This is a genomic window from Pseudomonas sp. A125 (genome assembly GCF_055409485.1).
Map to the genome: position 1 here is coordinate 111,658 of NZ_JBUZVP010000017.1, position 51,687 is coordinate 163,344.

Annotated in this window: 50 protein-coding genes and 1 pseudogene (1 of these 51 only partly in view); 36 read left to right on the plus strand and 15 right to left on the minus strand. The window is 60.3% G+C overall.

Features of this window, described 5'->3' with window-relative positions; genetic code table 11:
* Window positions 1-382, minus strand: partial view of a GspE/PulE family protein gene (locus ACZRN6_RS22535; protein WP_464008871.1) — the start only. The gene continues 1,322 nt to the left of window position 1, outside the view; only the first 382 of its 1,704 coding nucleotides appear in the window; it begins with the start codon at window positions 380-382; its stop codon lies beyond the left edge, outside the window.
* A gap of 83 nt (window positions 383-465) precedes the next feature.
* Complete coding sequence (locus ACZRN6_RS22540) at window positions 466-804, minus strand: hypothetical protein (protein WP_322148229.1); 339 nt, start codon at window positions 802-804, stop codon at window positions 466-468.
* Between the two features lie 127 nt (window positions 805-931).
* On the opposite strand from ACZRN6_RS22540, the gene ACZRN6_RS22545 reads away from it, so the two are divergent.
* On the plus strand, window positions 932-1,405 hold the full coding sequence (locus ACZRN6_RS22545) for an Lrp/AsnC family transcriptional regulator (protein ID WP_322148228.1): 474 nt from the start codon (window positions 932-934) through the stop codon (window positions 1,403-1,405).
* Between the two features lie 134 nt (window positions 1,406-1,539).
* Here ACZRN6_RS22545 and ACZRN6_RS22550 read toward each other — a convergent pair whose 3' ends face one another.
* A complete protein-coding gene (locus tag ACZRN6_RS22550) occupies window positions 1,540-2,907 on the minus strand; it encodes a CYTH domain-containing protein (protein WP_322148227.1) in 1,368 nt (455 codons plus the stop codon).
* A gap of 158 nt (window positions 2,908-3,065) precedes the next feature.
* Here ACZRN6_RS22550 and argE point away from each other — a divergent pair, with 158 nt between their 5' ends.
* The 10 genes from argE to ACZRN6_RS22600 all read left to right on the plus strand — a co-directional run bounded on the left by argE (window position 3,066) and on the right by ACZRN6_RS22600 (window position 13,513).
* Window positions 3,066-4,214, plus strand: coding sequence for an acetylornithine deacetylase (gene argE, locus ACZRN6_RS22555; RefSeq protein WP_322148226.1), 1,149 nt, complete (start codon window positions 3,066-3,068; stop codon window positions 4,212-4,214).
* Window positions 4,215-4,349: 135 nt separating this feature from the next.
* Window positions 4,350-5,648 (plus strand): amino-acid N-acetyltransferase, encoded by a 1,299-nt coding sequence (argA, locus tag ACZRN6_RS22560; RefSeq protein WP_003213914.1) that lies wholly within the window; start codon window positions 4,350-4,352, stop codon window positions 5,646-5,648.
* A gap of 594 nt (window positions 5,649-6,242) precedes the next feature.
* Window positions 6,243-7,592, plus strand: coding sequence for an OprD family porin (locus ACZRN6_RS22565; protein WP_322148225.1), 1,350 nt, complete (start codon window positions 6,243-6,245; stop codon window positions 7,590-7,592).
* A 274-nt stretch (window positions 7,593-7,866) separates the two neighbouring features.
* Window positions 7,867-8,505: a peroxiredoxin gene (locus tag ACZRN6_RS22570; RefSeq protein WP_010167863.1), complete on the plus strand. Its 639-nt coding sequence runs from the start codon at window positions 7,867-7,869 to the stop codon at window positions 8,503-8,505.
* Window positions 8,506-8,822: 317 nt separating this feature from the next.
* On the plus strand, window positions 8,823-9,416 hold the full coding sequence (ssuE, locus tag ACZRN6_RS22575; protein WP_322148223.1) for an NADPH-dependent FMN reductase: 594 nt from the start codon (window positions 8,823-8,825) through the stop codon (window positions 9,414-9,416).
* A 108-nt stretch (window positions 9,417-9,524) separates the two neighbouring features.
* Entirely contained in the window at window positions 9,525-10,493 is a 969-nt protein-coding gene (locus tag ACZRN6_RS22580; protein ID WP_464008872.1) for a sulfonate ABC transporter substrate-binding protein, read from the plus strand.
* Window positions 10,494-10,518: 25 nt separating this feature from the next.
* The gene (ssuD, locus tag ACZRN6_RS22585) at window positions 10,519-11,667 is read left to right on the plus strand and encodes an FMNH2-dependent alkanesulfonate monooxygenase (RefSeq protein ID WP_076013060.1); all 1,149 of its coding nucleotides are present in this window, start codon (window positions 10,519-10,521) and stop codon (window positions 11,665-11,667) included.
* A gap of 9 nt (window positions 11,668-11,676) precedes the next feature.
* Window positions 11,677-12,465, plus strand: a complete 789-nt coding sequence (gene ssuC, locus ACZRN6_RS22590; RefSeq protein WP_322148221.1) for an aliphatic sulfonate ABC transporter permease SsuC — start codon at window positions 11,677-11,679, stop codon at window positions 12,463-12,465.
* Window positions 12,462-13,268, plus strand: a complete 807-nt coding sequence (ssuB, locus tag ACZRN6_RS22595; protein ID WP_464008873.1) for an aliphatic sulfonates ABC transporter ATP-binding protein — start codon at window positions 12,462-12,464, stop codon at window positions 13,266-13,268. The genes ssuC and ssuB overlap by 4 nt, the downstream gene beginning before the upstream one ends.
* A 29-nt stretch (window positions 13,269-13,297) precedes the next feature.
* A complete protein-coding gene (locus ACZRN6_RS22600; RefSeq protein WP_003213899.1) occupies window positions 13,298-13,513 on the plus strand; it encodes a TOBE domain-containing protein in 216 nt (71 codons plus the stop codon).
* A gap of 117 nt (window positions 13,514-13,630) precedes the next feature.
* Here the strand turns inward: ACZRN6_RS22600 and ACZRN6_RS22605 are convergent, their stop codons facing one another.
* Together ACZRN6_RS22605 and ACZRN6_RS22610 are read right to left on the minus strand one after the other, a co-directional pair.
* Entirely contained in the window at window positions 13,631-14,272 is a 642-nt protein-coding gene (locus tag ACZRN6_RS22605) for a TetR/AcrR family transcriptional regulator (protein ID WP_464008874.1), read from the minus strand.
* A gap of 374 nt (window positions 14,273-14,646) precedes the next feature.
* Window positions 14,647-16,023: a glutamine synthetase family protein gene (locus ACZRN6_RS22610; RefSeq protein WP_322148215.1), complete on the minus strand. Its 1,377-nt coding sequence runs from the start codon at window positions 16,021-16,023 to the stop codon at window positions 14,647-14,649.
* 278 nt (window positions 16,024-16,301) lie between these two features.
* Here ACZRN6_RS22610 and ACZRN6_RS22615 point away from each other — a divergent pair, with 278 nt between their 5' ends.
* The 8 genes from ACZRN6_RS22615 to ACZRN6_RS22650 all read left to right on the plus strand — a co-directional run bounded on the left by ACZRN6_RS22615 (window position 16,302) and on the right by ACZRN6_RS22650 (window position 25,494).
* Entirely contained in the window at window positions 16,302-17,081 is a 780-nt protein-coding gene (locus tag ACZRN6_RS22615) for a gamma-glutamyl-gamma-aminobutyrate hydrolase family protein (RefSeq protein WP_322148213.1), read from the plus strand.
* A 39-nt stretch (window positions 17,082-17,120) separates the two neighbouring features.
* Complete coding sequence (locus ACZRN6_RS22620; protein WP_322148212.1) at window positions 17,121-18,479, plus strand: glutamine synthetase family protein; 1,359 nt, start codon at window positions 17,121-17,123, stop codon at window positions 18,477-18,479.
* Window positions 18,480-18,537: 58 nt separating this feature from the next.
* On the plus strand, window positions 18,538-19,902 hold the full coding sequence (locus ACZRN6_RS22625) for an aspartate aminotransferase family protein (protein WP_322148211.1): 1,365 nt from the start codon (window positions 18,538-18,540) through the stop codon (window positions 19,900-19,902).
* A 219-nt stretch (window positions 19,903-20,121) separates the two neighbouring features.
* Window positions 20,122-21,216 (plus strand): polyamine ABC transporter substrate-binding protein, encoded by a 1,095-nt coding sequence (locus ACZRN6_RS22630; RefSeq protein WP_322148770.1) that lies wholly within the window; start codon window positions 20,122-20,124, stop codon window positions 21,214-21,216.
* Window positions 21,217-21,380: 164 nt separating this feature from the next.
* Entirely contained in the window at window positions 21,381-22,475 is a 1,095-nt protein-coding gene (locus ACZRN6_RS22635) for a polyamine ABC transporter substrate-binding protein (RefSeq protein ID WP_322148210.1), read from the plus strand.
* A 75-nt stretch (window positions 22,476-22,550) separates the two neighbouring features.
* Window positions 22,551-23,693 carry an ABC transporter ATP-binding protein gene (locus tag ACZRN6_RS22640; RefSeq protein WP_076013053.1) on the plus strand — a complete coding sequence of 381 codons (1,143 nt, stop codon included), beginning with the start codon at window positions 22,551-22,553 and terminating at the stop codon, window positions 23,691-23,693.
* Entirely contained in the window at window positions 23,690-24,610 is a 921-nt protein-coding gene (locus ACZRN6_RS22645) for an ABC transporter permease subunit (RefSeq protein ID WP_322148208.1), read from the plus strand. The genes ACZRN6_RS22640 and ACZRN6_RS22645 overlap by 4 nt, the downstream gene beginning before the upstream one ends.
* Window positions 24,607-25,494, plus strand: a complete 888-nt coding sequence (locus tag ACZRN6_RS22650) for an ABC transporter permease subunit (protein WP_464008875.1) — start codon at window positions 24,607-24,609, stop codon at window positions 25,492-25,494. The genes ACZRN6_RS22645 and ACZRN6_RS22650 overlap by 4 nt, the downstream gene beginning before the upstream one ends.
* Before the next feature lie 133 nt (window positions 25,495-25,627).
* Here the strand turns inward: ACZRN6_RS22650 and ACZRN6_RS22655 are convergent, their stop codons facing one another.
* On the minus strand, window positions 25,628-26,269 hold the full coding sequence (locus tag ACZRN6_RS22655; RefSeq protein WP_464008876.1) for an HD domain-containing protein: 642 nt from the start codon (window positions 26,267-26,269) through the stop codon (window positions 25,628-25,630).
* A gap of 264 nt (window positions 26,270-26,533) precedes the next feature.
* Between ACZRN6_RS22655 and ACZRN6_RS22660 the strand changes: the two genes are divergently transcribed.
* Window positions 26,534-27,499, plus strand: coding sequence for a GlxA family transcriptional regulator (locus ACZRN6_RS22660; RefSeq protein WP_322148204.1), 966 nt, complete (start codon window positions 26,534-26,536; stop codon window positions 27,497-27,499).
* On the opposite strand, the gene ACZRN6_RS22665 is transcribed toward ACZRN6_RS22660, so the two are convergent.
* Complete coding sequence (locus tag ACZRN6_RS22665) at window positions 27,477-27,851, minus strand: carboxymuconolactone decarboxylase family protein (RefSeq protein ID WP_464008877.1); 375 nt, start codon at window positions 27,849-27,851, stop codon at window positions 27,477-27,479. The genes ACZRN6_RS22660 and ACZRN6_RS22665 overlap by 23 nt on opposite strands.
* Between ACZRN6_RS22665 and ACZRN6_RS22670 the strand changes: the two are divergent.
* Window positions 27,810-27,961, plus strand: a pseudogene (locus ACZRN6_RS22670) (helix-turn-helix domain-containing protein); the annotation flags it as partial. The gene ACZRN6_RS22665 and the pseudogene ACZRN6_RS22670 sit on opposite strands and share 42 nt — an antisense overlap.
* Before the next feature lie 139 nt (window positions 27,962-28,100).
* Here the strand turns inward: ACZRN6_RS22670 and ACZRN6_RS22675 are convergent.
* Window positions 28,101-30,464, minus strand: coding sequence for a penicillin acylase family protein (locus ACZRN6_RS22675; protein ID WP_322148201.1), 2,364 nt, complete (start codon window positions 30,462-30,464; stop codon window positions 28,101-28,103).
* 31 nt (window positions 30,465-30,495) lie between these two features.
* Window positions 30,496-31,071: a DUF6436 domain-containing protein gene (locus ACZRN6_RS22680; RefSeq protein ID WP_322148200.1), complete on the minus strand. Its 576-nt coding sequence runs from the start codon at window positions 31,069-31,071 to the stop codon at window positions 30,496-30,498.
* Between the two features lie 111 nt (window positions 31,072-31,182).
* Here ACZRN6_RS22680 and bipL point away from each other — a divergent pair, with 111 nt between their 5' ends.
* On the plus strand, window positions 31,183-32,121 hold the full coding sequence (bipL, locus tag ACZRN6_RS22685; RefSeq protein ID WP_322148199.1) for a phospholipase BipL: 939 nt from the start codon (window positions 31,183-31,185) through the stop codon (window positions 32,119-32,121).
* A 91-nt stretch (window positions 32,122-32,212) separates the two neighbouring features.
* Here the strand turns inward: bipL and ACZRN6_RS22690 are convergent, their stop codons facing one another.
* Entirely contained in the window at window positions 32,213-32,965 is a 753-nt protein-coding gene (locus ACZRN6_RS22690; RefSeq protein WP_322148198.1) for a DUF2059 domain-containing protein, read from the minus strand.
* Between the two features lie 131 nt (window positions 32,966-33,096).
* On the opposite strand from ACZRN6_RS22690, the gene ACZRN6_RS22695 reads away from it, so the two are divergent.
* Together ACZRN6_RS22695 and ACZRN6_RS22700 are read left to right on the plus strand one after the other, a co-directional pair.
* Entirely contained in the window at window positions 33,097-33,729 is a 633-nt protein-coding gene (locus ACZRN6_RS22695) for a 2OG-Fe(II) oxygenase (RefSeq protein ID WP_322148769.1), read from the plus strand.
* Between the two features lie 2 nt (window positions 33,730-33,731).
* Window positions 33,732-34,226, plus strand: a complete 495-nt coding sequence (locus ACZRN6_RS22700; RefSeq protein WP_322148197.1) for a 2-thiouracil desulfurase family protein — start codon at window positions 33,732-33,734, stop codon at window positions 34,224-34,226.
* Between the two features lie 109 nt (window positions 34,227-34,335).
* On the opposite strand, the gene ACZRN6_RS22705 is transcribed toward ACZRN6_RS22700, so the two are convergent.
* A complete protein-coding gene (locus ACZRN6_RS22705; RefSeq protein WP_322148196.1) occupies window positions 34,336-35,115 on the minus strand; it encodes a transporter substrate-binding domain-containing protein in 780 nt (259 codons plus the stop codon).
* A gap of 134 nt (window positions 35,116-35,249) precedes the next feature.
* On the opposite strand from ACZRN6_RS22705, the gene ACZRN6_RS22710 reads away from it, so the two are divergent.
* Window positions 35,250-35,690: a DUF4399 domain-containing protein gene (locus ACZRN6_RS22710; RefSeq protein WP_063026439.1), complete on the plus strand. Its 441-nt coding sequence runs from the start codon at window positions 35,250-35,252 to the stop codon at window positions 35,688-35,690.
* A gap of 62 nt (window positions 35,691-35,752) precedes the next feature.
* On the opposite strand, the gene serA is transcribed toward ACZRN6_RS22710, so the two are convergent.
* Window positions 35,753-36,982, minus strand: coding sequence for a phosphoglycerate dehydrogenase (serA, locus tag ACZRN6_RS22715; RefSeq protein ID WP_003213846.1), 1,230 nt, complete (start codon window positions 36,980-36,982; stop codon window positions 35,753-35,755).
* 204 nt (window positions 36,983-37,186) lie between these two features.
* On the opposite strand from serA, the gene ACZRN6_RS22720 reads away from it, so the two are divergent.
* The 4 genes from ACZRN6_RS22720 to ACZRN6_RS22735 all read left to right on the plus strand — a co-directional run bounded on the left by ACZRN6_RS22720 (window position 37,187) and on the right by ACZRN6_RS22735 (window position 41,469).
* Complete coding sequence (locus ACZRN6_RS22720) at window positions 37,187-38,581, plus strand: FAD-binding oxidoreductase (protein ID WP_464008878.1); 1,395 nt, start codon at window positions 37,187-37,189, stop codon at window positions 38,579-38,581.
* A gap of 22 nt (window positions 38,582-38,603) precedes the next feature.
* The gene (locus ACZRN6_RS22725; RefSeq protein ID WP_464008879.1) at window positions 38,604-39,269 is read left to right on the plus strand and encodes a fumarylacetoacetate hydrolase family protein; all 666 of its coding nucleotides are present in this window, start codon (window positions 38,604-38,606) and stop codon (window positions 39,267-39,269) included.
* Between the two features lie 247 nt (window positions 39,270-39,516).
* Window positions 39,517-40,446, plus strand: coding sequence for an SdiA-regulated domain-containing protein (locus ACZRN6_RS22730; RefSeq protein ID WP_464008880.1), 930 nt, complete (start codon window positions 39,517-39,519; stop codon window positions 40,444-40,446).
* A 117-nt stretch (window positions 40,447-40,563) separates the two neighbouring features.
* Window positions 40,564-41,469 carry an SdiA-regulated domain-containing protein gene (locus ACZRN6_RS22735; protein ID WP_464008881.1) on the plus strand — a complete coding sequence of 302 codons (906 nt, stop codon included), beginning with the start codon at window positions 40,564-40,566 and terminating at the stop codon, window positions 41,467-41,469.
* Between the two features lie 133 nt (window positions 41,470-41,602).
* On the opposite strand, the gene rpiA is transcribed toward ACZRN6_RS22735, so the two are convergent.
* The gene (gene rpiA, locus ACZRN6_RS22740; protein WP_008438935.1) at window positions 41,603-42,274 is read right to left on the minus strand and encodes a ribose-5-phosphate isomerase RpiA; all 672 of its coding nucleotides are present in this window, start codon (window positions 42,272-42,274) and stop codon (window positions 41,603-41,605) included.
* 136 nt (window positions 42,275-42,410) lie between these two features.
* On the opposite strand from rpiA, the gene ilvA reads away from it, so the two are divergent.
* Complete coding sequence (gene ilvA / locus ACZRN6_RS22745) at window positions 42,411-43,925, plus strand: threonine ammonia-lyase, biosynthetic (RefSeq protein ID WP_322148191.1); 1,515 nt, start codon at window positions 42,411-42,413, stop codon at window positions 43,923-43,925.
* 40 nt (window positions 43,926-43,965) lie between these two features.
* The gene (locus tag ACZRN6_RS22750; protein WP_464008882.1) at window positions 43,966-44,379 is read left to right on the plus strand and encodes a DUF2269 family protein; all 414 of its coding nucleotides are present in this window, start codon (window positions 43,966-43,968) and stop codon (window positions 44,377-44,379) included.
* Window positions 44,380-44,499: 120 nt separating this feature from the next.
* Here the strand turns inward: ACZRN6_RS22750 and ACZRN6_RS22755 are convergent, their stop codons facing one another.
* Window positions 44,500-45,156, minus strand: coding sequence for a histidinol-phosphatase (locus ACZRN6_RS22755; RefSeq protein WP_322148188.1), 657 nt, complete (start codon window positions 45,154-45,156; stop codon window positions 44,500-44,502).
* Window positions 45,157-45,299: 143 nt separating this feature from the next.
* On the opposite strand from ACZRN6_RS22755, the gene ACZRN6_RS22760 reads away from it, so the two are divergent.
* Window positions 45,300-45,779, plus strand: a complete 480-nt coding sequence (locus tag ACZRN6_RS22760) for an RNA pyrophosphohydrolase (RefSeq protein WP_003176750.1) — start codon at window positions 45,300-45,302, stop codon at window positions 45,777-45,779.
* A 22-nt stretch (window positions 45,780-45,801) separates the two neighbouring features.
* Window positions 45,802-48,081, plus strand: a complete 2,280-nt coding sequence (gene ptsP, locus ACZRN6_RS22765; protein WP_322148178.1) for a phosphoenolpyruvate--protein phosphotransferase — start codon at window positions 45,802-45,804, stop codon at window positions 48,079-48,081.
* 112 nt (window positions 48,082-48,193) lie between these two features.
* Here the strand turns inward: ptsP and ACZRN6_RS22770 are convergent, their stop codons facing one another.
* Complete coding sequence (locus ACZRN6_RS22770; RefSeq protein ID WP_322148176.1) at window positions 48,194-48,940, minus strand: NRDE family protein; 747 nt, start codon at window positions 48,938-48,940, stop codon at window positions 48,194-48,196.
* Between the two features lie 90 nt (window positions 48,941-49,030).
* Here ACZRN6_RS22770 and ACZRN6_RS22775 point away from each other — a divergent pair, with 90 nt between their 5' ends.
* The 3 genes from ACZRN6_RS22775 (at window position 49,031) to ACZRN6_RS22785 (ending at window position 51,577) form a co-directional block, all read left to right on the plus strand.
* Window positions 49,031-49,813, plus strand: a complete 783-nt coding sequence (locus ACZRN6_RS22775; protein WP_464008883.1) for a sulfite exporter TauE/SafE family protein — start codon at window positions 49,031-49,033, stop codon at window positions 49,811-49,813.
* A 66-nt stretch (window positions 49,814-49,879) separates the two neighbouring features.
* On the plus strand, window positions 49,880-50,692 hold the full coding sequence (gene lgt, locus ACZRN6_RS22780) for a prolipoprotein diacylglyceryl transferase (RefSeq protein WP_464008884.1): 813 nt from the start codon (window positions 49,880-49,882) through the stop codon (window positions 50,690-50,692).
* Between the two features lie 51 nt (window positions 50,693-50,743).
* The gene (locus ACZRN6_RS22785) at window positions 50,744-51,577 is read left to right on the plus strand and encodes a thymidylate synthase (protein ID WP_464008885.1); all 834 of its coding nucleotides are present in this window, start codon (window positions 50,744-50,746) and stop codon (window positions 51,575-51,577) included.
* The last annotated feature ends 110 nt before the right edge of the window (window positions 51,578-51,687 follow it).

Below are 51,687 nucleotides of genomic sequence, written 5' to 3' on the forward strand. Positions count from 1 at the left end.
TGGAGCGCTTCAACACTTGGGACAGGCCTGCTTCCCAGCTGCTCACGTAGGGTTGGGCGCTGGCGACTGTGACGTTGTGGGCGTCGACCGCGACGGCGAGGATCTTGTGCCGCTGGGCGAAGGCATAGGACATCAGGGGCACCACCGCCGCGACATCAATCTTCAGCGGGTCGATACGCAGGTAAGGCTGGCCGCAGTGCCGGGCGAGCCATTCGGTCAGCATTTCCAGAGGTGGCCCATGGCTGGCGATGCATTCCAGGGGATGCAGCGCGCTGTTCGTCGGTAGGGCCAGGTCGGCGGGCACCAGGCCCTGGTCGATCAGGGCGGGCAACAACTGATGGATTTCCAGCCAGCGATCCTGCGGATTTGACGCAACGGACATGGTGACGTTCCTGGGCAAAGGTTAGGCATGTCCTCAGGCTAGTCACCCTGTGCGCTTCGGCGGCCGGGCTTTATTGCAGGCTTTTACTGACCGGTCGCTTGCACCGCCAGAGACCGCGCGGCATCAGCTGGGCGCAGTTCCAGCGAGCACACACTGATCAGGTTACGAAGTTTTTCACCAATCACCTGGGCACGGTGCCAGCTCAGGCCATCCATCACGATATCGATCGCCAGCAGGTCGTCTTCGCGCTGCACGTTCACTTGCTGGGGAACCAGAAACTGCAGGGCAAAGTAGTTGAGTACCCGGCACAACACGTCGGGCTCGGCCTCGGCCAGGATTTGATAGTGCGCCTGGCAGTGGGCATTGCTGACAGCCCAGGCATCGACGCGTGGGGCGTGGTTGGCGGCTTCGACGATGTGCATGTTGGCTCTCCGGATTCGACTGTAGAAATTTTTACATTCCACGCGGGAGATTTCTTATCTAAAAAAGCCCAAATGGACTTATAAGAGAATCACGCAATTCCAAAAAGCATCATTAGCAGGTATTTCTATGCACAGTGAGTTGGACATATACGACCGCCGCATCCTGGCGCTGTTGCAGGAAGACGCTTCGCTTTCCAGCGCGCAGATTGCCGAGCAGGTCGGCCTGTCGCAGTCGCCGTGCTGGCGCCGGATTCAGCGGCTGAAAGAGGAGGGTGTGATTCGCGGCCAGGTCACCCTGCTGGATCGCAAGAAAATCGGCCTCAACACGCAGATTTTTGCCGAGGTAAAACTTAACGCCCACGGCCGTTCCAACTTCACTGAATTCACCGAAGCGATTCGCGGCTTTCCAGAAGTGTTGGAGTGTTATGTGTTGATGGGAGCGGTGGATTTTTTGCTGCGGATTGTCACGTCGGACATTGAGGCGTATGAGCGGTTTTTCTTCGAAAAGCTGTCGATGGTGCCGGGGATTCAGGAGGTCAACTCGATAGTGGCCTTGTCGCAGATCAAGTCCACCACGAGTTTGCCGGTGTTGCGCGGATAGTGGCCATAGCCTGATCTTAGTGGCGAGGGAGCTTGCTCCCGCTGGACCGGGCTGGCGCTCCAGCCCGCAGCGCTCCCAAGATTTTGGGGCCGCTACGCAGCCCAGCGGGAGCAAGCTCCCTCGCCACAACGGGGTTACAGGCGCAGCAGGGTTTTCCAGGCGCGATTCTGATACACCGCGATTGCCTGATGCATCCGTGCATCCAGCGACTCATCGGTGATCGGCTGGTTGGCCAGGTGCGCCAGTTTGTTCAGCTCGCCATACAGACGATCCAGCTCGGCGATATCCAGCACGTGGCGTGCATGGTGCAGCCAGGCCAGGATGCGTTCGATACGCGGCAGTTGCTCGGCCAAGTCTTCCGGCTGTTGCTGGTAGCGCGGCAGTTGCAGGGCTACGGCGTCGTCGGCCAGCAGGCGCGGCAGCCAGTTGGCGATTTGTGCAGCGCCCTGGCGGTTGCCACGCACGTTGCGATCCGCCGCCCAGGTGCGGGCCAGCAGCCAGCGGGAGGTGGTCAGGGAGAACAAACCCCAGCGCACGTCTTCGAGTTCTTCGGCGAACTGTTCGGGCGCGGCCTTGCGGATGTCTTCATCGTCGTCACCGGCCAGGACCAGCGGGCGCCAGTCTTCCAGCAAGGCGTCCAGTGCGGCGCGCAGTTCGCTGGTGGATTGGCGCGGAGCGGCCTGGCCGAGGCTGCCGAGCAGAGCGCGCAGTTCGCCAAGGTTTTCCACCCAGTCTTGCAACAGACGCCAGTGGCCATTGAAACGGTATTGCTCGGCCAGGCGCTGGCTGCTGCCCAAAAGGTGCCACATGACAGCGGCAAATGCGTCGTCCAGCGGCATTTCGGCGTGTAGCTCCGGCGCCGGCAGGCTCAGTGAGTAGCTGTTGGCGTCGAACAGGCGATAACCACGCTCGGCCTTGCTGATATCACATGGCATCAGCGCCAGGGTCGCGGCCAGTTCAGCAGCCAACTCCAGCAGGGCGGCCGGGTCGCCTTCGCGCAGTTCCAGTTCGAGCTCGCAGATTTCTTCTTTCTGCTTGCCCGCAACCACGTGGCCCAGGTCCAGGGCGGCTTCGATCACGACCTTGGTCTTGCCGCGGCCCCAGGCGATTTCGGCGCGTTCACGCACGAAATCGGTGGTGAAGATCGGCTTGAGGGTTTTTTTGTCCAGCTCGGCCAGTTGCTCGGGCCAACATTCGCCGTCGAGCTTCTTCACGTCGAGCTTGGCTTTGGCCAGGTCCCAGTTGTATTCATTGCGTTCCGACAAGCCGGCGACGCTCTGGCCACGGGTCTTGAGGGTCTGGATCACTTCGTCGCCGTCTTTGCGCAGGCGCAGCGCCACTTTGGCCTGGGCCAGGTCGCGCTCCGGGGTGTCGAAGTACTGGTTCATCAACTCACGGCGTTCCCAGCCACTTTTGTTGCGTTTTTTCAGTAACGGGTGCTCACGCAGCGCGGCGAGGGTTTCGCGGCTGACGCGGAGCTTGATTTCGGTTTCTTTCTGCATGGCCGGAAAATCCAGGATCGGGAGCGCAGCCGGGGAAATGTGTGGCTGCCAAGGTCGTGCAGTGTACAGGACTGAGCCCGGCAACGTGCCGCAACGGTTTATTGTGTCGTGCAGATGGCTCTATGATGGGGCTCGTCCGGGAAGTTGAGAGACCGCGCATGCCTTTACCGTCCATGAAAGAACAGTTCGCCGCGCTGATTGCCGCGCCTTCGGTCAGTTGCACCCAGGCCTCTCTCGACCAATCCAACCGCCCGGTGATCGACTTGCTGGCCACCTGGCTGGGAGACTTGGGCTTTGCCTGCGATATCCAGCAGGTCAGCCCCGGCAAATTCAACCTGTTGGCGAGTTTCGGCACCGGCCCTGGTGGCCTGGTGCTGGCGGGGCACAGTGACACCGTGCCGTATGACGGTGCGCTGTGGCAGACAGATCCGCTCAAGCTGACAGAAGTCGACGGTCGCTGGGTAGGGCTGGGCAGCTGTGACATGAAGGGCTTTTTTGCCCTGGTGATCGAAGCGGTCCAGCCGTTATTGGACCAACCCTTCAAGCAACCGCTGCTGATCCTCGCCACGTGCGACGAAGAAAGCTCCATGGCCGGTGCACGTGCGCTGGCTGAGGCGGGCCGTCCTTTAGGTCGCGCGGCGGTGATCGGTGAACCCACTGGCCTCAAGCCCATCCGCCTGCACAAAGGCGTGATGATGGAGCGCATCGATATTCTCGGGCGCAGCGGCCATTCGTCGGATCCAAGCCTGGGCCACAGCGCCCTGGAAGCGATGCACGACGCTATCGGCGAGCTGCGGGGCCTGCGACTGGCCTGGCAACGCGAATACCGCAACCCACAGTTCAGCGTGCCGCAACCGACCATGAACTTCGGCTGCATTCACGGTGGCGATAACCCCAACCGTATCTGTGGCCAGTGCTCGCTGGAGTTCGACTTGCGGCCCTTGCCGGGCATGGATCCAGAGGTATTACGCGCTGCCATCCGGCAGAAGCTTGAACCCTTGGCCGAACGCCATCAGGTGAAGATCGACTACGCGCCGTTGTTCCCGGAAGTACCGCCGTTCGAGCAGGCCGAGGATGCCGAGTTGGTGCGGGTGGCTGAACGACTTACCGGTCATCGCGCCGAAGCAGTAGCGTTCGGCACCGAAGCGCCTTATCTTCAGCGCCTTGGTTGCGAAACCCTGGTACTTGGCCCCGGCGATATCGCCTGCGCCCACCAGCCCGGCGAGTACCTTGAAATGTCACGCTTGACGCCTACAGTGCGTCTATTGCGGGAACTGATTCAACATTACTGCTTGAAGCCTGCATAAATTAACCCCTGCCCATCCGTACATAGAAGGAGAGCGAGCGTGTCGCCAAGCCTGTTCCGACGATAACCAACAGCCCGCTGTGCGTTTTCACGATTCATCCTTTTTTGGCTGCTTTTTATTACAGGCCCAGGTTTTATGCCCGAATACGTCAATTGGCTTCGTCACGCTTCGCCTTACATCAATGCCCACCGCGATTGCACCTTCGTCGTCATGCTGCCCGGCGACGGTGTGGAGCATCCGAACTTCGGCAATATCGTCCACGACCTGGTGCTGCTCCACAGCCTGGGCGTGCGGCTGGTGCTGGTCCATGGTTCGCGCCCGCAAATCGAAACCCGCCTCGCCGCCCGCGGCCTGACCCCGGCTTACCACGAAGGCTTGCGCATCACCGATGCCGCGACGCTTGAGTGTGTGATCGATGCGGTGGGCCATCTGCGTATCGCCATCGAAGCGCGGCTGTCCATGGACATGGCGTCTTCGCCCATGCAGGGCTCGCGCCTGCGGGTGGCCAGCGGCAACCTGGTGACGGCGCGCCCGATCGGCGTGCTTGAAGGTGTCGACTATCACCACACTGGCGAAGTGCGCCGCGTCGACCGCAAGGGTATTAACCGCCTGCTGGACGAGCGCTCCATCGTGCTGCTGTCGCCGTTGGGTTACTCGCCCACCGGGGAAATCTTCAACCTCGCCTGCGAAGACGTCGCCACCCGCGCCGCCATCGACCTGGGTGCAGACAAGTTGCTGCTGTTCGGCGCTGACCTTGGCCTGATCGACGAACACGGCAGGCTGGTGCGTGAGCTGCGGCCGCAACAGGTGCCCGCGCACCTGCAACGCCTGGGCAACAACTACCAGGCCGAGCTGTTGGACGCGGCAGCCGAGGCTTGCCGTGGTGGTGTAGGGCGCAGCCATATTGTCAGTTATGCCGAAGATGGTGCCCTGCTCACCGAGCTGTTCACCCGGGACGGTGGCGGTACGCTGGTGGCCCAGGAACAGTTCGAATTGGTACGCGAAGCGGCGATTGAAGACGTCGGCGGCTTGCTGGACCTGATCAGCCCGCTGGAAGAACAGGGGATTCTGGTGCGCCGTTCCCGGGAAGTGCTGGAGCGGGAAATCGAGCAGTTCAGCGTGGTAGAGCGCGAGGGCATGATCATCGCCTGTGCGGCGCTGTATCAGATTGCCGACTCGGACGCAGGCGAGCTGGCGTGCCTGGCAGTGAACCCGGAGTACCGCCATGGCGGCCGTGGTGATGAGTTGCTGGAGCGCATCGAGACTCGTGCCCGGGCCCAGGGCTTGAAGACATTATTTGTACTGACCACCCGCACGGCGCACTGGTTTCGCGAGCGTGGTTTTGTGCCGAGTACCGTAGACCGCCTGCCATCGGCGCGGGCGTCGCTGTACAACTATCAGCGTAATTCGAAGATTTTCGAAAAGGCGTTGTAAGCCTGAAGGGGCGAGGGGGCAACCCTCTCGCCTGTCAATTTGGCGAGTCTGACGTCCGCCCCGGACGCGATGACTTTGAATGCCAGGTTTGCTGATTTGTCCACATAACTGACATCAAAATGACATTATCGCGCTGTACGGTGAGGTGGATTGCTGGGACGGCGAAAAATTTCATCGATACAAAAACTGTAACAAATTGACGGAATGATGTGCGTTTGGCCATGATGGCGTCGCGTTTTTGATCGTGAGTGACGTATGACCCATTTTGGTCAACACAAAATGATCTAAAAAAACGTAGAGACATACTCTTCAGGAACACCCTTATGGAGCGGTACTGCCTCAATGGCTTGGCCGCCCCATGGAAAGTCTTATTCCTGAATCGTATTAAAAAGAATGAAACAATTCTTTTTGGGTGTATGAAAAACTCATTACCCTGCAGGGACCAAATTAACTGCGGTTAGACGAAAGTAGTAGACACACAAGGTTACGATTGACTTGTCAGTCACTATCCGGTGCTAATCGCGCATCTGTGGATCAAGGGCGTCAGACCCGAGACCTAAGAAATACAAAAATTAGAAATGAGAGGAGCGGTACATGAAGAAGTCAACATTGGCGTTGGCCGTAGCTTTGGGGGCAATCGCTCAACAAGCAGGCGCCGCAGGTTTCATCGAAGACAGCAAGGCAACACTGGGTCTGCGTAACTTCTACATCAACACAGATAACCGTGATGGCCAGCCGAACGCAACTTCCAACACCCGTAGCAAAAATGCTGAATGGGGCCAAGGCTTCGATCTGCGTTTCATCTCGGGTTTCACCCAAGGTACTGTCCAGTTCGGCGTTGACGCCATTGGCCTGTACGGCGTGCGTCTGGATTCCAGCCGAGCAGACCATGGTAACTACACCGGTACTGCGTCCGGTGGCACCGTGTTCCCTAGCAATGGCGAAAAGGCGGTTAATGATTTCGCCAGCCTGGGCGTGACCGGCAAGGTCAAGATCTCCCAGACCGTGGCCAAATTGGGCACCTTGCAGCCAAACAACCCGGTTATCAAGACCAACGACGGTCGCCTGTTGCCTCAGACCTTCCAAGGCGGCGAGATCGTTTCTAACGAAATCAAAGACTTGACTCTGACTGCTGGCCAAATCGAGTCCGCCAAGGGCCGTAACTCCAGCAACAACGAAAACCTGTCGATTGCTGGTGCGAACAAAAGCTCCAACTATGACACCGGCAAATTCAGCAACAAGTTCTACTACGCCGGTGCTGACTACAAGATCACCAAGGATCTGACCGCTTCGTACTACTTTGGCGAGCTGAAAGACTTCTACTCCCAGAACTTCCTGGGCCTGGTACACAACTGGGCAATCGGCCCGGGCGTGCTGAAAAGTGACCTGCGTTACTATCGCAGCCGCGACAACGGCTCGAATGCCAACACCAGCGGCTACTACACCTCGGGTTACTACACCGACGGTGCAAAGCCTGCGACCAGCGGTAAGGTCGACAACGACCTGTACAGCTACCTAGCGCTGTACTCGGTTAACGGCCATACCTTTGGTGGCGGTTACCAGTACACCAAGGGCGACAGTGACTTCCCTTGGCTGAACCAAGGTGATGGTTCGTCGAACAGCACCACCACCGACATGCAGATCCAGAAGTTTGCCCGTGCTGGCGAACGTACCTGGCAAGCTCGCTACGCGTATGACTTCGCCAAGGTCGGCCTGCCAGGCCTGACCGCTGGTATTGTCTACCTCAAGGGCAGCAACATCCAGACTACCGCCGGCGACAAAACCGAGTGGGAGCGCGACCTGACACTGGCTTACGTTGTTCCAGAAGGCCCGCTGAAAAACCTCGGCGTTGCGTGGAAAAACGCAATGTGGCGCACCGACGTTGCAACCCGCGACCAGGACGAAAACCGTCTGATCGTCAGCTACTCGATCCCGCTGTTGTAAGCGCGTAAAACCTTGCCCGGCGCAACGCCGGGCAGGGTGCTTTACTTTTCAAGTCGGGCTCAACCTCCGCAAGCCCTTCCTGAATCCCCTCTTTGTACAGCGTCTCAAGGCCTTCTCGAACCTTGAAATGGATGTTGATCCTCGCCTGTCGGCAAGTCCAATGAACAGATTTTTAATATTCCTTTATCGTCTAGATAAATCGATATTTATTCTTTTTAAATAATCTGCAACGCAGGCACAGTGGGCTCCATAAGCACTCATCAGGAGCCACACCATGAGCCTCAGACTGGGCGACATCGCCCCCGACTTTGAACAGGATTCCAGCGCCGGCAAGATTCGTTTCCACGAGTGGCTGGGCGATAGCTGGGGCGTGCTGTTTTCCCACCCGGCGGACTTCACCCCGGTGTGCACCACAGAGCTGGGTTTTACCGCCAAGCTCAAGGATGAATTTGCCAAGCGTGGCGTCAAGGCCATCGCCCTGTCGGTCGACCCGGTGGACTCGCACCACAAGTGGATCGAAGACATCAACGAAACCCAGAACACCATCGTCAACTTCCCGATCCTGGCCGACGCAGACCGCAAGGTCTCCGACTTGTACGACCTGATCCACCCGAATGCCAGTGACACCCTCACCGTGCGTTCGCTGTTCGTGATCGACCCGAACAAAAAGATTCGCCTGACCATTACCTACCCGGCCAGCACCGGTCGCAACTTTCATGAAATCCTGCGGGTGATCGATTCGCTGCAACTGACCGACAGCCACAAAGTCGCGACTCCAGCCAACTGGCAGGACGGTGACGAGGTGGTGATCGTGCCGTCGCTCAAGGACGAGGAAGAGATCAAGAAGCGCTTTCCGAAGGGTTACCGGGCGGTGAAGCCGTACCTGCGGCTCACCCCTCAACCGAATCGTTAAGGCTGATATCGCCATCGCGGGCAAGCCCGCTCCCACAGTTGACCGCATTCCCCTGTGGGAGCCGGGCTCGCCCGCGATTGCGGCCTGACAGGCAACAAAGAATTTACGTGGCAAACCGTCTCACATAGCAGGGGTTTTAAGGCCGTTTCGACGGCCTTTTTTTACGCCTGCGATTTAGTCGGCAGCATATGCATTTAAAGAATAAACAAATGAAAAAATAAGATTTATAGATATATAAATTGGCTGATATGGTCTGTTCCATCTTGGCGCCATCGCCACAAAGCGAACCGCTGACACTTTCCAAAGGAATTTCCTACATGCTGGTCGTAACACTTGGTGGTAGCCCCAGCCAACGTTCCCGGTCCGGGGTGTTGCTGGATCACACCCGCAACTGGTTGCAGCAACAAGGCGTGGAAGTGGTGAGTTATCAGATACGGGACTTCCCGGCCGAAGACTTGCTGCACGCGCGGTTCGACAGCCCGAAGATTATCGACCTGCTGGAGCAAGTGGCGAATGCCGATGGCCTGGTGATCGCCACGCCGGTGTACAAGGCCTCGTTTTCCGGCGCCCTGAAAACCATCCTCGACCTGCTGCCCGAACGCGCCCTGGCCCACAAAGTGGTATTGCCGATGGCCACCGGCGGCAGCATCGCCCACATGCTGGCGGTGGATTACGCCCTGAAGCCGGTGCTGTCGGCCCTGAAAGCCCAGGAATTGCTCCACGGGATTTTTGCCGAAGACAGCCAGATTGCCTACGGCGAAGGCAGCGCCCAGGCGCAGTTGGTGCCCGTGCTGGAGCAACGCCTGAGCGAGGCCCTGGAGACGTTCTACAGCGCCATGGCCCGCCGCCCGAAACCTATTGATCCCCATGTGTTGAATGAACGTTTGTTGAGTGCTCGCTGGAGCATTTAAGCCTCACCCAGCTTTACCTGAATTCGACAAGTACTACTCACCTTACTCAGCCGCCAACGGCCAAGCAGGTGCAGCCAACCCCCTAATCGTATATTTGGAGAGAGCGCCATGCGCACTGTCATCTTGCGTCGTGGTCTGGTCGCACTGTTTGCTGCGGCTGTGTCCTTCGGCGCCATTGTTCAAGCCCAGGCCGCCGAAACCCTGCGGATCGGCTATCAGAAATACGGCACCCTGGTGCTGCTCAAGGCCAAGGGCTCGCTGGAAAAGCGCCTGGCCGAGCAGGGCGTGCAAGTGCAGTGGACCGAGTTTCCCGGCGGCCCGCAGCTGCTGGAAGGACTGAACGTCGGCTCCATCGACTTCGGCGTGACGGGTGAAACCCCGCCAGTCTTCGCCCAGGCTGCCGGTGCCGATTTGCTCTACGTCGCCTACGAGCCACCGGCGCCGACCAGTGAAGCAATCCTGGTGCCGAAAGATTCGCCGATCAAATCCGTGCAAGACCTTAAAGGCAAAAAAGTCGTCCTCAACAAAGGCTCCAACGTGCACTACCTGCTGGTGCGCGCCCTGGAAAATGCCGGCCTGAAATACACCGACGTGCAGACCGTGTTCCTGCCGCCCGCCGATGCCCGCGCCGCGTTCGAGCGTGGCAGCGTCGATGCCTGGGTGATCTGGGACCCGTACCAGGCTGCCGCCGAGAAACAGCTGCAAGCGCGCACTCTGCGTGACGGCACCGGCATCGCCGACAACCATCAGTTCTACCTGGCTACCAAGCCGTACGCCGAAAAACACCCTGAAGTGATCAAGGCATTGGTGGAAGAAGTGCGCGCCGTGGGCGAGTGGTCCAAGGCCAACCCGGAACAAGTCACCGAACAAGTCGCACCGCTGCTGGGCCTGCCGGCTGACATCACCCTGACCTCGGTCAAACGCCAGGGCTACGGCGCGTTGTTCCTGACCCCGGACGTGGTCGCCGCGCAACAGAAAATCGCCGACAGCTTCTACCAACTCAAATTGATCCCCAAGCCCTTGAACATCAAGGACGTGATCTGGACGCCACCCGCCGCCGTTGCCAAAGCGCCGTAATCCGACTTCTTCAGGAGACAACTCCATGAGCCTCAATATTTTCTGGTTTCTGCCTACCCACGGCGACGGCCATTACCTTGGCACCGCCGAAGGCGCTCGCGCCGTTGATCACGGTTATTTACAGCAAGTGGCCCAGGCGGCAGATCGCCTCGGCTTCGGTGGGGTGCTGATCCCCACCGGGCGCTCCTGCGAAGACTCTTGGCTGGTGGCGGCGTCGCTGATCCCGGTGACCCAACGCCTGAAATTCCTTGTTGCGCTGCGCCCCGGGATCATTTCCCCGACGGTGGCTGCGCGTCAGGCAGCAACCCTGGATCGTCTGTCTGGCGGCCGGGCGTTGTTCAACCTGGTCACCGGTGGTGACCCGGAAGAATTGGCCGGCGACGGTTTGTTCCTCAGCCATGAAGAGCGTTACCAGGCGTCGGTGGAATTCACTCGCATCTGGCGCCGCGTGCTGGAAGGCGAAACCGTCGACTATGACGGCCAGCACATCAGTGTCAAAGGCGCCAAGCTGCTCTACCCGCCGATCCAGCAGCCGCGTCCGCCACTGTATTTTGGTGGCTCCTCCGAAGCGGCCCAGGACCTGGCAGCCGAACAAGTGGAAATGGTTCTGACCTGGGGCGAGCCACCGGCAGCCGTGGCAGAAAAGATCGCACAGGTTCGGGCCAAGGCCGCCAAGCTCGGGCGCACCTTGCGCTTCGGCATTCGCCTGCATGTGATCGTGCGTGAAACCAACGCCGAAGCCTGGCAGGCCGCCGACAAACTGATCTCCCACGTAGACGATGAAACCATCGCCCGTGCCCAGGCCTCGCTGTCGCGCTTCGACTCCGTGGGCCAGCAACGCATGGCCGCCTTGCATGGCGGCAGCCGCGACAACCTGGAAGTCAGCCCCAACCTGTGGGCCGGCGTCGGCCTGGTACGCGGTGGTGCCGGCACTGCCCTGGTAGGCGATGGCCCAACCGTGGCTGCACGCGTCAAGGAATACGCTGACCTGGGTATCGACACCTTTATCTTCTCCGGTTACCCACACCTGGAAGAGTCGTATCGCGTGGCCGAGCTGCTGTTCCCGCACTTGGACATCGAACGTCCCGAGTTGCCCAAAGGCGCCGGTTACGTCAGCCCGTTTGGCGAGATGGTCGCCAACGACATCCTTCCCAAAGCTGCGTCCCAGAGCTGAGGCGCCGCCATGAACCTTGAAAAACTAAGTCATCGATTGGCGCCCTGGGTGCTGCCGATCCTGTTGCTGGCGGTATGGCAGCTGTCGGTGTCGGCCGGTTGGTTGTCGACGCGCATTCTGCCGGCGCCCAGCGCCGTGATCGAAGCAGGTGTGAGCCTGGTGCGCAGTGGCGAAATCTGGACGCACCTGGCGATCAGTGGCTGGCGTGCGGGCCTGGGTTTTGTGATCGGCGGCAGCATCGGCCTGGCATTGGGCTTTATCACCGGCCTGTCGACCTGGGGTGAACGCCTGCTGGACAGCTCGGTGCAGATGATTCGCAACGTGCCGCACCTGGCGCTGATTCCGCTGGTGATCCTGTGGTTCGGCATCGACGAGACGGCGAAGATATTCCTGGTCGCCCTCGGTACGCTGTTCCCGATCTACCTCAATACCTACCACGGCATCCGCAACGTCGACCCGGCGCTGGTGGAAATGGCCCGCAGTTATGGCTTGTCCGGCTTCAGCCTGTTTCGCCAGGTGATTTTGCCGGGCGCCTTGCCGTCGATTCTTGTCGGCGTGCGTTTTGCGTTGGGCTTTATGTGGTTGACGTTGATCGTTGCGGAAACCATCTCCGCCAGTTCCGGCATCGGCTACCTGGCGATGAACGCCCGGGAATTCCTGCAGACCGACGTGGTGGTACTGGCGATCGTGCTGTACGCCGTGCTCGGCAAACTGGCAGACCTGGCGGCGCGTGGCCTGGAGCGTGTGTGGTTGCGCTGGCACCCGGCCTATCAAGTGAATAAAGGAGGTGCGGCATGACCGCTCAACAACCTCCACACCTGCTGCGGGGCATTCCCCTGGCGGTACGCAAGTTGCGCAAGGCTTTCGGCGCGCGGGAAGTACTCAAGGGCATCGACCTGCACATTCCCGCCGGGCAATTCGTTGCGGTGGTAGGCCGTAGTGGCTGCGGCAAAAGCACCTTGCTGCGTCTGCTGGCGGGGCTGGATAAAGCCAGCGGCGGCGAATTGCTCGCCGGTTCCGCGCCGTTGACCGAGGCGATTGAAGACACGCGGTTGATGTTCCAGGAAGCGCGCTTGCTGCCGTGGAAAAAGATCATCGACAACGTGGGGCTGGGCCTGAAGGGCAACTGGCGCCCCAAAGCATTGGAAGCGCTGGAAGCGGTCGGCCTGGCCGAGCGTGCCAACGAGTGGCCGGCGGCGTTGTCCGGTGGCCAGAAGCAGCGCGTGGCCCTGGCCCGTGCCTTGATTCACCAACCACGCCTGTTGCTGCTGGACGAGCCGCTGGGCGCGCTGGATGCCCTGACCCGGATCGAGATGCAGCAATTGATCGAGAGCCTCTGGCGCAAGCACGGCTTCACCGTGTTGCTGGTGACCCACGACGTCAGCGAAGCCGTGGCCATTGCCGACCGGGTGATCCTGATCGAAGACGGCGAAATCGGCCTCGACCTGCACGTGGAACTCGCCCGCCCGCGGGTGCGCGGCTCCCACCGCCTGGCGGCGCTGGAAACCGAAGTGCTTAACCGTGTGTTGTCGCTGCCCGGCACCCCGCCGGAACCCGAACCTGTTTCACCGCTGCCTACGCAATTGCGTTGGGCTCAATAACTCACTTGTCTTACACAGGAAGAACGACCATGACTATTAAAGCCATCAACGTGCGTAACCAGTTCAAAGGCACCATCAAGGAAATCGTCGAAGGCGACGTGCTCTCGGAAATCGACGTACAGACTGCGTCCGGCATCGTTACCTCGGTAATCACAACTCGCTCGGTAAAAGAGCTGGAGCTGGTGATCGGCAGCGAAGTGATTGCCTTTGTTAAATCCACCGAGGTGTCGATCGCCAAGTTGTGATTGGCGTTCTTGAAACCAGCATCGCGGGCAAGCCAGCTCCCACATTTTGATCTGTGAACGCAGTCAAATGTGGGAGCTGGCTTGCCTGCGATAAGGCCTTTGTGGGCAACACATCAATCAGGCAGTGACCACCCGCTTGGGCAAGAACGCCGGCAGATAAAGCCCCACATACGCATCAAACACCCGCATGCCTTCCTCGGCCATGCGCGGGGTGATCTGCCCGTGCTGATGCACCGAGCGCGCGTAAACGCGGTCGCTCAGTTCCAGCGCCAGGGCAAACACGTCGACATCGGCGGGCAGGCTCGGCAGCTCGAAGTGCCGGTTGAACACTTCATACATCAGGTTTCCCAGCTCCAGGTCGTGCTGGCGGTCGGCTTGTGTCACTTCGGTCAACCCATGCTGGGCCAGGATCAATTGCCGGGCGGCGGCATCGTCGCTGTAGATCGTGAGCATGCGCTGCTCTACCACGCCCGACAGGTCGCGCCAGTGCTTGAGTGACTCATGGTCGATGGGCGCTTGAATGGCCGCGCGAAACGCAGCATGGACGTCGGCGGTCAGCGCCTCCAGCAAGGCCGGCACGCTGGCGAAGAAGTGGTACACCGATGACGGCGGGATCTGCGCCCGTTCGGCCACGCTGTAGATCGACAAGCTGGCCACGCCTTCGGCGGCCAGCAAGGTGCGGGCGGCGTCGAGAATCGCATCGATCCGGGCCTGGCTGCGGGCGCGGGGTTTGCGAGGGGCGGCGGGGCGGGTTGTCATGAAAGTCTCCTACAAGGCAGCAAGCATTGTACGCAGAGCGCGAACATGATCCATACCTGTGGAGCAGGGGTTTTGTGGCGAACCTGTCGAACAGAGGGGTGTGGTCAGCGGGGCTTTTGTGGTCAGCGGGCTTTGTGGTGAGTGGGCTTTTGGGATGAGTGGGCTTTTGGGATGAGTGGGCTTTTGTGGTGAGCGGGCTTGCCCCGCGCTGGGCTGCGAAGCAGCCCCACGGGGATCACCGTTTTTTCAGATACAACGGGGTAGCAGGTTTCAGGGCTGCTGCGCAGCCCAGCGCGGGGCAAGCCCGCTCACCACAAAAGCCCCACTCACCACAAAAGCCCGCTCACCACAAAAATCCCGCTCACCACAACCGCTTACACGGTATGCAGGTACCAGTTGTACTCAAGGTCGGAGATGGAGTGTTCGAACTCTTCCAGCTCACTTTCCTTACAGGCGACGAAGATATCGATGTATTTAGGATCGATGTACCTGGCCATCACCTCGCTGTCGTCCAACTCGCGCAGTGCATCACGCAGGTTGTTCGGCAGGCTCTGTTCGTTCTGCTCGTAGCTGTTGCCTTCCACCGGTGCGCCAGGCTCGATCTTGTTGGTCAGGCCGTGATGCACGCCTGCCAATACCGAAGCCATCAGCAGGTAAGGGTTGGCATCGGCGCCGGCCACACGGTGTTCGATACGTACGGCGTCGGACGAGCCGGTCGGTACGCGAATCGCCACGGTGCGGTTGTCCAAACCCCAGCACGGCGAGTTCGGCACGTAGAACTGTGCGCCGAAACGACGGTAGGAGTTGACGTTAGGGCACAGGAACGCCATTTGGGCGGGTAGGGTCTCCAGCACACCGCCGATCGCGTGACGCAATGCGGCGTTCTGCTCGGGATCCTCGCTGGCAAAGATGTTCTTGCCGTCCTTGTCCAGGATCGAAATGTGCACGTGTAAGCCGTTGCCTGCCTGGCCCGGGTAAGGCTTGGCCATGAAGGTGGTGTCCATCTCATGGTCGTAGGCGATGTTCTTGATCAGGCGCTTGAGCAGTACCGCGTAGTCGCAGGCCTTTATCGGGTCGGCAACGTGGTGCAGGTTCACTTCGAACTGCGCCGGGGCACTTTCCTTGACGATGGCGTCGGCAGGGATGCCTTGCTCTTTTGCACCTTCCAGAATGTCCTGGAGGCAGTCGACGTATTCGTCGAGGTCGTCGATCAGGTAGACCTGGGTCGAGTGCGGGCGTTTGCCGGAGATCGGCGAGCGGGGCGGTTGTGGCCGGCCATTCACGTTCTCCTGGTCGATCAGGTAGAACTCCAGCTCGAATGCGGCGCAGATGGTCAGACCGAGGTCGTCAAATTTGCTTACAACTTGGCGGAGTACTTCGCGAGGATCGGCGAAGAAAGGTTCACCTTCGAGTTCGTGCATGGTCATCAGCAATTGCGCGGTTGGGCGCTTCTGCCAGGGTTCATTGCACAGGGTGTCGGGGATTGGATAACAGATTCGGTCAGCATCACCGATGTCCAGACCCAGGCCGGTGCTTTCCACCGTTGAGCCATTGATATCCAGGGCAAATAGAGAGGCAGGCAGGTTAATGCCCTTCTCGTAAACCTTGTGGAGGCTGGTGCGTTCGATGCGCTTGCCGCGCACCACACCATTCATATCCGCAATTAGAAGGTCTACGTACAGAACCTCAGGATGATCCTTAAGGAACGCGTTCGCTTCGTTAAGCTGAACGGCACGCGGGGGTACCGACATGATGCAACACCTTTGTTGTTAAAAATATCAATCATTGATCTCTTCGGGTTTCAGTCAACCCGAACGGCATGCCGAAGTCAAGCGAGGCCTTTTTTGCCCTAAAAAAGCGCCACGAGGGCTTTTTTGGGGCTTTTTGGGGCAATTTTTTGGGATTGGTGCTCTTGGAACCAGCACGTTTGAGCGGGCCGTGTTGTATTTTTTACGGGGGTGTTGTGTAAAAAAATGAACAAGGCTAAGCTCGATTCAAACCCATAACAGCAATAATACCGGGGTGCTTCATGTCTCGCCTGCCGTTAATCGGCGTCACCGCCTGCTCCAAACAGGTCGGTCTGCATGCTTATCACATCAGTGGCGACAAATACGTCCGTGCAGTGGCCACCGCTGCCAAGGGCTTGCCGTTGATTATTCCGTCCCTGGCGGATTTGCTCGACCCGGCCAATATTCTTGACGGCCTGGACGGTATTCTTTTTACCGGCTCACCTTCCAATATCGAACCCTTTCACTACGACGGCCCGGCCAGTACGCCCGGGACTGCTCATGATTCTGCACGCGACCAAACCACCCTGCCGTTGCTGCGCGCCGCCATTGCAGCCGGCGTTCCGGTGCTGGGGATTTGCCGTGGCTTTCAGGAAATGAACGTGGCGTTTGGCGGCAGCCTGCACCAGAAGGTTCACGAAGTGCCGGGCATGATGGATCACCGCGAAGACGACACCCAGCCGCTGGCAATCCAGTACGGCCCGGCCCATCCGGTCACCCTCTCCCCGAATGGGGTATTGGCAAGCCTGGGCTTGCCGCCGACGATCCAGGTCAACTCGATTCATTCACAGGGCATTGATCGCCTGGCGCCCGGCTTTCAGGTCGAGGCCACCGCGCCAGATGGCTTGATCGAAGGCTTTTCGGTACCCGCGGGCAAGGCTTTTGCTTTAGGAGTGCAATGGCACCCCGAATGGCAGGTAAGCTCTAACCCGCACTACCTCGCGATCTTCCAGGCATTTGGCAATGCCTGTCGAACGCGGGTGATGCAACGCGACGCGGATGCTGCGTCAACTTACGCCTGACCTTTAATGGATGTCAGGAAACACAGCCCAGAGGCATTTATGAGTAACAACCTCGACCAGCTCACCGATTGGTTGAAAGACCACAAGATCACAGAAGTCGAATGCATGATTGGCGACCTCACGGGCATCACCCGGGGCAAAATTTCGCCGACCAACAAGTTCATCGCCGAAAAAGGCATGCGCCTGCCCGAGAGCGTTCTGTTGCAGACCGTGACCGGCGACTATGTCGAAGACGACATCTATTACGAATTGCTCGACCCGGCCGACATCGACATGATCTGCCGCCCGGACGAGAACGCGGTATTCCTCGTGCCTTGGGCCATAGAGCCTACGGCCCAGGTGATCCACGACACCTACGACAAGCAAGGCAACCCGATCGAGCTGTCGCCGCGCAACGTGCTCAAGAAAGTCCTCAAGCTCTACGCCGATAAAGGCTGGCAGCCCATCGTGGCGCCGGAGATGGAGTTCTACCTGACCAAACGCTGCGAAGACCCGGACTTCCCGCTGCAACCGCCGATCGGCCGCTCCGGTCGCCCGGAAACCGGCCGCCAGTCTTTCTCTATCGAAGCGGCCAACGAGTTCGACCCGTTGTTCGAAGACGTCTACGACTGGTGCGAGCTGCAGGAGCTGGACCTCGACACGCTGATCCACGAGGACGGCACGGCGCAGATGGAAATCAACTTCCGTCACGGCGACGCACTGTCCCTGGCCGACCAGATCCTGGTGTTCAAGCGCACCATGCGCGAAGCGGCGCTCAAGCACAACGTGGCGGCCACCTTCATGGCCAAGCCCATGACCGGCGAGCCCGGCAGCGCGATGCACCTGCACCAGAGCATCATCGACATCGCCACCGGCAAGAACGTGTTCTCCAATGAAGACGGGACCAAGAGCGAGCTGTTCCTGCACCACATCGGTGGCCTGCAGAAATTCATCCCCGAGCTATTGCCGCTGTTCGCGCCCAACGTCAACTCGTTCCGCCGCTTCCTGCCCGACACTTCGGCGCCGGTAAACGTGGAGTGGGGCGAAGAAAACCGCACCGTTGGCCTGCGGGTTCCGGACGCCGGCCCACAGAACCGCCGGGTGGAAAACCGCCTGCCGGGCGCCGACGCCAACCCGTACCTGGCAATTGCCGCCAGTTTGTTGTGTGGCTACATCGGCATGGTCGAAGGCATCAGCCCAAGCGCGCCAGTGGTGGGGCGTGGTTACGAGCGCCGCAACCTGCGCTTGCCGCTGACCATCGAAGACGCCCTGGAACGCATGGAAAACAGCAAGACCATCGAGAAATACCTGGGTCAAAAATTCATCACAGGCTACGTCGCGGTCAAGCGGGCCGAGCATGAAAACTTCAAGCGCGTGATCAGTTCGTGGGAGCGGGAATTCCTGCTCTTCGCCGTCTGATGCGCCGGGCGCGCCCTTCAAACGGCGCGTCCTCACCTGAAACATCTAGGAGATTGGTATGTCCAGCAACAACCCGCAAACCCGTGAATGGCAAGCCTTGAGCAGCGATCACCACCTGGCGCCGTTCAGCGACTTCAAGCAATTGAAAGAGAAAGGCCCACGGATCATCACCAAAGCCCACGGCGTTTACCTGTGGGACAGCGAAGGCAACAAGATTCTCGACGGCATGGCCGGCCTGTGGTGCGTGGCGATCGGTTACGGTCGCGATGAACTGGCTGACGCCGCCGCCAAGCAGATGAAAGAACTGCCTTACTACAACCTGTTCTTCCAGACCGCCCACCCACCGGTGCTGGAACTGGCCAAAGCCATCTCCGATATCGCCCCGCAAGGCATGAACCACGTGTTCTTCACCGGCTCCGGGTCTGAAGGCAACGACACCATGCTGCGTATGGTCCGCCACTACTGGGCGATCAAAGGCCAGCCGAACAAGAAAACCATCATCAGCCGCAAGAACGGCTACCACGGTTCAACCGTGGCCGGCGCCAGCCTGGGCGGCATGACCTACATGCATGAACAGGGCGACTTGCCGATCCCGGGCATCGTCCACATCGCTCAACCGTATTGGTTCGGCGAGGGCGGCGACATGAGCCCGGAAGAATTCGGCGTGTGGGCGGCCAACCAGCTGGAAGCGAAGATTCTGGAACTGGGCGTGGACAACGTCGGTGCCTTTATTGCCGAGCCGATCCAGGGTGCCGGTGGCGTGATCGTGCCGCCCGCCAGTTACTGGCCGCGCATTAAGGAAATCCTCGCCAAGTACGACATCCTGTTCGTCGCCGATGAAGTGATCTGCGGTTTTGGCCGTACCGGCGAATGGTTCGGCAGCGATTTCTACGACCTCAAGCCCGACATGATGACCATCGCCAAGGGCCTGACCTCCGGCTACATCCCGATGGGCGGCCTGATCGTGCGCGACGAAGTGGTTGCGGTGCTCAACGAAGGCGGCGATTTCAACCACGGCTTCACCTATTCCGGCCACCCGGTGGCGGCGGCGGTAGCCCTGGAAAACATCCGCATCATGCGCGATGAACAAATTATTAAGCGTGTTCACGACGAAACGGCACCCTATTTGCAAAAGCGTCTGAGGGAACTGGCAGATCACCCGTTGGTGGGCGAAGTTCGCGGTGTGGGCATGCTCGGTGCGATCGAGCTGGTTCAGGACAAGGCAACGCGCAAGCGTTACGAAGGCCGTGGCGCCGGCATGATCTGCCGCACGTTCTGCTTCGAGAATGGACTGATCATGCGCGCCGTGGGCGACACCATGATCATTTCGCCGCCGCTGGTGATCAGCAAGGCCGAGATTGACGAGTTGGTGACCAAGGCGCGGCACTGCCTGGACCTGACTTTGGCGGCTTTGCAGGGCTAAATGCTAGGCTCAGAACGCGGCGCCTTCGGGTGCTGCGTCTGAGAAGTGATTAAAAGGCATTTATAAAAGAGTGCTTTGGTTGAAAGCCGGCCCTTGAACTTGCCAGACTGTCGCCCTGTTTTGTTGCCCTTAGACGGGCTGCGAAACACGTTGTACTTAAAGAACGAACGTGGCCCAAAAAAGAAAAAATTGGAGCATGACCGAATGAAGGCATTAGGTTTGAAGAACGCTGGCAAGACCCTCCTGGCCTTGTCCCTGATGGGGGCCATGGCAGGCGCGGCGCACGCCGACGATAAAGTGCTGCACGTTTATAACTGGTCCGACTACATCGCACCGGACACCATCGCGAACTTTGAAAAAGAGTCCGGGATCAAGGTGGTCTATGACGTATTCGACTCCAACGAAACCCTGGAAGCCAAGTTGCTGGCAGGCAAGTCCGGCTACGACATCGTCGTGCCGTCGAACAACTTCCTCGCCAAGCAGATCAAGGCCGGTGTTTACCAGGAGCTGGACAAGTCCAAACTGTCGAACTACGACAACCTGAACAAATCCCTGCTTAAAGCCGTGTCCATCAGCGACCCGGACAACAAGCACGCCTTCCCGTACATGTGGGGCTCGATTGGTATCGGCTACAACCCCGAGAAGGTCAAGGCCGCACTGGGCATCGACAAGATCGACTCGTGGGATGTCATCCTCAAGCCGGAAAACCTCGCCAAGCTGAAAAGCTGCGGCGTGAGCTTCCTCGATTCGCCAACCGAAATGCTGCCGGTGGCGCTGCACTACCTGGGCCTGCCGACCGACACCCAGAAGAAAGAGGACCTCAAGCAAGCCGAGGCGCTGTTCCTCAAACTGCGTCCTTCGATCGGTTACTTCCACTCCTCCAAGTACATTTCCGACCTGGCCAACGGCAACATCTGCGTAGCCGTGGGTTACTCGGGTGACGTGCAACAGGCCAAGTCCCGCGCGGCTGAAGCCGGTGGCAAGGTCAAGGTTGCCTACGACATTCCCAAAGAAGGTGCCGGCAGCTTCTATGACATGGTCGCCATCCCTAAAGATGCCGAAAACGTCGACGCCGCCTACAAATTCATGAACTACCTGCTCAAGCCGGAAGTCATGGCCAGCATTACCAACAGCGTACGTTTCCCGAACGGTAACGAGAAGGCCACCGCGCTGGTCGACAAAGACATCACCAGCGACCCAGGCATTTATCCGCCAGCGGACGTGCAAGCCAAGTTGTATGCCATTGCTGACTTGCCGGCGGCTACCCAGCGGGAAATGACCCGCAGCTGGACCAAGATCAAATCGGGCAAGTAAGCCGCTTTGATACCTGTTTTGCTAACTGCCGCGATGCGCGCGGTGGTTAGCGAAACACTTAAATGACAGAAAGTTTTGCCGGATCGGTTTATCGAGGGTAAGTTGCGCGCCGGTTTTGTTGCCGGGCAACAACTTCGGGCCCAACTATTTAAGAGGACCTCCACTTGCCAATTTCTTTATTTCGCAAAGCCTTGCTGGTGGGCGCAGGTATCACGCTGGCTGTCAGCGTGCAGGCCGCACCGACTGTGCATATTTATAACTGGTCGGACTACATCGGCCCCGACACCCTGGCCAACTTTGAAAAGGCCACCGGCATCAAGCCGGTCTACGACGTGTTCGACTCCAACGAAACCCTGGAAGGCAAGTTGCTCGCCGGTCGTACCGGTTACGACGTGGTGGTGCCGTCCAACCATTTCCTCGGCAAGCAGATCAAGGCCGGGGCGTTCCAGAAAATCGACAAGTCGCAACTAAGTAACTACGCCAATCTCGACCCGGCGCTGCTCAAACGCCTGGAAAAGAACGACCCCGGCAACCAGTACGCCGTGCCGTACCTGTGGGGCACCAACGGCATTGGATACAACGTCGACAAGGTCAAGGAAGTGCTGGGCGTCGACAAGATCGATTCCTGGGCCGTGCTGTTCGAGCCGGAAAACATGAAGAAGCTGGCGAGTTGCGGCGTGTCGTTCATGGACTCGGCGGATGAAATGCTGCCGGCAGTCCTCAACTACATGGGCCTCAATCCCAACAGCACCAACCCTGAAGACTACAAGAAGGCTGAAGAAAAACTCCTGAAAGTGCGTCCTTACGTGACCTACTTCCATTCTTCCAAATACATCTCCGACCTGGCCAACGGCAACATCTGTGTGGCGGCAGGCTTCTCCGGTGATGTATTCCAGGCCAAGGCCCGCGCGGCCGAGGCGGGTAAAGGCGTGAACATCGCCTACGTGATTCCCAAGGAAGGCGGCAACCTGTGGTTCGACGTGCTGGCCATCCCCAAAGATGCCACCAACGTCAAAGAGGCTCTCGCCTTCATCAACTATTTACTGAAACCTGAGGTGATCGCTCAGGTCAGTGATTACGTCGGTTACGCCAACCCTAACCCAGGGGCGGACAAACTGATGGAGCAATCGATACGCACTGACGAAGCGGTTTACCCACCGCAGGCGGTTCTCGACCGGACTTTTGTCAACTTCGAGCTACCCCCGAAAGTGCAACGTTTGATGACCCGTAGCTGGACCAAGGTCAAGACGGGCAAGTAAGGCTTAACGCTCAAATTATCCTGGGCTCGCCCGTATTGGGTGAGCTGCACTCTTTTTTTTCTGGGAGTTTCGTAAATGGCAGTTGCCTCCGGCGCCTATAAGAAAGCCCTCGAGGGCGACCAGACACCGAAAAAGGTGCTGGTCAAAATCGACCGGGTCACGAAGAAGTTCGACGAGACGATCGCCGTGGACGATGTGTCCCTGGAAATCAAGAAAGGCGAGATCTTCGCCTTGCTCGGCGGATCGGGTTCGGGCAAATCCACCTTGCTGCGCATGCTCGCAGGCTTCGAGCGCCCAACGGAAGGACGCATTTACCTCGACGGTGTGGACATCACCGACATGCCGCCGTACGAGCGGCCGATCAACATGATGTTCCAGTCCTACGCCCTGTTCCCCCACATGACCGTGGCCCAGAACATCGCGTTTGGCCTGCAACAGGACAAGATTCCCAAATCTGAAGTCGACGCCCGCGTGGCCGAGATGCTCAAGCTGGTGCAGATGAGCCAGTACGCCAAGCGCAAGCCGCACCAATTGTCCGGCGGTCAACGCCAGCGGGTGGCGTTGGCGCGTTCCCTGGCCAAGCGTCCGAAACTGCTGCTGCTCGATGAGCCGATGGGCGCATTGGACAAGAAGCTGCGTTCGCAGATGCAGCTGGAGCTGGTTGAGATCATCGAGCGCGTAGGTGTGACCTGCGTGATGGTGACCCACGACCAGGAAGAGGCCATGACCATGGCCGAGCGTATCGCGATCATGCACCTGGGCTGGATCGCCCAGATAGGCAGCCCGATCGACATCTACGAAACGCCTACCAGCCGCCTGGTGTGCGAGTTCATCGGCAACGTCAATATCTTCGAAACCCAGGTGGTGGATGACGCCGAAGGCCATGCGGTACTCAAGTGCCCGGACCTGGACCGCAACATCTACGTCGGTCACGGCATCGCCACCTCGGTGGAAGATAAGTCGGTGACCTACGCCATTCGCCCTGAAAAGCTGCTGGTGACCAGCGAAATGCCGACCTGCGAGCACAACTGGTCCAGCGGCAAGGTGCACGACATCGCCTACCTGGGCGGGCACTCGGTGTTCTACGTCGAATTGCCGAGCGGCAAGCTGGTGCAATCGTTCGTGGCCAACGCCGAGCGCCGTGGCCAGCGCCCGACCTGGGGTGACCAGGTGTACGTGTGGTGGGAAGACGACAGCGGCGTGGTACTTCGCTCATGAACATGAAGAAGTTCAAACGCCAGCTGCAACGAATAACCCCCGGTGGCCGGCATGTGGTCATCGGGATCCCTTTCCTCTGGCTGTTCCTGTTCTTCATGCTGCCGTTCTTCATCGTCCTGAAGATCAGCTTTGCCGAAGCCGACGTGGCGATCCCGCCGTACACCGAGATCTACACCTTCGTTGAACAGAAACTGCAGTTGGTGCTGAACCTGGCCAACTACGGGATGCTGGGCGATGACGAGTTGTACATCGCGGCGTACCTGGGCTCGCTGAAGATGGCGTTTTTCAGCACCATCCTCTGTTTGCTGATCGGCTACCCGATGGCCTACGCGATTGCCAGTGCGCGCAAGGAAATGCAGACCGTGCTGGTGCTGTTGATCATGATGCCGACCTGGACCGCGATCCTGATCCGCGTCTATGCGTGGATGGGCATCCTCAGCAACAACGGTTTGCTCAACGGCTTCTTGATGTCCATCGGGCTGATCAACGAGCCGCTGCAGATCCTCAACACCAACATCGCGGTGTATATCGGCGTGGTCTATTCCTACCTGCCGTTCATGATCCTGCCGCTGTACGCCAACCTGGTGAAACACGACCAGAGCCTGCTGGAAGCCGCATCGGACCTGGGTTCGAGCACCTTCAACAGCTTCTGGAAAATCACCGTGCCGCTGTCCAAGAACGGCATCATCGCCGGCTGCATGCTGGTGTTTATCCCGGTGGTGGGCGAGTTCGTGATCCCGGAACTGCTCGGCGGCCCGGAAACCCTGATGATCGGTAAAGTGTTGTGGCAAGAATTCTTCAACAACCGTGACTGGCCGGTGGCATCTGCCCTGGCGGTGGTGATGCTGGCGATCTTGATCGTGCCGATCATCCTGTTCAACCGCAGCCAAGCCAAAGAGATGGAGGGCAAGATATGAAGCGCGTCAGGTTTTCAAGCTTCATGCTGGTGGCGGGGTTGTTGTTCATCTACCTGCCGATGCTGATCCTGGTGATCTACTCGTTCAACGAATCCAAACTGGTGACGGTGTGGGGTGGTTGGTCGGTGAAGTGGTACGTCGGCCTGTTGGACAACACCCAACTGATGGGCTCGGTCGGTCGCTCCCTGGAAATTGCCTGCTACACGGCGATTGCGGCGGTGGCGCTGGGTACGTTGGCGGCATTTGTGCTGACGCGTATCAGCCAGTTCAAGGGCCGCACGCTGTTCGGCGGCCTGGTGACGGCGCCGCTGGTGATGCCGGAGGTGATTACCGGCCTGTCGCTGTTGCTGCTGTTCGTGGCCATGGCGCAGATGATCGGCTGGCCGCAGGAACGTGGCCTGGTCACCATCTGGATTGCCCACACCACGTTCTGTTCGGCGTATGTGGCGGTGGTGGTGTCGGCGCGCTTGCGTGAGTTGGACCTGTCGATTGAAGAAGCGGCCATGGACCTGGGTGCACGGCCATGGAAGGTGTTCTTCCTGATCACCATCCCGATGATCGCGCCGTCATTGGCGGCGGGCGGCATGATGTCGTTCGCGCTGTCGCTGGACGACCTGGTATTGGCCAGCTTCGTGTCGGGCCCGGGCTCGACCACGTTGCCGATGGAAGTGTTCTCGGCAGTGCGTCTGGGGGTTAAACCCGAGATCAACGCTGTGGCCAGCCTGATTCTGTTGGCGGTGTCGATCGTGACGTTCCTGGTGTGGTTCTTCAGCCGTCGTGCGGAAGAGATGCGCAAGAAAGCGATCCAGCAGGCGATTGAAGAAGCGGCAGCCGATGGCTGGGGGAAACCAGCGGACGCGCGTCGCGCCCCCGCACCGGTCTAACTGACGGAACCGGCTCAAAAAATGTGGGAGCTGGCTTGCCTGCGATAGCGGTGTGACAGTTGACTGATGTGTTGACTGATACACCGCTATCGCAGGCAAGCCCGCTCCCACAGTTGATTGCATTTCAAGTCAGCTATGCGTTCCAAGGCGACTTGCGAATCACCTCGACGAAGTTCATCGGCTTGAACCCAGGCTCCTGATCCACCAGTACATCGGTCTTCACGTTGCCAAACGTGGTCTGCGGACGATGGCGCAAGCCGTCGGCAAACGCGCAGATGATGCATTCCTTGAACCCTTCACCGCGTGGATGCGCATGCACCACAGCCTCGCGCTGCACGCTGCTGAACGCCGCGTACTCCATGCCCAGCACGTCCATTTCCACGCCCGCCGTCACCAGCGCCACGGTCGGACGCAGATGCTTGGGCACACCTGGCGTGGTGTGCAGGGCGATGGACAACCACACCTGCTCGATATCGTCATCGCTCAACCCGTATGGCTTGAGGAAGTCCGCCGCCGCGTTGGCGCCGTCCACTTCAAAACGCTCGTCATCACTGCGGTGACCTTCCACCAGGCCCAGGTCGTGGAACATCGCGCCGACGTACAGCAACTCCGGGTTATAGGCCAACTGCTGGCGCTCACCGCTCAAGGCGCCGAACAGGAACACCCGGCGGGAGTGGTGGTAGAGCAGGTCGGATTCGATGTCGCGGATGTATTCGGTGGTGGCCTTGGCCAGGGCGCTGTCCGGGATCTTGATGCCGGCGATGGTGGTGCTCATGGTCGTTATCCTCAAGAAAGCGCCGGGTTGGCGCCGATGAGTCCAGTCTGGTCGCGCGCCCGCGAAGGGGCCATCGCGGCGAGGGTACGATCCCGGCCAATGTGCCGTCACATCGTGCCAAGGCCATACGCGATCAACTGTAGGAGCTGGCTTGCCTGCGATAGCATCACCTCGGAATACCTGTTACACCGAGGTGTTTGCATCGCCGGCAAGCCAGCTCCTACAGGGTTTGTGTTTATTCAGTTGAAAAAGGTGTTCCTGCTCATGGGCAAAACCGTCGCCATCCTGATCTTCCCCGGCGTCCAGTCACTGGACGTGACCGGGCCCCTGGATGTGTTCTGCGAGGCCAACCGTTTTCTGCCGCCCGAGAAGCATTACCAGTTGGAAGTGATTGGCCTGGGCCACGGCAACATGGCCTGCTCCAACGGCTTGTCGTTGCAGGCGCACCGGCATTTCAGCGAAGCCCTCGAGCCTTACGATTTGCTGTTGATGGCCGGTGGGCCGCAATTGCCGTTCGAGGATTTCGGCCCGGTGTTCAATCAATGGCTGCGGGACGCCAGTGCGCGAGCCAAACGCTTCGGCTCCATCTGCAACGGCGCCTTCATGCTCGCCCGCGCCGGGCTGCTGGACGGGCGCACTGTCACCACTCATTGGGGCGACGCTGCCGACCTGGCCGGTTTGTGCCCCTCGACCAAAGTGGATGCCGACCGCCTTTACGTACAGGACGGCAATCTCTATACCTCGGCCGGGGTAACGGCGGGTATCGACCTGTCGCTGTACCTGCTGGCACAGGACCATGGCCCGGAAGTCGCCCTTAGCGTGGCCAAGCGCCTGGTTGTATTTACCCAGCGTTCGGGTGGGCAGTCGCAGTTCAGCCCGTTCCTTACACCCCACGCCGAAGCCACCTCGGCGGTGGCGCTGGTGCAGCTCTACGTATTGGCCAACCTGACGGGCGACCTGACCATCGCTGACCTGGCCAAGGCTGCCAACATGAGCGCGCGCAACTTCTCCCGGGTATTTGCCCGGGAAGCGCAGATCACCCCGGCGGAGTTCGTCGAGCGCGCTCGCGTGGATGCAGCGCGGGTGATGCTGGAAAGCACCCGCGCACCGCTCAAGACTGTGGCGTATCAATGCGGTTTTCGCGATGCCCAGCACATGCGCAGTGTGTTCAACCGCCGGCTGGGCGTGACGCCGCAACAATTGCGGCTTAACTTTGCGGCGCCGGTTTGAGCGTGTCATAGGCTTCAAGGGCACGCAGCGAATAGATGTACGCCGCGCCGGCATTCAGCGAGATCGCCGTGGCCAACGTCGCGGCCACTTCTTCGCGGGTGGCGCCAGCCTTGATTGCCGCGTCGGCATGCACGCCGATGCAACCGTCGCAGCGGGTGGTGATGGCCACGGCGATGGAAATCAGCTCACGGGTCTTGGCATCGAAGACGTTGTTTTCCTCGGCAGCTTCCCCCAGCGCCATGTAGGCTTTGACCATCTTCGGGCTGCTCTTGCCCAGCGCGCCAAAGGCTTTCTTCACGGTAGGCAGCAAGTGACGCAGTTGTGCATGGAGTTGGCATTCAACCTGTTGCATCAGTCGCGGTTGAGCCTGACGGATATTGCCGCCCAGGCGGGGTACCAGTCCCAGGCGGCTTCAGCAAGAAATTCAAGGAAACCTACGGCGAGGCGCCGGGGCGGCTCTGAGCACGATAGACGCAACGATGGAGATCAACTGTGGGAGCTGGCTTGCCTGCGATAGCGGTGTGTCAGTCAACATTTCTATCGACTGACACACCGCTATCGCAGGCAAGCCAGCTCCCACATGTATGGCATTTCTTCTGAGCTATTGCGGTGTCCGGGCCGGCAATAGCTTCAACGTACTACGGGTATTCGCCGTCACTTCCTCATCATTGAAGTGCGCCTGCTCATACCCGCCCTCGATATACGTCTGCGCCTGATCAGAGTAGTGCTTGTCGAACGGCACACCACTCTGCCCGACCGGGTTGATGGTCAGCGCATGGGCCGCGTCGGCGAAGTCGATCAGGCGCCGGGTCGATGGGCCGTACGTCACCGGCCACGGCGCCGGGCCGATCTGTGCGGATTGGTTGTTGGGCACTTCATGGCTGCCGGGAGCGGCAAACGGGCCGACGTTGACGATTTTGTCCAACGGCTTCTGCGAGCCCAGCGGGTGGCCGTGGGTCAGGGTGTGGGCCTTGCCCCATTGCCACTGCGTCGGGTCGTCGCCGAAGGTCGCCTTGAGGTGTTGCAGGCTGTTGTCCCAAGCGAGCTTGACGGTGTCGGCGCGGTGGCCGTCCCACCATGGAGAATCCGGTGAGGCGCTCAGGCGTGGCAACGCGGCGTCCACCACGCGGGTGGTGAGCAATGTCTTGAACATCGCATCCCCCAGCTTTGGGTGAAACGCCGCATCGGTGAGGTTGAACAGGAACTGGTTGAACAGCGTGGCAGTGGTGGAGTCGAGCGGGTAATCGCCTTTCCACGCAGCCAACTGCTCTACCAGTTTCAACTGTGCCGGGTCCTTGACCACTTCACGCAGCACCGGCAGCAGTGGCGCCAACAGCCGTGGGCCGTAGGCGGTAGTGGTGCCCAGCTGCAAGGCCTGGCTGTTGTCCACGTCCCATTTCACGCGGTTGTCGCTCAATTGCGCGTTCAACTGCTGGCCACGGTCGGCCAGGTTGTAATAACCCGGGATCGGCATGCCGGTGGGTGACGCCGGCTGGGCATTGGCGGACACCACATAGCCCCGCGCCGGGTTTTCTTCCTGGGGGTTGGCGCTGAACGGGTAGAAGCCGAGTTTGTCCGCCTGGGCCGTGCTGCCGTCGAGGATAAAGCCCGGGTTGACCCCGGCCGGGCGGATCGGCAATTGCGCCGCCGCCCACCAGCCGATATCGCCCTTGGCATTCGCCCATACGATGTTCAAGCCCGGCGCCTGCACCTTGGCCGCTGCGGCACGGGCCTTGGCCAGGGTGTCGGCGCGGTTGAGCTGGTAGAAGCCGTCGAGGATCGGGTTGTCGGTGTTGAGGAAGGCCCACCACATGGCAATCGGCGTCTTGCCGGCATTCTCGCCGAGCACGTCATTGATGATCGGGCCGTGGGGCGAGGAGCGCAGGGTGAGGGTGACCGGGTCCTGGCCCTTGACCGCAATCTGCTGCTCGCTGCTGGTCATGTCTACCCACTTGTCGTGGTACCAGACCTGGTTGGGGTTGGCCGGGTTGACCTTCTCGGCGATCAGGTCGAGGTCATCGTTCTGGAACATGGTCAGGCTCCAGCCGAAATCCTTGTTGTGGCCCAGGAACGCCACCGGTACCAGCGCATTGTGATAACCGTAAAGCTCGAAGCCCGGCGCCGACAACTGCGCCTCGTACCACACCGACGGCACCGAGAAGCGAATATGCGGGTCACCCGCCAGCAGCGGTTTGCCGCTCTTGGTGCGGCTGCCGCTGATGGCCCAGGCGTTGCTGCCTTCGAACTGTGGCAGGCCGTTCTCGGCCAGGGCCTGTTCGCTCAACTGAGCGATGGCGCCGAGGTCTTTCCAGTCGCCGGCGGCCAGGTTAAGGGCGCCCTTGGGTTGCCAGTCGAGGTCGAACACTTTCAGGTAATCGTTGCCCAATTGATCGCGTACGTACGTCAGCAAGGGTTCGGTACGAAACGCGGCGGCAAAGCTGTAGGCCAGGTAGCCGGCGACGCTGATGGTGTCTTCGGGGGTAAACGGGCGCTTGGGAATGCCCAGTACGTCGAACTCCATGGGGCTGGCGTGGCTGTCCTGATACTGGTTCACGCCGTCCAGGTAGGCTTGCAGGGCTTTCCAGGGCGCGGACTCATGGTCCATGTGCTCCACGTAGCTCAAGGCCCGTTCGCGAATGCGCAGGCTGCGGAACAGTTTGTCGGTCTCCAGCAGCTTGGGGCCCAGCACTTCGGCCAGCTCGCCACGGGACAGGCGCCGCATGATCTCCATCTGGAACAGCCGGTCCTGGGCGTGCACATAGCCAAGGGCGCGGTACAGGTCGGCCTCGTTTTCAGCACGGATATGCGGCACGCCACGGTCGTCATAGCGCACAGTGACCGAGCCTTGCAGGTGCGCCAGCGCCACGGTGCCCTGGCGGATCGGCTGCTTGCTGTAGACATACCATCCGGCGCCAAGGGCGACCAGCACGATGAGAGCCGCGAGGACCTGCAAGACGCGCTTCATGACGATTCCTTACGATGAGTGGGGCCGCGAACTACAAGCCTTTTGGCCACGAACAATAGCAGCCCACCGCCAGGGTGTGGGTCGCGTTGACTTGGCGCCCGTCTTCGAGAGCCCGCAGGATAGGTTCGATAAAGCTGTTGCTCGAATTACACGTCAGCCCTTCGCTGTACGGCCCGAAATAGGCGAGCTTGCCGCTGCGGTCCCAAATGCCCACGGCGGGGCTGGCGGGCACGTGTTCGGCGCCGGGCAGGCTTTGGATGGGTTTCATCGCGCCCAGGCTGGCGGGTAACTGGCCGTGGCTCCCGGGCTTTTGCAACGAATAGAACTCCACGCCTTGAGGTGCGTAATGCTCGATCAGTTCTGAAAGGTGTTGCTGGTTGCCGACATTGCATGGGCAGGCCGGGTCCCAAAAGTGCACCAGCCGAATATGGCCAGGCCCGGCCAGCTCGGCGGGCAGGCTCAGGGTGTCGCCGGAAAACACTGCCGTATGCTCACTGAACGCCCGCAGGTAGCGACCCTGGAACCAGTCATATGCCGCCCAAAGCACGCCGGCGCAAATGATCACGATCAGGCTGGCGAAGAGGGTGGTGCGGTAGGGCTGTCGCATGTGGATCAATCCTCGGAGGACGCGTAGCTTGCCATGCTTGCCCTGACAGATGAATATCGCGGCTCGATATTCATCTGTTCAATGCGTTGAAGCCACAGTCTGGAAGTTCTTATGCCCGTTACGTTTGACCCTGATCATCTACGCGAAAGCCTGCGGCCCCTGTTGGACGCGCAGCCGCTTTCTGCCGAGGCCCGGGTCTACCAGCGCTTCTATGGCCTGGACCTGCCCGCCCGCAAGGTGGCGGCCGTAAGCCGCCTGGGGCGCTGCGCGGTGGGCGGGTTCGATGTGGTCTGCCAGGTGTGGTGGCCGCCAGTGCCGGTGGCGACGATGTTCCTGTTCCATGGTTTCTACGATCATATGGGCTTGTACCGCAACGCCGTGGACTGGGCGCTGGACCAGGGCTTTGTGGTAATCGCCTGCGACTTGCCGGGCCATGGGTTGTCCAGTGGCGAGCGGGCCAGCATTGATGACTTTGCGGTGTACCAGGATGTGGTGCAGGCATTATTCGAGCAGGCCAGGGCGTTGCAGTTGCCGCAGCCATGGCACTTGTTCGGGCAAAGCACGGGCGGTGCGATTGTGGTGGACCACCTGCTTAACCACGGTGCCGACAGCCCGGCCCAGGGCAAGACCTTCCTGCTCTCCCCGTTGGTGCGGCCCCGGGCGTGGGGCTGGTCGCAGCTCAGTTATTACCTGCTCAAGCCTTTCGTCAAAGGCATCGCCCGGCGCTTCAGCGATAACACCAACGACCCGCAGTTCAAGCCGTTCCTGGAGGCCGACCCGCTGCAGCCACGGCAACTGCCGACCGCCTGGGTGGGCGCGTTGGCGCGCTGGATCAAACGCATCGAAGCGGCGCCACGCAGCACGCGGCGGCCGTTGATCGTGCAGGGCGAGGAGGACATGACGGTAGACTGGCAGCACAACCTGAAGGTGCTGCGCAGCAAGTTCGACCAGCCGCAGGTTTTGATGCTGCCGCGCGGCAGGCATCATTTGGCGAATGAGATTCCGGAGATTCGGCAGGTGTACTTCAAGTTTCTAAGTGATCACCTGTAGGCGCGAGCTTGCTCGCGAAAACCAGAGAGCACCGCTGATCCCCGCGTGATCGTTGACGACCATCGCGAGCAAGCTTGCGCCTACAGGCTGATCACGGCGCCAGGCTTGAGGTGCTTTGGCCGACGGCCAAGCCGGCGCGAATCGCCGCCAGTGCCGCCTTGTAGTAAGCCTTGCCATCGGGCGACTCTGCGAAGGTGGCGAATTCTTCCAGCTCCGGGTCGGACAAGTCCCGGTAGACGTACAGCAATGTGTTGTTCAAATCATTGCCAATCTGCTGCATCAAACGCTCGCGCTGGCCGTTCAACATGCCTTGTGCCTGGCCGCCGCCCAACAGGCCGGGGATCATCTGGCTCAAGCTGTCGGCCGCCACGCCGGCGATGGCCAGGCTGACTTCCGCCCCGGCTTCCCGCGCAGGCAGTGCCTGCGCCAAGTGGCCGATGATCAGGCTGCGGGTGGCACCGGCTTCGATGTGTGGCAAGCCCTGGGCATTCTTCGCCAGTTGATCGCGGCGGGTGGCCAGCAATTCGGCGGCGACAATCTTGCGGCCAAGGGGCGATTGGAAGAACGCCAGGGCCGGCTTCGGGTCTGCCAGGTTCTTGCGCAGCTGCGCTTCGGCGCGCTGGTCTACCGACTGCGGTGCGAAGCGTTTATTGCTGTTGTCCACCAGCGCCTGATACACCGCTGGCGGCAAGCTGTTGCGGTAGCGTTGCTGGGCGGCACTGAGGGCGTCATTAAAATGCGCGCGCTGGTCTGCCCAGCCGGCGACCTTGTACAACTGGTCATGGCCGTCTGCCCACGCGGGCAAAACGCAGAACATCAGCAAGGAAAAAAGCAAACGACGCATATGGACTCCTGTCAGTCGGCCACTATTGTCCGTGTCGGGCGTAGGATTTGTCGAGAAATCCTATTGGTCACCTGACTAAAGTGTATTCAGACGCTCGGCGGCGCTGTCGGATTCGCAGGCGTATGGATACTATGCGCGCCATGCCCATACCCTCCGATCACCCGCTGCTGTTACGCATTGTCGATGACTTGGCCGCACAAGGCTGGTCGCAGCAGAATATCTTCCTGCCCGAGGCTCTGACCCTGGAACTGGCGGCTGAGTGCCATAAACGCGCCGCCGAAGGTGAATTGGCGCCGGCAGCCGTCGGACGTGGGCCGTCCCAGGAGATTCGCGAGGGCATTCGCGGTGACCATATCCAGTGGCTGGAGCCGGGCGAAGTGGTCGCCTGCGACAACTATCTGGAGCTGATGGACAGCCTGCGAGTGGCGATGAACCGGGGGCTGTTCCTGGGGCTGGAAGACTTCGAAAGCCACTTCGCCATGTACCCGCCGGGGGCGTTTTACCTCAGGCATGTGGACCGCTTTCGTGATGACGACCGGCGCATGGTGTCGGCGGTGATCTATTTGAACGATGCGTGGCTGCCAGAGCATGGTGGCCAGTTGCGCATGTACCTCAAGGGCGACGTCGAATACGATGTGGTGCCCACCGGCGGTTGCCTGGTGGTGTTCCTGTCGGGGGAGATCCCCCATGAAGTCATGCCTGCCACACGCGAACGCCTGTCCCTTACCGGCTGGTTTCGCCGGCGGGGTAACGAGCCGTTTTGATCATGCAAAAGATTCTGGTCAGCCGCTGCCTGCTGGGCCACCGGGTACGCTACGACGCAGGGGCCAGCGGGCCTTTCGACCAACTGACCGCGTGGCAGGCCGAAGGGCGGGTGGTTGCTGTGTGCCCGGAAGTGGCGGGTGGTTTGCCGACGCCGCGCCCGTCTGCCGAGATCCCGGGCGGGCAGGGGATCGATGTTTGGGAGGGCCGAGCCCAGGTGCTGACGGCCCAGGGGGAAGACTTCAGCGAGGCCTTCCTCGATGGCGCCCACCAGGCGCTGGCGTTGGTGCAGCGCCACCACATCCGTATCGCCGTGCTCAAGGCCAACAGCCCGTCCTGCGGCAACCTGCTGACCTATGACGGCACGTTTACCGGCGTGAAGGTGACCGGCGAAGGTGTGACGGCAGCGTTGCTCAAGCGCCATGGGGTGCTGGTGTTCAGTGAGCTGGAGTTGCCCGAAGCGGCGGCTGCCCTGGCAAAACTCTCTAGCCCGACATAGATCAAAATGTGCGAGCTGGCTTGCCTGCGATAGCGGTGTATCAGCCTACATTTTTGGTGCTGACCCACCGCTATCGCAGGCAAGCCAGCTCCTACATTGACCGGGTCGGTTATCCGGCCTTGGCCACCGGCTTGCTCGCATCCATCCCGAACCACTTCTCCGACAGCGCCGTCAGCCGGCCATCGGCCTTCACCCGTTGCAGGGCCTTGTCCAGGCTGGCCTTGAACGCCGGGTTACCCTTTTGGAACGGGATCGCCAGGCTCAACGTCGGGCCCACATCTGCGCCGCCCTTCACCGGTAACTCGCTGTCACGAATCGCGTAGGGAATCAGCAGCCGGTCACTGATGGCCGCATCAATTTGTTGGTCGGCGACGTCCTTGATCGGCTGTTTGGCATCGGCGTAGCTGCGCAAATCAACGCCTTCGGCGGTGCGTGCCTGCTCCACAAACTGGCTGCCTTGGGCCACGCCCAATGCCTTGCCCTTGAGCGCTGCAAAACTGCCCAGCGGGCGTTGTTCCTGTTTGCGCACGATCAGCTGTGCGCTGGAGTAGCTGTAGGGCTCGCTGAAGTCGAAACGATCCGCCAGTTCAGGAGTCATAGCGATATGGTTGATGGCCACGTCGTATTTGGCGCTTTCCACGCCCGCCAGCAACTCGGCGGCATCGACGGTGATAAAGGAGGGGCGTACGTCCATTTCCTTGGCCAGCAGTTCGCCCAGCTCTACTTCAAAGCCGGTGAGTTTGTCGCCTTGCTTGAAGTTGAAAGGTGGGGTGTTAGCTTGCATGGCGATACGCAGTTCCCCGCGGTCAAACACATCGTCGATCAGATCGGCATGGGCCAGGGGGCTCACAAGGGGCAGTAAAAGTAACAGGCCAGGCAGGAAACGCATGGTCTCTCCTAAAGAATTCGAATGAGCGAGGCGCCGTTCAGGCTCGCTTTGCTATGGTGTTGAGTGCCTTGGACAGCAATTTGTCGCGAAGTTGTCATAACCCTACAGATTTCACAGAAAAACTGGAGAAGTGAATGAAAGCCTTTTTGACCCGTGCAACCCTGGCCAGCCTCTTGCTGGGCGCTTCGATGTTGGCAACCGCCGCCGATGGCATCCCGCGTAGCGCGCCACCTGAAGGTGCCAAGGTGTTTATCGTGTCGCCGAAAGATGGCGCTACCGTCGATAAAACCTTCACCGTGAAATTCGGCATGGAAGGCCTGAAACTGGCCCCGGCCACCAGCCAGGATCCGGGCACCGGCCACCACCACCTGCTGATCGACCAGAAAGCCCTGCCGGACGCCAGCGTGCCGATCCCGGCCACCGACACCGTGATTCACTACGGCAAGGCCCAGACCGAAACCGAGCTGACCCTCACCCCAGGCAAGCACACGCTGCAACTGGTAGCCGGCGACAAACTGCACATGCAGTTCAACCCGACTGTAGCGTCAAAAGTCATTACGGTTAACGTGAAGTAAGATTTGTTCAGACAAAAAAAGGGAGACCCGAGGGTCTCCCTTTTTTGTGCACGCCTGAACGATTAGAACAACACGCGGCTACGGATAGTGCCGTTGATGTGTTGCAGCTTCTCTTGCGCCAGGTCCGAATACTCGGCGTCTACGTCGATAACCACGTAGCCGACTTTCTCGTTGGTCTGCAGGAACTGACCGGAAATGTTGATGCCGTTTTCCGCGAAGACCTTGTTGATCTCCATCATCACGCCAGGGATGTTCTGGTGGATGTGCAGCAGACGGTGCTTGCCAGGGTGAGCCGGCAGCGCCACTTCCGGGAAGTTGACCGAGGACACCGACGTACCGTTGTCGCTGTACTTGACCAGTTTCTCCGACACTTCCAGGCCGATGTTGGCTTGGGCTTCAGCGGTGGAACCGCCGATGTGCGGGGTCAAGATCACGTTGTCCAGGCCACGCAGCGGGCTTTCGAAGATGTCGTCGTTAGAGCGCGGCTCTACCGGGAACACGTCGATTGCAGCGCCGATCAGGTGCTTGTCCTTGATCGCGTCGGCCAAAGCGTCCAGCTCGACCACGGTGCCGCGTGCGGCGTTGATCAGGATCCCGCCCTTCTTGATGGCGCGGATTTCCTTCTCGCCGATCATCCACTGGGTTTCAGCGGTTTCCGGTACGTGCAGGGTCACGATGTCGGACATGCCCAGCAGCTCGGTCAGGCTCGACACCTGAGTGGCGTTGCCCAACGGCAGCTTGGTCAGGGTGTCGTAGAAGAACACCTGCATGCCAAGGCCTTCGGCCAATACCGACAGTTGAGTGCCGATCGAGCCGTAACCGACGATACCCAGCTTCTTGCCGCGGATTTCGAAGGAGTTGGCTGCGCTCTTGATCCAGCCGCCACGGTGGCAGGAAGCGTTCTTCTCGGGAATACCGCGCAACAACAGGATCGCCTCGGCCAGCACCAACTCAGCGACGGAGCGGGTGTTGGAGTACGGTGCGTTGAACACCGCAATGCCGCGCTCGCGCGCTGCGTTGAGGTCGACCTGGTTGGTGCCGATGCAGAAACAGCCCACAGCCACCAACTTCTTGGCGTGATCGAAGATCTCTTCGGTCAGCTGAGTGCGGGAGCGAATGCCGATAAAGTGCGCGTCGGCGATCTTTTCCTTGAGCTGGGCTTCCGGCAGAGAACTGGTGATGTACTCAATGCTGGTGTACCCGGCGGCCTTCAGGACTTCGACGGCCGATGGGTGGACGCCTTCCAGAAGAAGGAACTTGATCTTGCTCTTATCGAGAGAAGTCTTGCTCATCTGCGTAAACCTGTATCCCGGAGAAAAATGGCAGGGAATCGAGCAGCGCAAGCTGACCCGGACGGCAGGAAAGCCGTCACCGCAGAACGCCCTTGGGCACTATCCTGCGGGGGCGGTATGCTAGCATACGTGCCCCGCTAAACACCCATTCCTGCGACGTGAAGCGTTCTCAGGATGACCATGAATTGTTCGAGAGTTCTGTCGATGACCCATCCTGCCCTGATTGATGAGCTGAAGACCCTGGTTGAGCCTGGCAAGGTCCTGACCGATGCTGACTCCCTTGAGGCTTATGGCAAGGACTGGACCAAGCATTTCGCCCCGGCTCCGGTGGCCATCGTCTTTCCGAAGACCACCGAGCAGGTGCAGGCCATCGTCCGTTGGGCCAATGAGCACAAGGTCGCGCTGGTGCCGTCCGGTGGCCGTACTGGCTTGTCGGCCGCCGCAGTGGCCGCTAATGGCGAAGTGGTGGTGTCGTTCGACTATATGAACCAGATCCTCGACGTGAACCTTACCGACCGCACCGCCGTGTGCCAGCCGGGCGTGGTCACCAAGCAATTGCAGAACGTCGCCGAAGAAAAAGGCCTGTACTACCCGGTGGATTTCGCCTCTTCCGGTTCCAGCCAGATTGGCGGCAATATCGGCACCAATGCCGGCGGGATCAAAGTGATTCGCTACGGCATGACCCGCAACTGGGTAGCCGGCATGAAAGTCGTTACCGGCAAGGGCGACTTGCTGGAACTGAACAAAGACCTGATCAAGAACGCCACCGGCTACGACATGCGCCAGCTGTTTATCGGCGCTGAAGGCACCCTGGGTTTTGTGGTCGAAGCCACCATGCGCCTGGACCGTGCGCCGAAGAACCTCACCGCGATGGTGCTCGGCACCACCGACTTCGACTCGATCATGCCGGTGCTGCACGCTTTCCAGAGCAAGCTGGACCTGACCGCCTTCGAGTTCTTCTCCGACAAGGCCCTGGCCAAAGTCCTCGGGCGTGGCGACGTGCCGGCGCCGTTCGAATCCGACTGCCCGTTCTACGCGCTGCTGGAATTTGAAGCGACCACCGAAGAAGTGGCCAACGATGCCCTGGCCACCTTTGAACACTGCGTGGAGCAGGGCTGGGTGCTGGACGGCGTGATGAGCCAGAGCGAAACCCAACTGCACAACCTGTGGAAGCTGCGCGAGTACATCTCCGAGACCATCTCCCACTGGACGCCATACAAGAACGACATTTCGGTGACTGTGTCGAAAGTACCGGCCTTCCTGAAGGAAATCGACGCGATCGTCGGCGAACACTACCCGGACTTCGAAATTGTCTGGTTTGGCCACATCGGCGACGGCAACCTGCACTTGAACATCCTCAAGCCGGAAAACCTGAGCAAGGACGAGTTCTTCGCCAAGTGCGCCACCGTCAGCAAGTGGGTATTCGAGACCGTGCAGAAGTACAACGGCTCGATCTCCGCCGAACACGGCGTGGGCATGACCAAGCGCGATTACCTGACCTACAGCCGTTCGCCGGTTGAAATTGAATACATGAAGGCAGTGAAGGCGGTGTTCGACCCTAACGGGATCATGAACCCGGGCAAGATTTTCGCTGTTTAACAGTCCCTGAAGGAGTCGGTCCATGAGCTACCAGCACAAGTATGTCGACGGCACCAATATTCACTTTCCCCTGGGGAAAGTGGTGTGCATCGGGCGTAACTACGCCGAACACGCCAAGGAACTGGATAACCCGGTACCTACCGAGCCGCTGCTGTTTATCAAGCCAGGCAGTTGCGTGGTGGCGCTGGAAGGCGGTTTCGCCATCCCTACCGAGCGCGGTTCAGTGCACTACGAAGCGGAAATCGCGGTGTTGATCGGCAAGCCGTTGTCGACCAAGCCGAGCCGCGAGGAAGTGCTGGACGCCATCTCCGGCTTCGCACCGGCCCTGGATTTGACCCTGCGGGACAAACAGGCCGAGCTGAAAGCCAAGGGCTTGCCGTGGGAAATCGCCAAGTCGTTTGATGGCGCCGCGGTGATTGCACCGTTCGTGGTCGGCAGCACCTTCGCGGACGTGACCGACATCGGCATCCGCCTGACCATCAATGGCGAAGTTCGCCAGGACGGCAACAGCGCGATCATGCTCAACCCGATCATCCCGATGATCCAGTACATGGCCGGCTGCTTCTCGCTGCAGGCCGGGGATGTGATCCTCACCGGCACACCGGCCGGCGTGGGCCCGCTGAATGTGGGTGATGAACTGGTGCTGGAACTGCCGGGTGTGAGCCGCTTCGAAAGCAGCGTGCGCTAAATACCTGGTGAAACGCGGTCAAAAATGTGGGAGCGGGCTTGCCCGCGATAACGGTGTGTCAGTCGCCTTAGATGTTGACTGACCCGCCGCCATCGCGGGCAAGCCCGGCTCCCACATTGTTTTGTGTTTGTCTGGAAACATCGGTTTTTGCATTTTTTTCACACCCCATCCGGATAATCTCCAGCTTGCTGCGCGCGGGCGTTTTGATCCTGTGCTATCACCTAAAGCTGACTTTCTGGAAAGCGTAATGGCCGTGCCTCTCCCTTCCGTAAAACCCACGCTGCGTTCGCGCTTTGCCATGCGCTGGTATTCCTGGCTGTTCCTGGCCGGCGCGATCATCTATGGCGTTGCCTGGGCGATGCACTGGGACGACCGTGGCTTGCTGTGGGTGGCTGAGGGCTTTGAAACGCCGACCGAGCGCCTGGGAAGCGTGTGGCTTCCGGATTACCACGCGGTGATCGACGCCAAACTGCTGCCCGGCATGGAGAAGGACGAAGCGTCGGACCTGACCTATAACCCACAGACCAAGACCCTGTTCTCGGTCATGGGCAAGAATCCGTTCCTGGTTGAGCTGACGCTGCAAGGCGACGTGCTGCGCAAGATGCCGCTCAACGGCTGGAACAACCCCGAAGGCGTGACCATGATGGAAAACGGCCTGATGGCCGTGGTCGATGAGCGCCAGCACAGCCTGACCATCGTCAAGGTCGACCCGCAGACCCAGCAGTTGAACAAGGCCGACTTCCGGTCTTATGACCTGGGCCCGTCCAAAGACCAGAACAAAGCCTTTGAAGCGGTCACCTGGGACAGGCGCAATCAACAGCTGATCCTCGGCGAAGAGCGGCCACCGGCTTTGTTTACCTGGAAAAGCGACGGCAGCCAGATCCTCACGGGCGACAAGCAAAAGCTCGCCAATACCGAGCTGGACATGCGTAACCTCTCGGCGCTGACCGTCGACCCGCGCACCGGCCATCTGCTGGCGCTGTCGGCTGACTCCCATCTGCTGCTGGAACTGGACGAGAAGGGCGAGCAGGTCAGCTTCATGACCTTGCTCGGCGGCTTCAACGGCTTGAAGCGCACCATTCCGCGTGCCGAAGGCGTGACCATGGACGAGCACGGCACGCTGTACATGGTCAGTGAGCCGAACCTGTTCTATCGCTTCGAGAAGCAGGCGCAATAGTTCGATTACGTCAGATTTCTCTCTATCTGCGGCATCCGCCAGACACCCGGGGCGTTTAAGTTTAAATTCAGGCGACCGTGATATTCATTCGCCAGTTTTTACCTGAGCCCCGCCCCGATGCGTCGACTTGCCCGCCCCAAACCTGCTTTTTTCATCCTGATCCTGCTCGCCCTGGTGGCGTGCGGCGTGGTTGCCCAGCAATTTCGTCTGTTCGAGCGTGCCTGGTTCAACTGGCAGTCGTGGCGCCATCCTGCCGATGAGCGCTCGATTGGCCTGGGAGACTACCGGGTGGCGCTGGAAGCGCAGGTGATCGATGGCCTCAACAATGATGTCTCGGCCCTGACCTTTGATCCGGTGCGCAACAGTCTGTTTACCGTGACCAACAAGAATGCCGAACTGGTGGAACTGTCCCTGGACGGCAAGATCCTGCGGCGCATCGCGCTGGTGGGCTTTGGCGATGCCGAGGCGGTTGAATACATCAGCGACAACACCTACGTCATCAGCGATGAGGGGCAGCAACGGCTGATCAAGGTCCATGTGGATGACGACACCCGGTTCCTGGACGCGGCGGATGCCGAGCAAATGACCCTCGGTGTGCACCTGGGCGGCAACAAGGGGTTCGAAGGCCTGGCCTATGACTCGGTGGGCAAGCGCCTGTTTGTGGCCAAGGAGCGCGACCCGATGCTGATCTACGAGGTGCATGGATTTCCCCACTTCAAGCCGGAGAAAACTTATTCGGTGCACGTGATCAACAACCCCAAGCGCGATGCCGGGCTGTTTGTGCGCGACCTGTCGAGCCTGCAATACGACGAGCGCAGCGGCCATTTGCTGGCGCTGTCGGATGAGTCATTCCTGGTGCTGGAGCTGGACATCGACGGTCGCCCCTTGAGCAGTTTGTCTTTGCTCAAGGGCCGCCATGGCCTGAAGCAGCGGGTGCCTCAGGCCGAAGGGATCGCCATGGACAACGACGGCACGTTGTACCTGGTCAGTGAGCCGAACTTGTTCTATGTGTTCAAGAAATGAACCCGATCCCAGCCATGGCGAGGATCGAATGTGGGCGCTGGCTTGCCTGCGATGCAGGCGACGCGGTCTTTCAGTAGTTCCGGGGCGATGCCATCGCAGGCAAGCCAGCTCCCACACTGGATCTGTGGTGCTTTTATGCCTTGAGGGTTTTCACGCCTTCCGGGGTGCCCAGCAGCAGTACGTCAGCCGGGCGGGCGGCGAACAGGCCGTTGGTGACTACGCCGACGATGGCGTTGATCTGACGCTCCAGCTCCACCGGGTTGGTGATCTGCATGTTGAACACGTCGATGATGATGTTGCCGTTGTCGGTCAACACACCTTCGCGATACACCGGGTCGCCGCCCAGTTTCACCAGCTCGCGGGCCACGTGGCTGCGGGCCATCGGGATCACTTCCACCGGCAGCGGGAAAGCACCGAGTACCGGCACCAGTTTGCTGGCGTCGGCGATGCAGATGAAGGTCTTGGCCACGGCCGCGACGATTTTCTCGCGGGTCAGGGCTGCGCCGCCGCCCTTGATCAGGTTCAGGTGCGCGTCGCTTTCATCGGCGCCGTCGACATAGAACTCCAGGTCGCTGACGGTGTTCAGCTCGTACACCGGAATGCCGTGGCCTTTTAGCCGTGCAGCAGTGGCTTCGGAACTGGCGACCGCGCCGTCGAACGCGCCCTTGTGCAAGGCCAGCGCATCGATAAAGCAATTGGCGGTGGAGCCGGTGCCAACACCGACGATGCTTTTGTCGTCGAGCTTGGGAAGGATTAAATCGACGGCGGCCTGGGCCACTGCCTGTTTGAGTTGATCCTGGGTCATGCGGGCTCCGGAACGGGCGGGGAGTAAAGAGGGGCGCGAGTATAACCCAACAAAACCTCGGTTTTCGTGTGGTCGCCCGGCCAAACGCTGGGTTAGACTCCTTGGCCCTGCCCAACCCGCTCAGTGATGCTTTCCGATGCTTGAACAGTACGTCAAAAAGATCCTCACCTCGCGCGTTTACGACGTTGCCGTAGAAACCCCGCTGCAGACCGCCCGCCAGCTCTCCGAGCGCCTCGGCAACAAGGTCTGGCTCAAGCGCGAAGACTTGCAGCCGGTGTTCTCGTTCAAGATTCGCGGCGCCTACAACAAGCTGACCCAGCTCACCGCTGAAGAGCGTGCGCGCGGCGTGGTCACCGCCTCGGCGGGCAACCACGCCCAGGGCCTGGCCCTGGCGGCCAAGGTGCTGGGGGTCAAGGCCACCATCGTGATGCCCAAGACCACGCCCGAGATCAAGGTCGAAGGCGTGCGCTCCCGGGGCGGCAAAGTGGTGCTGCACGGGGATTCGTTCCCGGAGGCGTTGGCGTATTCGCTGAAGCTGGTCGACGAAAAAGGCTACGTCTATATTCACCCCTACGATGATCCGCACACCATTGCCGGGCAGGGCACCGTGGCGATGGAAATTCTGCGCCAGCACCCGGGGCCGCTGGACGCGATTTTCGTCCCGGTGGGCGGTGGTGGCCTGATCGCTGGTATCGCGGCGTACGTGAAGTACCTGCGGCCCGAGATCAAGATCATTGGCGTCGAGCCAGACGACTCCAACTGCCTGCAAGCCGCTATGGCGGCGGGCGAGCGCGTGGTATTGCCGACTGTGGGCCTCTTCGCCGATGGCGTAGCGGTGGCGCAGATCGGCCAGCACACCTTCGACATCTGCAAGGACTACGTGGATGAAGTGATCACCGTCAGCACCGATGAAATCTGCGCGGCGATCAAGGACATCTACGACGACACCCGCTCCATCACAGAACCTGCTGGCGCCTTGGGCGTGGCCGGGATCAAGAAGTACGTCGAGACCCGTGGCATCACCGGGCAAACCCTGGTGGCGATTGATTCCGGGGCCAACGTCAACTTTGACCGCCTGCGCCATGTGGCCGAGCGCGCCGAGCTGGGTGAAGGCCGCGAAGCCATCATCGCGGTGACCATTCCCGAGAAGCCGGGCAGCTTCAAGGCCTTCTGCGAAGCCGTGGGCAAGCGCCAGATCACCGAATTCAACTACCGCTACCACTCCGGCCGCGAGGCGCACATTTTTGTCGGCGTGCAGACCCACCCGGAAAACGACCCGCGCAGCGCACTGATTGCCAGCCTCACCAGCCAGGGTTTTCCGGTGCTGGACCTGACGGAAAACGAACTGGCCAAGCTGCACATCCGCCATATGGTGGGTGGGCACGCGGCGCACGTCAGCGACGAAGTGGTGTTCCGTTTCGAGTTCCCGGAACGTCCGGGGGCGCTGTTCAACTTCCTCAACAAATTGGGCGGGCGCTGGAACATCTCGATGTTCCACTATCGCAACCACGGCGCCGCCGACGGGCGCGTGGTGGCGGGCCTGCAAGTGCCGGCGGACGAGCGTCACCTGGTGCCGGCGGCGCTGCAGGCCATTGGCTACCCGTACTGGGATGAAAGTGATAACCCGGCCTACCAGCTGTTCCTCGGTTGAGCGACTACGCTGACTGGGCGGCCTTCAAGGAATCGAGAACATGGAAACGCTGACCACCCTTAAAGTGATCCACATCGCGGCCACGGTGTTGCTGCTACTCAGCGGCATCGCGCTGGCGGTGCTGGCCTGGCGCAAACGCAGCGCGGGGCCGGCCTATACCGTGCAGCGCCCGTGGGTGTTTGTGTGGTTGTTGATGGGGATTTGCGTGGTGAGCATGCCGTTCACCGGCTGGTGGCTGGTGCACTTGATCGGCTGGCCGCTGGGGCAAACCTGGATCCTGGGCTCCAGCGTGATCTACACCGTGGCGGCGCTGTGCTGGTTCTGGCTGGTGGTGCGGCTTAACCGGCTACGGTTGGGCGGGGCGGGGAGTGTGAACTTCACCGTGGCGCTGGCGGTGGTGAGCCTGGTGGGGTTTGTGGCGATTGCCGGGTTGATGGGTGCCAAACCGGTTTAAGGCTTGAGACCGAGTTGCCTTCATCGCGGGCAAGCCCGGCTCCCACATTGGGCTGTGTTCACAAATCAAAATGTGTGAATACATTCAAGTGTGGGAGCTGGCTTGCCTGCGATGGCGTCATCAGCCGCGCAGGCTAATCACCGGCCAGCCACGCTTCTCGGCCTCAGCCCGCAGATTCGGATCCGGATCCACCGCCACTGCATGCGCTACCTGCTCCAGCAATGGCAGGTCATTCATCGAGTCGCTATAGAAGTAGCTGTCCTCCAGGCTATACCCGGTCTCTTCCAGCCAACGATTCAAGCGCGTCACCTTGCCCTCGCGAAAGCACGGGATATCCGTACTGCGCCCGGTGTAACGGCCACCTTGCATCTCGCATTCGGTGGCAATCAGGGTTTCAACCCCCAGCCGCTCGGCAATTGGCGCGGTCACAAAGCGGTTGGTCGCGGTAATGATGACCAACTTATCACCCGCCGCACGGTGCCTGGCCAGCAGCTCAACCGCCTGGGGCAGCATGATTGGCTCAATGCAGTCGCGCATGTAGTCGCGGTGCCATTCATCCAGCTGGGCCATCTCGGTGCGGCCGAGGATTTCCAGGCAGAAGTTCAGGTATTCGGCGTTATCCAGCTTGCCGGCCAGGTAATCCTGGTAAAACTCATCGTTGCGGGCCTTGTAGGCCACCGCGTCGAGAATCCCGCGTTCACAGAGGTAATCGCCCCAGGCGTGATCGCTGTCACCCCCCAAAAGCGTGTTGTCCAAGTCGAATAAAGCCAGGCGCATTGCAGTTACTCGCTGAAAAGTCTGTAAAAAGGCGTCCAGAATACGGTCTTTTCACTAGAGTGCACATAAGGTAAGCAGCCTCGTTGCCGCTGTATCAATCTTTGTGGAACAATGCGGTGACATGCGTTTGCGAGGTTGTTGCCGTGATCGACCCCGATGGTTTCCGTCCTAATGTCGGGATTATTCTTACGAATGATGCCGGACAGGTGCTATGGGCTCGCCGTATCAACCAAGATGCCTGGCAGTTTCCTCAAGGCGGAATCAACCCCGACGAAACCCCTGAAGACGCCTTGTACCGTGAGTTGAACGAAGAAGTAGGCCTGGAACGTGAAGATGTGCAAATTCTGGCCTGTACCCGAGGCTGGTTGCGCTATCGTTTGCCGCAACGTCTGGTGCGTACCCACAGCCAACCGCTGTGCATCGGCCAGAAACAGAAATGGTTTCTCCTGCGCCTGATCTCCAACGAGCAGCGGGTGCGGATGGATTTGACCGGTAAACCGGAGTTCGATGGCTGGCGCTGGGTCAGTTATTGGTATCCGTTGGGCCAGGTGGTGACATTCAAGCGCGAGGTTTATCGTCGCGCTCTTAAAGAGCTTGCCCCGCGCCTTTTAGCGCGCGACTGACGACGGAGTTCGACCCCGAGCCATGCTCAATACGCTGCGCAAGATCGTCCAGGAAGTTAACTCCGCCAAGGATCTCAAGGCGGCGTTGGGGATTATTGTGTTGCGCGTCAGGGAAGCCATGGGCAGCCAGGTCTGCTCGGTTTACCTGCTGGACCCCGAGACCAACCGTTTTGTCCTGATGGCCACCGAGGGCCTGAACAAGCGCTCTATCGGCAAGGTCAGCATGGCGCCCAATGAAGGTCTGGTGGGCCTGGTGGGGACGCGTGAAGAACCCCTGAACCTCGAAAACGCGGCCGATCACCCGCGTTATCGCTACTTTGCCGAAACCGGCGAAGAGCGCTATGCCTCGTTCCTCGGTGCACCGATCATTCACCACCGCCGCGTTGTCGGCGTGTTGGTCATCCAGCAAAAAGAACGCCGCCAGTTCGACGAAGGTGAAGAAGCCTTCCTCGTGACCATGAGCGCGCAGCTCGCCGGGGTTATCGCCCACGCCGAGGCCACGGGCTCGATTCGTGGCCTGGGGCGCCAGGGCAAGGGCATCCAGGAAGCCAAGTTCGTCGGTGTGCCGGGCTCGCCAGGGGCTGCCGTCGGTACCGCCGTGGTCATGCTGCCGCCCGCCGACCTGGACGTGGTGCCGGACAAGACCGTCACCGACATCGACGCTGAAATCATCCTGTTCAAGACCGCCCTCGAGGGCGTGCGCAATGACATGCGCACCCTGTCGACCAAGCTGGCCACCCAGCTGCGGCCTGAAGAGCGGGCGTTGTTCGACGTGTACCTGATGATGCTCGACGACGCGTCCCTGGGCAGCGAAGTCAAAGACGTGATCAAGACCGGCCAGTGGGCCCAGGGCGCCCTGCGCCAAGTGGTCACCGATCACGTCAACCGCTTTGAATTGATGGACGACGCCTACCTGCGCGAACGCGCCTCGGACGTCAAAGACCTCGGTCGCCGTCTGCTGGCCTACCTGCAGGAAGAGCGCTCGACCACGCTGGTGTACCCCGACAACACCATCCTGATCAGTGAAGAACTGACCGCCACCATGCTTGGCGAAGTGCCGGAAGGCAAACTGGTGGGCCTGGTCTCGGTATTGGGCTCGGGCAACTCCCACGTCGCGATCCTGGCCCGGGCCATGGGCATCCCGACGGTGATGGGCCTGGTGGACCTGCCGTATTCCAAGGTCGACGGCATCGAAATGATCGTCGACGGCTACCACGGCGAGGTCTACACCAACCCCAGCGAATTGCTGCGCAAGCAATACGCCGAAGTGGTGGAAGAAGAACGCCAGCTGTCCCAGGGCCTCGACGCCCTGCGCGAACTGCCGTGCGTGACCCTCGACGGCCATCGCGTGCCGCTGTTGGTGAACACCGGCCTGCTGGCGGACGTGGCGCGTGCGCAACAGCGCGGCGCCGAAGGTGTAGGGCTGTACCGCACCGAAGTGCCGTTCATGATCAACCAGCGTTTTCCGAGTGAGAAGGAGCAGCTGGCGATTTATCGCGAGCAACTGTCCGCCTTCCATCCGTTACCAGTGACCATGCGCAGCCTGGACATTGGCGGCGATAAGTCACTGTCGTATTTCCCGATCAAGGAAGACAACCCCTTCCTTGGCTGGCGCGGTATTCGCGTGACCCTCGACCACCCTGAAATCTTCCTCGTCCAGACCCGCGCCATGCTCAAGGCCAGCGAAGGCCTGAACAACCTGCGCATCCTGCTGCCGATGATCTCCGGCACCCACGAGCTGGAAGAAGCCCTGCACCTGATCCACCGGGCCTGGGGCGAAGTGCGCGATGAAGGCGCCGACGTGCCGATGCCGCCGATTGGCGTGATGATCGAGATTCCGGCGGCGGTGTACCAGGCCAAAGAGCTGGCGCGGCAGGTGGACTTCCTGTCGGTGGGCTCCAACGACCTGACCCAGTACCTGCTGGCCGTGGACCGCAACAACCCGCGGGTGGCCGACCTCTACGACTACCTGCACCCGGCGGTGCTGCAAGCCTTGCAGAACGTGGTGCGCGACGCCCATGCCGAAGGCAAGCAAGTGAGTATCTGCGGCGAGATGGCCGGTGACCCGGCGGCGGCAGTGCTGTTGATGGCGATGGGCTTTGACAGCCTGTCGATGAACGCCACCAACTTGCCAAAAGTGAAATGGATGCTGCGCCAGATCAACCTGAGCCGGGCCAAGGAACTGCTGGCGGAGTTGATGACCATCGACAACCCGCAAGTTATCCACAGCTCGCTGCAATTGGCGCTGAAGAACCTTGGGTTGGCGCGGATGATCAACCCGGCGTCTGCAAAAACCTTATAGAGGGGTGATGCGTACGTAGCAGCTGTCGAGCCTTGGCGAGGCTGCGTTAGCGGTGTGCCTGACACACCGCGGACGCAGCCTCGCCAAGGCTCGACAGCTGCTACGTGAGTAATTAGACCTTCAGTTCCACCTCGCCCAGCCTGCCGCCATGGGGCCCAAAACTGCGCTCCACGATATGCCGTGTGCCGTCGGCATTCACAATCAGCGCCGTGCTGGCCCGCGTCCCGTAGCTGGGGCTGGCAATAAACACGCTCGACAACAGACTCTCTGTCGCCAAGCCCACGCCGGTATCCGGCAGGTCGGCAAACGGCGCGGTCTGCGGGTCGCTCAAAATCCGCAGCAAGGCGTCAGGCTGGGGGTTTTCCAGCACTTGCTCGAGCGCCGCCCTGGCCTTCAGCAATTTTGGCCACGGCGTATCCAACCCCGCATTGGATAACCCGTAAACCCCGGCTTCCAGTCGCGTCGGTGCCGACTCATTGGCGTTGTAATGCCACAGCTCATCCCGCGTACCCACCAGCAGGTTAAACCCGGCATATTCAATTGACCTGCCGTTAACGTCGGCCAAATAGTCGTCAATCGGCAACGAACCACTGAGAAAGCGCGCCACCAACTCGCCCCGCGACTTGCGTGCCGGCGGCTGGTGCGGGTCACGAATATTGGTCAGCGCCGCAAAGCGCCCATCCGCCCCGACGCCCAGCCAGGTCCCACCCGCTTCCTGGTCCCTTCCTGCGTAAACATGGGGCACATCCAGCCACTGGGCCAACGGCAGACTGGGCCGTGCATAAAACTCATCGCGGTTGGCCGCGAGGATCAGCGGCTGGGCATGGCCCGGCCGCCAGGCGAAAACAATCAGGCACATAAGGCGATCCCTTTGTGTTTTTGCCCACTCTACCCATAGAACCCTGTGCTTTGCATCCGTTAACATGCCGGTCTGTTTTCGAGGGCTCCCATGGAATTTCTGCTGTATTTACTGCTGGGTTCCTGCGCGGGCATGCTCGCCGGGCTGTTTGGCGTGGGCGGCGGGATCATTATTGTGCCGGTGCTGGTGTTCAGTTTTACCTTGCAGGGCTTTGATCCCTCGGTGCTGACCCACCTCGCTGTCGGCACGTCCCTGGCGTCTATTATTTTCACGTCGGTTAATGCGGTGCGCGAGCATCACCGGCGAGGCGCGGTGCGCTGGCCGATCTTTGTGTGGATGGCCGTGGGCATCCTGATGGGCGCGGGCGTCGGTGCACTGACCGCCGAAGCGATCTCCGGGCCGCATTTGCAGAAGATCATCGGTGTGTTTGCCCTGGTGATCGCCCTGCAGATGACCCTGGAGCTCAAGCCCAAGGCCAGCCGCCAGGTACCGGGCAAACTCGGCCTGACCCTGGCGGGCAGTGTGATTGGCTGGTCTTCGGCAATTTTCGGCACCGGCGGCGGTTCGTTGACCGTGCCGTTCCTGACCTGGCGCAGCGTGCCGATGCAGCAGGCGGTGGCCACTTCGTCGGCCTGTGGCTTGCCGATCGCCCTGGCCAGTGCGCTAAGTTTCATGATTTTGGGCTGGCATGATCCGCTGCTGCCCGATCATAGTCTCGGTTTTGTGTATTTGCCGGCACTGCTGGGCATTGCCCTGACCAGTATGGTGGCGGCCCGTTTCGGCGCGCGACTGGCGCACCGGTTGTCGCCGCGCTTGCTCAAGCGGCTGTTCGCCGGGCTGCTGTTTTGCGTAGGGCTGAATTTTTTGCTGTAACGCAGGCTTAATCGCGCACCGGCATGGTCCGATGCGCCATGACTATTGATTTAACGAGGAGTCGCAATGCTGCCTTACCCGCAGATCAACCCGGTGGCCGTGGCCATCGGTCCGCTGCAAATCCACTGGTACGGGTTGATGTACCTGATCGGCATCGGCGGTGCCTGGTTTCTGGCTTCCCGGCGCCTGAACCGTTTCGACCCGACCTGGACCAAGGAGAAACTCTCCGACATGGTGTTCTGGATGTCGATGGGAGTCATCGTCGGCGGACGCCTGGGGTATGTGCTGTTCTACGACCTGCCAGCCTACATTGCCAACCCGACGCTGATCTTCGAGGTGTGGAAGGGCGGCATGGCGTTCCACGGCGGGTTTGTGGGCGTGATGATCGCTGCCTGGTGGTTTGGCCGGCGTAACGGCAAGTCGTTCTTCCAACTGATGGACTTTGTCGCACCGTTTGTGCCGATTGGCCTGGGTGCCGGGCGCATCGGTAACTTTATCAACGCCGAATTGTGGGGCAAGCCGAGCGACGTGCCGTGGGCTATGGTGTTCCCGCCGTTCAGCGACCCGGCGCAATTGCCGCGCCACCCGTCGCAGCTCTACCAGTTCGCCCTGGAAGGCGTGGCGCTGTTCCTGATCCTCTATATCTTCTCGCGCAAGCCACGCCCAACCATGGCGGTGTCGGGCATGTTCGCGTTGTTCTACGGGATCTTCCGCTTTATCGTCGAGTTCGTGCGGGTGCCGGATGCGCAACTGGGCTACCTGGCGTGGGGCTGGGTGACCATGGGTCAGATTCTCAGCCTGCCGATGATCATCGCCGGCCTGGGCCTGCTGTGGTGGGCTTACAATCGCCCGCAAGGCATCAAGAACACCGCGCTTTAAATTCGAACGCCGGGTCCCGAGGGTCCCGGCTTCAACGATACAGGTATACACATGAAGCAATATCTCGAACTACTGAACGATGTCGTGACCAATGGACTGACCAAGGGCGATCGCACCGGCACCGGCACCAAGGCCGTGTTTGCCCGTCAGTTTCGGCATAGCTTGGCCGACGGCTTTCCGCTGCTGACCACCAAGAAGCTTCACTTCAAAAGCATCGCCAACGAATTGATCTGGATGTTGAGCGGCAACACCAACATCAAGTGGCTGAATGAAAACGGGGTAAAGATCTGGGACGAGTGGGCCACCGAAGACGGCGACCTGGGTCCGGTCTACGGCGAGCAGTGGACGGCCTGGCCGACCAAGGACGGCGGCAAGATCAACCAGATCGACTACATGGTCGAGACGTTGAAGACCAACCCCAACAGCCGCCGCATCCTGTTCCATGGCTGGAATGTCGAGTACCTGCCGGACGAGACCAAAAGCCCGCAGCAGAACGCCCGCGACGGCAAGCAGGCGCTGCCGCCGTGCCACCTGCTGTACCAGGCTTTCGTGCACGACGGTCACCTGTCGATGCAGTTGTACATCCGCAGCTCCGATGTATTCCTCGGCCTGCCGTACAACACCGCGGCCCTGGCGCTGCTGACCCATATGCTGGCCCAGCAATGCGACCTGATCCCCCACGAAATCATCGTGACCACGGGCGACACTCACGCCTACAGCAACCATATGGAACAGATCCAGACCCAGCTGGCGCGCACGCCGAAGAAGCTGCCGGAACTGGTGATCAAGCGTAAGCCCGAGTCGATCTACGATTACACATTCGAAGACTTTGAAATCGTGGGCTATGACGCTGACCCGAGCATCAAGGCTGACGTAGCGATCTGAGACCGCAGTGCCTGCATCGCAGGCAAGCCAGCTCCCACAGTTAAAATGCATTCCCCTGTGGGAGCGGGCAGCGCAGTGTCTGCATCGCAGGCAAGCCAGCTCCCACAGTT

Excerpts from the sequence above, each read along its gene's own strand:
- ACZRN6_RS22540 (WP_322148229.1), bottom strand. The coding sequence starts at position 804 with ATGCACATCGTCGAAGCCGCCAACCACGCCCCACGCGTCGATGCCTGG.
- ACZRN6_RS22545 (WP_322148228.1), top strand. The coding sequence starts at position 932 with ATGCACAGTGAGTTGGACATATACGACCGCCGCATCCTGGCGCTGTTG.
- ACZRN6_RS22550 (WP_322148227.1), bottom strand. The coding sequence starts at position 2,907 with ATGCAGAAAGAAACCGAAATCAAGCTCCGCGTCAGCCGCGAAACCCTC.
- argE (WP_322148226.1), top strand. The coding sequence starts at position 3,066 with ATGCCTTTACCGTCCATGAAAGAACAGTTCGCCGCGCTGATTGCCGCG.
- argA (WP_003213914.1), top strand. The coding sequence starts at position 4,350 with ATGCCCGAATACGTCAATTGGCTTCGTCACGCTTCGCCTTACATCAAT.
- ACZRN6_RS22565 (WP_322148225.1), top strand. The coding sequence starts at position 6,243 with ATGAAGAAGTCAACATTGGCGTTGGCCGTAGCTTTGGGGGCAATCGCT.
- ACZRN6_RS22570 (WP_010167863.1), top strand. The coding sequence starts at position 7,867 with ATGAGCCTCAGACTGGGCGACATCGCCCCCGACTTTGAACAGGATTCC.
- ssuE (WP_322148223.1), top strand. The coding sequence starts at position 8,823 with ATGCTGGTCGTAACACTTGGTGGTAGCCCCAGCCAACGTTCCCGGTCC.
- ACZRN6_RS22580 (WP_464008872.1), top strand. The coding sequence starts at position 9,525 with ATGCGCACTGTCATCTTGCGTCGTGGTCTGGTCGCACTGTTTGCTGCG.
- ssuD (WP_076013060.1), top strand. The coding sequence starts at position 10,519 with ATGAGCCTCAATATTTTCTGGTTTCTGCCTACCCACGGCGACGGCCAT.
- ssuC (WP_322148221.1), top strand. The coding sequence starts at position 11,677 with ATGAACCTTGAAAAACTAAGTCATCGATTGGCGCCCTGGGTGCTGCCG.
- ssuB (WP_464008873.1), top strand. The coding sequence starts at position 12,462 with ATGACCGCTCAACAACCTCCACACCTGCTGCGGGGCATTCCCCTGGCG.
- ACZRN6_RS22600 (WP_003213899.1), top strand. The coding sequence starts at position 13,298 with ATGACTATTAAAGCCATCAACGTGCGTAACCAGTTCAAAGGCACCATC.
- ACZRN6_RS22605 (WP_464008874.1), bottom strand. The coding sequence starts at position 14,272 with ATGACAACCCGCCCCGCCGCCCCTCGCAAACCCCGCGCCCGCAGCCAG.
- ACZRN6_RS22610 (WP_322148215.1), bottom strand. The coding sequence starts at position 16,023 with ATGTCGGTACCCCCGCGTGCCGTTCAGCTTAACGAAGCGAACGCGTTC.
- ACZRN6_RS22615 (WP_322148213.1), top strand. The coding sequence starts at position 16,302 with ATGTCTCGCCTGCCGTTAATCGGCGTCACCGCCTGCTCCAAACAGGTC.
- ACZRN6_RS22620 (WP_322148212.1), top strand. The coding sequence starts at position 17,121 with ATGAGTAACAACCTCGACCAGCTCACCGATTGGTTGAAAGACCACAAG.
- ACZRN6_RS22625 (WP_322148211.1), top strand. The coding sequence starts at position 18,538 with ATGTCCAGCAACAACCCGCAAACCCGTGAATGGCAAGCCTTGAGCAGC.
- ACZRN6_RS22640 (WP_076013053.1), top strand. The coding sequence starts at position 22,551 with ATGGCAGTTGCCTCCGGCGCCTATAAGAAAGCCCTCGAGGGCGACCAG.
- ACZRN6_RS22645 (WP_322148208.1), top strand. The coding sequence starts at position 23,690 with ATGAACATGAAGAAGTTCAAACGCCAGCTGCAACGAATAACCCCCGGT.
- ACZRN6_RS22650 (WP_464008875.1), top strand. The coding sequence starts at position 24,607 with ATGAAGCGCGTCAGGTTTTCAAGCTTCATGCTGGTGGCGGGGTTGTTG.
- ACZRN6_RS22655 (WP_464008876.1), bottom strand. The coding sequence starts at position 26,269 with ATGAGCACCACCATCGCCGGCATCAAGATCCCGGACAGCGCCCTGGCC.
- ACZRN6_RS22660 (WP_322148204.1), top strand. The coding sequence starts at position 26,534 with ATGGGCAAAACCGTCGCCATCCTGATCTTCCCCGGCGTCCAGTCACTG.
- ACZRN6_RS22665 (WP_464008877.1), bottom strand. The coding sequence starts at position 27,851 with ATGCAACAGGTTGAATGCCAACTCCATGCACAACTGCGTCACTTGCTG.
- ACZRN6_RS22675 (WP_322148201.1), bottom strand. The coding sequence starts at position 30,464 with ATGAAGCGCGTCTTGCAGGTCCTCGCGGCTCTCATCGTGCTGGTCGCC.
- ACZRN6_RS22680 (WP_322148200.1), bottom strand. The coding sequence starts at position 31,071 with ATGCGACAGCCCTACCGCACCACCCTCTTCGCCAGCCTGATCGTGATC.
- bipL (WP_322148199.1), top strand. The coding sequence starts at position 31,183 with ATGCCCGTTACGTTTGACCCTGATCATCTACGCGAAAGCCTGCGGCCC.
- ACZRN6_RS22690 (WP_322148198.1), bottom strand. The coding sequence starts at position 32,965 with ATGCGTCGTTTGCTTTTTTCCTTGCTGATGTTCTGCGTTTTGCCCGCG.
- ACZRN6_RS22695 (WP_322148769.1), top strand. The coding sequence starts at position 33,097 with ATGCGCGCCATGCCCATACCCTCCGATCACCCGCTGCTGTTACGCATT.
- ACZRN6_RS22700 (WP_322148197.1), top strand. The coding sequence starts at position 33,732 with ATGCAAAAGATTCTGGTCAGCCGCTGCCTGCTGGGCCACCGGGTACGC.
- ACZRN6_RS22705 (WP_322148196.1), bottom strand. The coding sequence starts at position 35,115 with ATGCGTTTCCTGCCTGGCCTGTTACTTTTACTGCCCCTTGTGAGCCCC.
- ACZRN6_RS22710 (WP_063026439.1), top strand. The coding sequence starts at position 35,250 with ATGAAAGCCTTTTTGACCCGTGCAACCCTGGCCAGCCTCTTGCTGGGC.
- serA (WP_003213846.1), bottom strand. The coding sequence starts at position 36,982 with ATGAGCAAGACTTCTCTCGATAAGAGCAAGATCAAGTTCCTTCTTCTG.
- ACZRN6_RS22720 (WP_464008878.1), top strand. The coding sequence starts at position 37,187 with ATGACCCATCCTGCCCTGATTGATGAGCTGAAGACCCTGGTTGAGCCT.
- ACZRN6_RS22725 (WP_464008879.1), top strand. The coding sequence starts at position 38,604 with ATGAGCTACCAGCACAAGTATGTCGACGGCACCAATATTCACTTTCCC.
- ACZRN6_RS22730 (WP_464008880.1), top strand. The coding sequence starts at position 39,517 with ATGGCCGTGCCTCTCCCTTCCGTAAAACCCACGCTGCGTTCGCGCTTT.
- ACZRN6_RS22735 (WP_464008881.1), top strand. The coding sequence starts at position 40,564 with ATGCGTCGACTTGCCCGCCCCAAACCTGCTTTTTTCATCCTGATCCTG.
- rpiA (WP_008438935.1), bottom strand. The coding sequence starts at position 42,274 with ATGACCCAGGATCAACTCAAACAGGCAGTGGCCCAGGCCGCCGTCGAT.
- ilvA (WP_322148191.1), top strand. The coding sequence starts at position 42,411 with ATGCTTGAACAGTACGTCAAAAAGATCCTCACCTCGCGCGTTTACGAC.
- ACZRN6_RS22750 (WP_464008882.1), top strand. The coding sequence starts at position 43,966 with ATGGAAACGCTGACCACCCTTAAAGTGATCCACATCGCGGCCACGGTG.
- ACZRN6_RS22755 (WP_322148188.1), bottom strand. The coding sequence starts at position 45,156 with ATGCGCCTGGCTTTATTCGACTTGGACAACACGCTTTTGGGGGGTGAC.
- ptsP (WP_322148178.1), top strand. The coding sequence starts at position 45,802 with ATGCTCAATACGCTGCGCAAGATCGTCCAGGAAGTTAACTCCGCCAAG.
- ACZRN6_RS22770 (WP_322148176.1), bottom strand. The coding sequence starts at position 48,940 with ATGTGCCTGATTGTTTTCGCCTGGCGGCCGGGCCATGCCCAGCCGCTG.
- ACZRN6_RS22775 (WP_464008883.1), top strand. The coding sequence starts at position 49,031 with ATGGAATTTCTGCTGTATTTACTGCTGGGTTCCTGCGCGGGCATGCTC.
- lgt (WP_464008884.1), top strand. The coding sequence starts at position 49,880 with ATGCTGCCTTACCCGCAGATCAACCCGGTGGCCGTGGCCATCGGTCCG.
- ACZRN6_RS22785 (WP_464008885.1), top strand. The coding sequence starts at position 50,744 with ATGAAGCAATATCTCGAACTACTGAACGATGTCGTGACCAATGGACTG.